Raw genomic sequence first — 40890 nt, forward strand, 5'->3', positions numbered from 1 at the left:
TTCGCGCCGCCGTACCCGGGTACGGCGGCGCGAAGGGGTTCTGGCCGACCCGCCGCTCAGCGGATACTGAACAAACGAAATCTCCCCCGGAAACGGTGAGAAAAGCTCAGAAAACGACAAAGGCCATGGCCCGACGCGCCCGCCACACGTGGCGGACGCCGCCGTCTGGAAGACTTCACCCACGTGACCACCGAAGCACCCGCGACGCCTGCCGCAGGCTTGCCCGGCCCGGCGCCCCGCGGCCGACTGCGCGCCGCCGCGATCGCGATAGCCGACCGGCCCTACGCGATCACCGCGGCGCTCATCGGCCTCATCATGGTGCTCGACCTGTCCGGTCCCGACTGGCCCGCCGCGATCTTCCGCGCCAAGCTCGTCGAGGAGCACAACGCGCTCCTGTGGAACAACCAGTGGTACGGCGGCCACCTGCTCCCCGGCTACAGCGTCGTCACGCCGCTCCTGTCCCAGGGCATCGGCACCCACACCCTCACCGCGCTGTCCTGCATCATCTCCGCGTGGGCGTGGTCCCGCCTCGATGTCGGCCGCGACGAACTCGCCCGCCGCGTCGGCAGCTGCTGGTTCGCCGTCATGGCGTCCGTCGACTACCTCATCGGCCGCACGCCCTTCGCCCTCGGCGTCGCCGCCGGCCTGCTCGCCATCCTCGCGGCCCGCAACCAGCGCCTCTACTGGGCCGGCGCCGCATCCCTGCTGTGCGGCCTCGCCAGCCCGCTGTCCGGGGCCTTCCTGCTGCTGATCGGCCTCGCCTGGGTCCCGCGCCAGAACGTGTGGCCGACCCGCTTCAGCTTCGGCCCGGCCGGCGTCGGACTGCTCGTCTCGCTCGCGTTCCCCAGCGAGGGCATGTTCCCGTTCCCGTGGTGGCGGTTCTGGCCGATCATCGCGCTCGCCGCCGTCGGCCTGTGGCTCATCCCCGCGTCGCAGCGCAGCGCCCGGCGCTTCCTGGTCCTGTACGCGGCGTCCGCAATCGTCTTCTTCTTCGTCCCGACCGCCCTCGGCGGCAACCTCGCCCGGCTCGGCGAGATGGTCGCCGGGCCGATGATGGCCGTCGTGCTGCTCTCGCTCGGCCGACGGCGCCTGGTCATGCTGCTCGCCGTACCCCTGCTCGTCTGGGGCTTCCAGTCCGCGGCCATCGCCATCACCAACGACCGCGGGGACAGCCGCGGCGAGAAGGCCGAGTACTACGACGGCCTGCTCACCTACCTGGAGACCGCCAACCAGCCGCTCGGCCGCATCGAGATCCCCTTCACCCGCGGCCACTGGGAAAGCGTGTACGTCGCCGACAAGATGCCCCTCGCCCGCGGCTGGGAACGCCAGCTGGACCGCGGCCGCAACGCGGTGCTCTACCAGGAGATCCTGACCGCCCCCGAGTACCGCGACTGGATCGAGGAGACCGGCGTGCGCTTCGTCGCGCTGCCCGACGTCCCCATCGACAAGTCCGCCAAGCCCGAGGTCGAGCTCATCAAGTCCGGCGTGCCCTGGCTCAAGCCCGTCTGGTCCGACAAGCACTGGCAGGTGTGGGAGGTCGAGAACCCCAAACCCCTGCTGGAAGGCCCCGGCGTGCTCACCAGCCTCACCCCGTCGGAGTTCAGCTTCCGCGCCGACGCCCCGGGCACGTTCACGGTGCGCATCCACCCGACGAACCTGTTCGTCGCCGACCGCAAGGGCGTCACGATCAAACCGGACGCCGACGACGAGTGGACGACGATCCACGTCGCCACACCCGGCCCCGTCACGATCAAGGCCGACGAGTCCAAGCTGCTGCCCTGATGCCGGGGCGGTCGGAGCCCCGCGTACGCCACCTCGCGCGGGGTCCGGGCCGCGGGGCCGGGGCCAAGGTGCGACCGGCGGTCAGCGCCCGGCCCGCGGTCAGGGCTTGACCGGCACCGACTGCGGATCGATGCCGCCCTCCCACTTCGGCGCGGGCGGCACCCACGCCTCACAGGCCGCCAGCAGCCCCGCCGCGTCCCGTGCCACCAGCAGCGTGTCGCGGTAGCGCGGCTTGATGAAGCCGTTCCCCACCATCGCGTCCAGCGCGGCCGTCAACGGCGTCCAGAACCCGTCCACGTCCAGCAGCGCCACCGGCTTCGCGTGGATCGCCAAGTGCTGCCACGTCCAGACCTCGAACAACTCCTCCAGCGTGCCCGCCCCGCCCGGCAGCGCCACGAAAGCATCCGAAAGCTCCGCCATCGCCGCCTTGCGCTCGTGCATCGTCTCGGTGACCTCAAGCCGCGTCAGCCCCAGATGCGCGACCTCGCGCTCCACCAGCGAACGCGGCATCACCCCGATCACCTCGCCGCCCTCGGCCAGCGCGGCATCCGCCACGGCACCCATCAGCCCGACGTGGCCGCCGCCGAACACGACGCCGACACCCGCCCGGGCCAACGACCTTCCGAGTTCCGCCGCCGCCTCCCGGAACCGCGTACCCTCGCCCGACGCCGAACCCGCGAACACGGCTACCCGCACCTGAGCCTCCTCAGCTCCCCGCCCCCGCGACATGATCAATCCTCATTGTCGCAACCGGTGCCCGCCACCCGCCGACCAGGGCGTTGCCCCAGGCCACACCCGTACCCACGGCACGACACCCCCGCCCGGAACACCACAAAGCACCGGCCGGTCACCCATCCGACATTGACGCGACGACCCCAACCCACGGCAGAATGCCCGCGTGCCCCCCACCGAACGCCCTGCCTCGGACATCCCGTTCGAGCGGCTGTTCCCGCAGCTCGACGACTCCGGCCGCGAACGCCTCACCGCCGCCGCGAGAGCCCTCGACCTGCGCCGGTCACTCGACGACCCGGCACGCTGGTTCTGGAACGAACCCGACCCCGCCGACCCGCAGCCCGAACCCGAGGCACAACCCCACGTCCTCGGCACCGCCCTGCTGCTGTACGAATCGGACGGCGACTGGCTCGAACTGGGACTCGACGTCTGGCACCAGGAAGGCCCGCGCGTCAGCGTCACCGCCACCGTCGAAGTCGCCTGCTGGTGCGAACTCGACCACAACATGCACGCCGTCCAACGCGCCGAATGGACCGCCGACGGCGGACAAGCCCTCGTCGAGGCCTTCAACGCCGCCGCGCTGTCCGTGATCCGCCGCATCGAAGGCCCCCGCGACCCGCGCGACCTGCGCACCCGCGCCGGACTGCCGAACCCGCCCGAGCCCGTACCCGACCCCGACGACGGATCACCGGTCGACGGCGGCATGGCACCGAGCCGCCACACGCCCTGACCGCTCGTCAGCACCGGCAACGCCTGCCCGGGCCCGAACCGCCGCGACAAACCGCGACCAACTGCCTTGGTGGCAACGCCGCCAGGCCGACGCGCCGCGCCCTCGCACGCCCCACCACGCGTGGCAGCACCCCGTTTCTGGAAGACTCGCCTCGCATGAGCAGCACCTCGGCGGCCCCACCGGCACCCGGAGCCCCTTCGCGCACCGTCGGCCACGCACGCCTGCGAGCCACCGCCATATTCCTCGGCGACCGCCCGTACCTCATCACCCTCGCCCTCGTCGGACTGCTCACCCTCACCGGACTCTCCGGCCCCGACTGGCCCGCCCAGATGTTCCGCGCATGGCTCGCCCGCGAACACGGCGCCGTCCTGTGGAACAACCAGTGGTACGGCGGCCACCTCCTCCCCGGCTACAGCGTCATCACCCCCGCCCTCGCCGGAGCCGTCGGCACCCGCACACTCACCGCGTTCTCCTGCGTCCTCGCCGCCTGGGCCTGGAGCCTGCTCCGCGTCGGCAAACCCGGCCTGCCACGACGCATCGCCGCCATCTGGTTCGCCGCCATCATCAGCGTCGAATACCTCATCGGACGCACCCCGTTCGCACTCGGCGTCGCCGCCGCCCTCCTGGCCTTCCTCGCCGCACGCAACCACCGCCCCCTGCTCACCGCCTCCGCCGCGCTCCTCAGCGGCCTCGCGAGCCCGCTCGCCGGCGCCTTCCTCCTGATGGCCGCACTCGCCTGGGTCCCCGCCGAACGCGTCTGGGCTACCCGGCTCTCCTTCGCCCCCGCCGCCGCCGGACTCGTCCCCGCCGTCATCTTCCCCAGCACCGGCGACTTCGGATTCCCGCTCTGGCGACTCGGCGCCATACTCGGCTTCGCCGCCGTCGGCCTCGTCCTGCTCCCGGCCGGCCACCGCACGGCACGCCGCTTCCTGTGGCTCTACGCCGTCTCCGGAACCGTCCTCTACCTCGTCCCCAGCGCCGTCGGCGGCAACGTCGCACGCCTCGGCGAGGTCATGGCCGGCCCCCTCGCCGCGGTCGTCCTGCTGTCCCTGGGCCGACGGCGCCTCGTCGCACTGCTCGCCGTACCGCTCCTCGCGTGGCAACTCTCCTCCGCGAGCATCGCCGTCGCGCACGACTTCAAGGACAGCGCAGCCGACCACCACGCCTACTACACCGGCATGCTCGACTACCTCGCCGCCAACAACCAGCCCGTCGGACGCGTCGAGATCCCCTTCACCCGCGGCCACTGGGAAAGCGTCTACGTCGCCGAACACCAGCCCCTCGCACGCGGCTGGGAACGCCAACTCGACCGCGGCCGCAACGAGACGCTCTACGACCCCGACATGACCCCCGAGCAGTACCGCGCGTGGCTGCTCGAGACCGGCGTACGGTACGTCGCCCTCCCCGACGTACCCCTCGACCCCTCCGCCTACCGCGAAGCCGAGATCCTGCGCGCCGGCACCGGCTGGCTGCGCCCCGTCTGGTCCGACAAGCACTGGCGCATCTGGGAAGTCACCGACGCCGCCCCACTCCTGGAGGGCCCCGGCCGCCTCACCGAACTCACCCCGGCCAGCTTCACGTTCACCGCGGACCGGCCCGGCACGTACACCGTCCGCATCCACTACACCGCGTGGTTCACCGCCGACCGGCCCGGCACGCGGGTCGCCGAAGGCACGGACGGCTGGACCGAAGTGACGGTCCCGCACCCCGGCCCGGTCACCGTCACCGCGAAGGCCAGCGCGCTGCTCCCGTGACCCCTCGCGGAGCCCCTGACGGACCGTCGGCGACGACGCGACCCCCCGCCCGCCGAACCGGGCGGCACGCATCGTGCGCGCGAGGCCCACACACCGTGACCCGCGCCCCCGACACGGGATGTTAGTTTTTCCAGGCGCACCGATCCGTCGGTACACCGGTCCGTCCCGTACACCGTCCGTCCCTCCCGCGTACACCGGTCCGACCGCGCCCCGACCCGCACCCGCCACGGAAAGGCACAACCACGATGTCCGAGCCGCACAGCCACGCCAGCGACACCGAGGCCCGGATCTTCGTACAAGGCCAGCCCGTCGACAGCTACCCCGACTTCGCCCCCGAGGCCGCGCGCGGCGAGACCCTGCGCATCACCGTCGTCGGCGAAGAGGTGCTGCACCGCCCGTGCGCGGAGATCACCGAGTTCGGCACCCCCGAACTCACCAAGCTCATCGACGACATGTTCCACACCATGTACGTCGCCGACGGCGTCGGACTCGCCGCCAACCAGGTCGACGTCGGCATCCGCCTCTTCGTCTACGACTGCACCGACGAGGACGGCAACCGCCACGTCGGCCACATCCTCAACCCCGTCCTCGACGAACTCCCGGCCGCCGACCGGCACCTCGACGAAGCCGGCGAAGGCTGCCTCTCGGTCCCCGGCCCGCACAAGGACCTCGCCCGCCCCGACCACGCCGTCGCCCGCGGCGTCGACAAGGACGGCAACCCCGTCGTCATCTCCGGCTCCGGCTACTTCGCCCGCTGCCTGCAGCACGAGACCGACCACCTCAACGGCTACCTCTACATCGACCGCCTCTCCAAGCGCGACCGCAAGGACGCGCTCAAGAAGATGGAGTCGATGAAGGACGAGGTCTTCGCCCGCCGCGCCGAAAAGGCCGCCAAGCTCGCCGGCTGACCGCGCCCGCGGCGCGCCCTTCCCACGGGCCCCTTCCCGCGGGCCCCTTCCCACGCGACCCGTCCGCGGGATCCCCCTCACCCGGCCCTCGGCGGTCCGATTCCACGGTCACGCCCGCACCCGTGATCACGAACGCCATTGTCCTCGCAAGGCCGATGGGGCAGCATCCGGCGCTGTGGACATCGCCATGACACTCCCGACCATGCTCCCCCACGGCCGCGACGAGGTACTGCAATGGTGCCGCGCCGTCGACGAAGGCCCCTGGTCCAGCCTCGCCGTCCCCGAACGCGTCGCCTACACCAGCCACTCCATGACCGTGCAACTCGCCGCCGCGGCCGCCCTCACCGAACGCGTACGCCTCTGGACCACCATCGTGGTCCTCCCCTCGCACAACGCGGTACGCATGGCCAAGGACCTCGCGTCCGTCGACCAACTCTCCGACGGACGCCTCACCGTCGGCGTCGGGGTCGGCGGCCGCGAACAGGACTACCGAGCCGTCTCCGCCCCCTTCACCCGCCGCTGGCAACGCCTCGACGACCAGGTCGCCACCATGCGCGCCACCTGGGCCGGCACCCCGCCCGAGCCCGACCTCGACCCGATCGGCCCGCCCCCGGTCCAGGCCGGCGGACCACCCCTCGTCGCCGGCGCCATCGGCCCCAAAGCCACCGCCCGCGCCGCCCGCTGGGCCGCCGGCATCGACGACGGCACGGCAATCGCCAACCCCGACGCGGAAGCCCTCGCCGAGGTCGCCACCCGGGTCCGAGCCGCCTGGCGCGAAGCCGGCCGCACCGACGAACCCCACCTCTCCACCAGCATCTGGTACGCCCTCGGCGACAACGCCGAAACCCGGCTCCGCACCTACGCGTTCGACTACCTCAAAATCTTCGGCCCGGAAATCGCCGAAGCCATCGCCGACACCGCAACCGTGCACTCCCCCAAAGCCCTGCGCACCGCCGTCGAAACCGTCAAAGCCGCCGGCTTCCACGAACTCTTCCTGGTCCCCACCACCACCGACCCCCAAGAACTCCCCCGAACCCGCGAAGCCCTCGGCATCTGACGCTCCTGCCGTGGATGGCTCGGTCCCGCGGCGCCCGCGGCGGACCCCGGGAACGTCCTTGGGGTCCGCCGCACCACACCGTCAACCGACGAAACGCGCTCCGCTGCGCTGTCCAGGAAAGATGAACCCACCCATGACGCAGTGGCTTCCCGACTCCGTGGACACGGCGAACACCGGCCGTCGTCCGAGATCTTCGACACGCACCATGTGCACCGCCGAGTCCTTCCTGTAGAACCGGCTGATCTCGATGATCCTGTCAAGGCGCCCCTGCTTGGCAGGCAGCATGAAGCCAATCTCTCGGCGGAAGGCACGGATTCCGGTGCCTGAGATGCGGAGGTCGTACATCGGCCCGCCCGCGCTATATGTCACCGCCTGGCCGTCCCGCTTCCGTGTGTACTCGAAATTGCGATTGGCGTTGGCGTTCGAGTAAATCCGTCCTCGGATGCCGAAACAGCAGGCGAGCAATTGCTGAACATCCAGAAGGAGTTGCTGTGACGCGCTGCCCAAGCCGACGTAGCGCGTTTGGTTGGCAGGCTGGTTGACCACGCAACCGTCTGCGTCGAAGAGCCCCCGAAGGAACGCGGCCACTGCAGGCGACGGTGCCTCGCAGATCGCCGACGGAACCACCTTGGACGCCGCGCGGGCCTGGGAGACGCCGAGCTCCCCAAGGAACCCGACAAACCCGCGACGCATGAGGCGAAGCTGCCAGGTCCCGTTGCTCTGCAGGACCGGCTTGGCGGGTCTGGCCCCGATGCGACTCAGCAACGCACGATGCATCGGCATGACGAATCGCTGATCGTCCGGCGAGCCGTAGACGGCGACGGCGCCATGCTTCGTCAAGCACCCGTCGCCGACGAGCCATCCGAGGTAGTGGCACAGTGTCGGGCCCCACATGCGGGGAAGGTGGAGCGGTCCACGGGACGCACACGTCTCGGCAATTGCGTGGGCACGTGGGGGGATCCGGCCGACGCTCGCTCCTCGGGACACGATCCGGTGCGCACGTTCGACAATGTCGTCACGCGTCAGTTCGCCGAGGCACCGCCAGCCTCGTTCGCGAGTGAAGACGCGCTGCCCTGAAGTTCCCGCAATGATCGCCCCATCCGAGAACCGAACCGCCAGTGATTCCCGGACGCCGAGGGGCCTCACGGCAAGTCGGGTCAATTCGTCGTCCGCGCCGTCGGCAAGAGGCGGGATGGATGCATACTTGGCCACCCTGATCCGCTGCCCCGTCGCAAGGCGGACGAATGCGGCTTCGGCGGCGATGAGGCCGTGATCCGTCGGAATCTTGTGTGTCCCCAGGATCCCGCCGTGGACCTCGCACGGGTTTCCGGACTCGCGTACATCTTGTGTGATTTCCATGGGGACAGCGCATGCGACTGCACCGACACGATCATGTGATCATGCGAACTAAGTCCCTTATGCAATACAAAGGTTCACCCGTTCGGCCCAGGCAGACGGAGAGGGAGTCGGCCTAGGCCGACTCCCTCTCACAGGCACTTTCTCCGCGATCTCAACCGAAGTCAGTCACGATCTTCGGCTCACTCAATCTGCCTCAGCTGCAGCCGCTGGTCGAGCCGCAGCCTTCGCAGAGGTAGCAGCTGCCCGCCGGGCGCATCTTGATGCCGCAGGAGAAGCAGAGCGGGGCGTCCGCGCTGCGGCCCTGCTGGGCCTCCAGCAGCTCCGTCGACGAATGCACCGCCGCCGGAAGGACCTTCAGCTCCGGCGGGGAGCTCTTGTGCTCCCGCGGGGCCGACTGCGCCAGCGTCTCGGTGGTGACGTCGTCGTCATCGCCTTCCGTCTCGGCCGCCTCGTACGAGCCGGTGTCGAGGTGGCGCTGACGCTCCTCGGCCGAGTGGATGCCGAGCGCCGAACGCGTCTCGAAGGGCAGGTGGTCGAGCGCCAAGCGGCGGAAGATGTAGTCGACGATCGACTGCGCCATCCGCACATCCGGGTCGTCCGTCAGGCCGGCCGGCTCGAACCGCATGTTGGTGAACTTGGAGACGTACGTCTCCAGCGGCACGCCGTACTGCAGGCCGACCGACACCGCGATCGAAAAGGCGTCCATCATGCCCGCGAGGGTCGAACCCTGCTTGGACATCTTGAGGAACACCTCGCCCAGACCGTCGTCCGGGTACGAGTTCGCCGTCATGTAGCCCTCGGCGCCACCGACCGAGAACGAGGTGCTGATCCCCGGGCGGCTCTTCGGGAGGCGCTTGCGGACCGGGCGGTACTCGACGACCTTCTCGATCGCGACGGGCTTCTCTTCGGCGACCTCGTCCTTCTTCTTCGCGGAGAGGGGCTGGCCGACCTTGCTGCTTTCCCGGTAGACCGCGAGGGCCTTGGTGCCGAGCTTCCAGCCCTCCATGTAGACGCGCTCGATGTCCTCGACCGTCGCGCTGCCCGGCAGGTTGACGGTCTTGGAGACCGACCCGCTCAGCCACGGCTGAACGGCGGCGACCATGCGCACGTGGCCCATCGGTGCGATGGCCCGTTCGCCCATCGCGCAGTCGAAGACCTCGTAGTGCTCGGCCTTGAGGCTCGGCGCGTCGACGACGTGGCCGTTCTCGCCGATGAATTCGACAATCGCCTCGACCTGCTCGGCCTGGTATCCGAGCCGCTTGAGCGCGCGCGTGACGGTGCCGTTGACGATCTGCATCGAACCGCCGCCGACGAGCTTCTTGAACTTGACCAGAGCCAGGTCCGGCTCGACGCCGGTGGTGTCGCAATCCATCATCAGGCCGATGGTCCCCGTGGGAGCCAACACACTCGCCTGCGCGTTGCGGAAGCCGTTCTTCTCGCCGAGCTTGAGGACTTCCTTCCACGCCTTGGTCGCCGCGTCCCATACCGGGGTGTCGAGGTCGTCCGTGCGCGTGGCGGCGTCGTTGGCGTCCGCGTGCTGCTTCATGACGCGCTTGTGCGGCGCCTCGTTGCGTGCGTAGCCGTCGTACGGGCCCACCACTGCGGCCAGTTCGGCCGAGCGCTTGTACGCGGTGCCGGTCATCAGCGAGGTGATCGCACCGGCCAGCGCGCGGCCGCCGTCGCTGTCGTACGCGTGCCCGGTCGCCATCAGCAGCGCGCCCAGGTTGGCGTACCCGATGCCGAGCTGACGGAACGCGCGGGTGTTCTCGCCGATCTTCTTCGTCGGGAAGTCCGCGAAGCAGATCGAGATGTCCATCGCCAGGATGACCAGCTCGACGACCTTGGCGAACTTCACGACGTCGAACGTGTCGTCGTCGCGCAGGAACTTCATGAGATTCAGCGAGGCCAAATTGCACGAAGTGTCATCAAGGTGGACATACTCGGAGCAGGGATTAGAAGCGGTGATACGACCCGATTCCGGGCACGTGTGCCAGTGGTTGATCGTGTCGTCGTACTGGATCCCCGGGTCCGCGCACGCCCAGGCGGCTTCCGCCATCTTGCGGAAGAGCTTGCGGGCGTCGACGGTCTCGAGCACGTCGCCGGTCATGCGGGCGCGCAGGCCGAACTCCGAGCCCGCCTCGACGGCCTTCATGAACTCGTCGGAGACGCGCACCGAGTTGTTCGCGTTCTGGTACTGGACCGACGTGATGTCGTCGCCGCCCAGGTCCATGTCGAAGCCCGCGTCGCGCAGCGCGCGGATCTTCTCCTCTTCCTTCACCTTGGTGTCGATGAAGTCCTCGATGTCGGGGTGGTCCACGTCGAGGACGACCATCTTGGCCGCGCGGCGGGTCGCGCCGCCCGACTTGATGGTGCCGGCGGAGGCGTCCGCACCGCGCATGAAGGAGACCGGGCCGGAGGCGTTGCCGCCCGAGGACAGGAGTTCCTTGCTGGAGCGGATGCGCGAGAGGTTCAGGCCGGCGCCCGAGCCGCCCTTGAAGATCAGGCCCTCTTCCTTGTACCAGTCGAGGATCGACTCCATCGTGTCGTCCACCGACAGGATGAAGCAGGCGCTGACCTGCTGCGGCTGCATCGTGCCGACGTTGAACCACACCGGGGAGTTGAAGCTGAAGATCTGGTGGAGGAGGGCGTACGTCAGCTCGTGCTCGAAGATCTCGGCGTCGGCGGGCGAGCCGAAGTAGCCGTTGTCCTCGCCGGCCTTGCGGTAGGTCTTCACCACCCGGTCGATGAGCTGCTTGAGGCTCCACTCGCGCACGTCGGTGCCGACCGCGCCGCGGAAGTACTTGCTCGTCACGATGTTGACCGCGTTCACCGACCAGAAGTCGGGGAACTCGACGCCACGCTGCTCGAAGTTGATCGAGCCGTCGCGCCAGTTGGTCATGACGACGTCACGGCGCTCCCAGACCACCTCGTCGTACGGGTGGGTTCCGGGGGTCGTGTACACGCGCTCGATGCGGAGGCCCTTGCCGGGCTTCGCCCGGCCGGCGCCGCGTGCTGAGCCGCTCGTCGTCTCTGTCATACGTATCTCCTCCTGAACAACGCCGCGGGCGGGCCGGCGATTCCGGCATGCCCGATCGGGTGGTCCGTCGTTCGTTCCACCTGGTGTGTCGTGCGGTTTTGTGGGGTGTGGTGACGCCGTGGGTTCTTGGCGTCAGCGGGTGGGTCCGGCACCGGGCACGGGCTCACGCGGATGGTGTGGTTCTCCATCCGTGGCCGAAACCAATCCCCCGGAAAGGGGGACATCGTCTTCGGCGGGGGCTCCGGAAGCGGTTCCGGGGGTGTCGTCGGCGGGTCCGAGGGTGCCTGCGGCCTCGGTGCGCAGCAGGGAGATCTCGGATTCGAAGTCCTCGAGCGAGTCGAAGGCGCGGTACACGGAGGCGAAGCGCATGTACGCGACTTCGTCGAGTTCGCGCAGGGGGCCGAGGATGGCGAGGCCGACGTCGTGGGTGCTGAGTTCAGCGCAGCCGGTGGCGCGCACGGCCTCCTCGACGCGTTGGCCGAGTTGGGCGAGGGCGTCCTCGGTGACGGGCCGGCCCTGGCATGCCTTGCGCACGCCGGTGACGACCTTGTCGCGGCTGAAGGGTTCGGTGACGCCGCTGCGCTTGACCACGGTCAGGGAGGCCGACTCGATGGTCGTGAAGCGGCGGCCGCAGTCCGGGCAGGAGCGGCGGCGGCGGATCGCGGCGCCGTCGTCGGTGGTGCGGCTGTCGACGACGCGGCTGTCGGGCCGCCTGCAAAAGGGGCAGTGCATGACTGGTGTTGTCCTCCCCTGAGTGCCTGCCTGGGCTGCCGGGGCGGATCCGGGCGTACGCGCGGGTACGCGAGGTGTCCTTCCGGCGGTGTCGCCCCCGCGCCCCAGGGCCTCGTCGGACGGTTCGCGGCGAGGAGTTGGCTTGGTGCGCTTCGGGATGTGATATATACGGCGACCACAAATTATGGGTTAGATCTGGATCCGAACCACAAGATGTAGTGGCTACCGTATTGCGCGGCCCGAGGCGCTGCAAGCCGACACACTGACCCTCGGAGAGTGTCTTGCGACCTCTCGTCATCAGCGCAGGTCATCGCGGTGGCCCGGGAGGCCGGTGGGGCAAAAATTCAGCCGGGTGGACGCGTGTTACGGGAGATATCGGACAGATCCGATTTTGTCTCACCCGGGGACCCGCCCGGCCCGAAGGCCACCGCAGCCCCGCCCGCCGACGGCTCGACGGCATCCCGTCGGCATCCTGAAGACCGCCCGACGGCTGACCCGAGAACCCGCCCCGACCGCACTCCAGTACATACATTCGATCGAATACCTGTACGATTAATACTACGCCGGGGAGATCCCTGAGGCGGATTGGGCTAAATTCACTCGAACGTGTGTTTGGCGCAACCTTTCGATCCCGGCTACCGTTCTCCGTGTGCGAGTAATCCGTCGAGAGGGGAAACCCGTGTCCGGAGAAGCAGTCGGAGGCCCTCAGCCTCCGGCCTTTGCCAGTGCAGCCCGGAACACCGCGACAGCAACGGACGCACCCGGGGGGGACCGGTCGGAGTCGGCTCAGGTGCGGTCTCTTCCGCGCCGCGGAGCCGGTGGTCTGACGCCGCGTCAGAGCCGCGTGCTGGAGGTGATCCGCGCCTCCGTCGAATCGCGCGGATATCCGCCGAGCATGCGCGAGATCGGCGAGGCGGTCGGCCTGTCGAGCACGTCCTCGGTCGCACACCAGTTGATGGCCCTTGAACGCAAGGGCTATTTGCGCCGTGATCCGCACCGCCCGCGCGCGTACGAAGTACGCTCCCCCGACGGCGGACGCCCCCTCGCCCCCGTCGCGCCCAACGGCACGGGCAACGGGAACGGCAACGGCGCCGAGCGACCGGCCGCGTCGTATGTGCCCGTCGTAGGCCGCATCGCCGCCGGTGGCCCGATCCTGGCCGAGCAGTCCATCGAGGACATCTTCCCGCTGCCGCGCCAGCTGGTCGGTGACGGCGAGGTGTTCCTGCTGAAGGTCAGCGGCGACTCGATGATCGAGGCCGCGATCATGGACGGCGACTACGTGGCGGTACGCCGCCAGCCGGTCGCGGAGAACGGCGACATCGTCGCCGCCATGCTCGACGGCGAGGCCACCGTGAAGCGCCTGCGCAACCGCGACGGGCACCGCTGGCTGATGCCGCACAACCCGGCGTACGACCCGATCCCGGGTGACGACGCCACCATCTTGGGCAAGGTCGTCGCGGTCATGCGCCGCGTCTGACGCCTCCGGAGCGGCGCGGCGGGGCCGTGGGGAGCAATCCCCACGGCTCCGCGGCACGTCCGCACGCCTGTGCGTAGGCGCCCCTGTGCGTACGCCCCTGCGCGCCCGTCAGGCCAGCGTCACCAGCGCCGGAATGCCCGGCTGCACGAACCACGCGAACCCGACGAGGCGGCCTTCGGTGAGCAGCCAGTCGTCCGTGTCCCCCGCGCCGAGCAGGTCCTTGCCGCCCACCGCCCGCGCGCCCAGCGACGAGCCGTCCTCGTGCTTGAAGGCCATCAGCCTGCCCGGCGCGCCCGGCAGGCCCGTCGCCAGGACCAGGACCCCGGTCGGGTCGAAGCCCACGATGTCCCCGTCGCCCATGTCCTTGCCCAGCGGCTTGCTCCACCGGGCCTTGCCGGTATTGAGGTCGAACGCCACCAGCCGCACGGCCTCGCCCGGCCCCAGGTCGCGCCGGGTGCTCATCAGGTAGAGGGTGTCGTTGGCGACCGCGAGCGCGTAACGCGTGGGTGCCCCGAAGTCCAGGTCGTAGGGGCTGTTTCCGTACTCGAGTTGGAGAACGCCCTCGGGCCCGCGCCGCGGTATCTCGGACCGCAGATTGCCGTTGGTGTCATATGTCTGCAGGAAGTCCTCGCCATTGCGCTGGATTTCGACCAGCGCCGGGTCGGCGTGGATCAGGGTCACCGAGGCGTAGTCGTCGCCGGTCGCGGGGATGTTCTTGGTCCATTTCCGGGTGCCGTCGCCGGAGTCGAATGCGGTGAGTACCGCGGGCTCGCCCTCCTCGTACGTGGTCTGTGTCGTGAGCACGGTTTTCCCGTCCACGCGCAGGCCGTCGATCTCGTCGGGATCCGATTCGGACGAGTCCCACTTCCAGCGCTGGTCGCCGGTTTTCAGGTCGTAGGCGGCAATGCCCCGCAGCGTCGTCACGACGACCTGTTCGGCGTCGACATCGGTTTGCACGATTCGATATCGGTCGTCGGTGGCGGACACGTCCTTGGTCTTCTTGTCCCACAGCGAGCGCATGGTGGCGAGTTCGATCGCGACGGTCGTGTCGCAGTCGTCGTCCCTGCCGTACATCGCGATGCCGATGCCCTGTGAGGTCTTGGGGACCATGCCGCACAGTTGGCCGGAGGGCGGCGTGAACTTGCCGGTCTCACGGCCGTCGGCGATGTCGTACGCGACGATCGCCTTCTCGTCGCCGGCGAAGGCCCGGGTGCCGGACGTCCACGCGCCGAGCATCTCGACGCCCGTGCCGGGGTCGGGGGTCGCCCATGCGCGCGCCATGGTCTTCCCGTCGGTGGCCGTGGACGACCCCCCGCCTCCGTCGTCGTCCTTGACGACGAACAGCCAGACGAGCGTCCCGGTGGCGATGAGCGCGAGCACGACGACCGTGGACAGGATGGCGATCAGACGGCGGCGGGCGGGGTCGGGCGGCGCGGCGGGCGGGCTTCCGGGGCCGGAGCCGTACGGGTTGTAGGGCGGCGTGGAGCCCTGCGCGTGGCCGCTCGGCGGGGGCGGGCCGGGGTACGCGTTGCCGGGTGGCGGTCCCGCAGGCGGCCCTGCCGGAGTGCCCGCAGGTGGCCCGGCAGGGGGTCCCGCGGGCGGAGCCGGGGGAGGTCCGGACGGGGCCCCGGGGGTGGACGGCGGCGGCGGTACGCCGGGCAGGCTGGGGCTGGGCGGTGACGGCTGCCAGGGGCCGGCGCCGGTGCCGCCCGAGGTGCCCGCGCCGGGGCCGGAACCCGGGCCGGGCCCGGATCCGCCGGGTGGCGGCGGGCCGCCGTAGGCGGGCGGGCCTCCCGGTCCGACCGGCATGCCAGGAGGCCCGTACGGGCCTGGAGGCTGCGTCATGGTTCCCCCTCGCGGTCCCGGCTGAGCCGCGGTTCGGCCCGGCCGCGTGACGAGGATATGTATCTTCGTGCCGGCTGCTCTGCGTGAGAGTCCGTCAGTTCCTGGCTACAGCAGGCGTGTTGCCCGCCGTGGCTGCTCAGTCGGTGGCGGTGGCGGTGGCGGTGGCGGTGCCGCGCAGTGCGCCCGGGTGAAGTCCGAGGACCCGTTCGGCGGTTGCCGTCGCCATGCCGTCGACGGCGGGGTGGCCGACGTCGGTGTAGCCGTTGGCGTATGCGCCGATCCCGTCGACGACGACGAGGATGTGCAGCGCCGCGCCGAGTGCGTCGTCGGTGGTGAACTCCCCTGATTTGACGCCGTCTTCGACGAGTGCGGTGAGTGCGCCGCGGGTGACCGCCTCCTGCCCGTCGACGACTTCGCGGAGGCCTTCCCTGAAGCGGCTGAGGTGCCGGGCGTTGAGCCACAGTCGGCTGAGGTCGCGGGAGGACGGGTCGTCGAGGCGGGCGAGGAAGCGGGCGAGGCGTTCGGTGGGCGGCCGGTCTTCCTCGTCGGCGGGCAGGAGGGCGTCGCGTTCCCGGGTCGCGGCGTCCGCGAAGGCCTCGCTGACCAGGTTGTCCGCGGCCGGGAAGTAGTGGCCGATCAGCCCGGGGCGTACGCCCAGCTCGTCGGCGACGCGTCGCAGGGTGATGCGTTCGAGGCCCTCCTCGAGGGCGATGCGCGCCGCGGTCCGCAGGATCTCCGCGCGGCGTTCGTCCGGGAGCTTGCGAATTCGCTGCGGTCCGGGCCTTGACGTCATGGCGGACAGCTTATTGGATGTGTGCCCATTAACCAATTGGCCATGCGACCAATACCGCGGATGCGCCCGAACGACACCGGACCGACACCCGAGCGCGACCCGGGTGGCACCCGCGACCCCCACCCAGCGTCCCGGCCGACCCCCGAGAGGCCCGACCCGAGAGGCCCCGATGACCACCCTGAATCCCGACTCCCCCGGCTCCCCGGGGCCCGCCTCTCCCGGCCCCGTGGCCGCGAGCCCCCGGGACGCGCACACCTTCGACCTCGCCGGCCATCCGGAGACCCGCGGCATCGACCAGGTGCCGACGGACGAGCGCACCGGGCACCCGCGCAGGCTGTTCGCGGTCTGGGCGGCCCCGAATGTGAGCTACCTCAGCTTCGTGGTGGGTGGCGGCCTGATCCTGATGGGCCTCACGCTCCCGCAGGCGATCGGGGTCATCCTCGCGGGCAACCTGCTGTGGATCTGCACCGGCGTCGTCGCCGCGTCCGGCCCGGTCGCGGGCACCAGCGGTTCGGTGATCTCCCGTGCGATGTACGGCGTGATCGGCAACAAGGTCGTCCTGGTCCTGACCGGATGGCTCATCGCCGCCGCCTACCTGGCACTCAACTGGTCGGCGGCCTCGGTGGCCGGCCTCGGCCTCGCCGACCGGTACGGCCTGCCCGGCAGCGCCCCCGTCGAGGCGGCCGTCATCTGCGCGATCGCCGCCGGGACGCTGCTCATCGCGATCTACGGCTACGCCCTGATCGTCCGCCTGTACACCGCACTCAGCATCATGCTGACCGCGGTGTTCGTCGTCGTGACCGGCTACGTCCTGGCCGAGGCCGACTGGTCGTACGCCCCCGCCGAACCACTGCACGGCGCCGCCCTGGCCGCCACTCTCGGCGCGGGCTTCACCATCATCGCCTCCACGCCCCTCTCCTACAGCAACAGCCCCGACCTGGCGCGCTATCTGCCGCGCGGCAGCAGCCCGTTCGCCATCGCCGGGTGGACCGCGCTCGGCGCGTACCTGCCCAGCGTTGTCTTCACCTCCGTCGGCGCCCTCGCCGCCACCGGCCTCGACATGAGCGACCCGCAGGCGGCCCTGGAAAGCGTGATGCCGGGATGGTTCATCCCCGTCTTCGTCATCGCGGTCGTCACCAACACGATGGCGAACAACGGCATGACCGCCTACAGCGCGAGCCTGTCGATCCAGTCGGTCGGCGTCCGCCTCGCGCGCATCCCCGCGGTGATGGTCATCGGCGTGCTCGGCACCGCCATGACGCTGTACGCGATCCTCGTCTTCGACTTCCTCACCAGCGTCAACACGATGCTCCAGCTCGTCGTCGCGGTGACCGGCCCGGCGATGGCGGTCGCGGTGACCGACCTGCTGCTGCGCCGCAACCGCTACAACGGCGCCGACCTGCTGGAGCAGGAGCGCGGCGGGCCGTTCTGGTATCACCGCGGCGTGCACTGGGCCGGCGTCGCGGCGCTGGTGGTCGGCGGCCTGGTCGCCGCGATGTGGGTGAACACCAGCTTCTGGACCGGGCCGATCGCCGCGGCGACCGGCGACGTCGACCTGGCGATCCCGTCGGGCATGGCCGCGGCGGCGCTCACGTACTGGGTGGTCACCAGGGTCCTCGGCACGATCCCCCGGGCGCACTCGGCCTCTTGACGCACGACCTCCGCCCGAAATCCGTCCCCGAAATCACGCCCCGAAATCCCGCCCCCAATTTCGGCCCCGAAATCCCGCCCCCGAAGCACACGAACCCGAAGCACGAAGAGGAAGACCGTGTACGCCGACGTCATCCTGCTCGCCCACCACATCGAGCACCTGACCGATACCTCCGCCTCGCCCGCGGACGCGGTCGCCATCGCCGACGGCCGCGTCGCCGCCGTCGGGTCCGCGTCCGAGATCGCCGCGCTGCGCGGACCGAACACGGTCGTCCACGAGTTCCCGGGCGCGGCGGTCCTGCCCGGTCTCGTGGACGTCCACGCCCACCCCGTGTGGGGCTCCATCTCGACGGGCAGCGGCGTCGACATGCTCGGCGCCGCCACGCTCGACCAGGTCTTCGACCGTGTCGCCGCGGCCGCCGCGGGTCGGCCCGCCGACGCGTGGATCACCGGATACGACCTCGACGTCAACGTGTTCGACGGCGACCCGACCGGCCTCGTGTTCGCGGAGCGCTTCCCCGGCACGGCCATTTCGCTGATGACCCGGGACGCGCACGCCCTGGTCGTGAGCCCCCGTGTCGTGGAACTCGTCGGGCTGACCGGGCGAGAGACGTTCACCGACGCCTCGTCCGTCGAGACCGGTCCGGACGGCCGTCCCACCGGCTACATCGTCGAACTCCAGGCAATGGACCTGGTGTTCCCGCACTACCCGGAGATCCCGGTGGAGACGGCGGCGGCGTACGTGCGGGACCGGCTCGAACAGCTCGCGGCATGCGGCCTGACCGGGCTGCACGCACTCGACTTCGGCGACCCCTCCGAGGACGTCTACCGGTACATCGAGGCGCACGGCGAACTGCCGCTGCGCGTACGCTGCTCGCCCCTTGTCCCCGCCGACTCCGCCCCGGAGGCGTGGGCGCAAGTCGCCGGGCTCCAGGGCCGCGGCGGGCGCCGCTGGCACGTCGAGGGCGCCAAGTTCATGCTCGACGGGACGGCGGACAACGGCACCGCGTGGTTCGAGCGGCCCGACATCCATGGTGAGAACCGCGAGCCACTGTGGCGGGACGTCAACGGTTACCGTGCGGCCATGCGGTTCTTCGCGGAGCGCGGCATCCCGACGGCGACCCACGCGATCGGCGACCAGGCGGTGCGCTTCGCCCTCGACGTCATCGAGGAGGTGGGGCCGGTGCAGCGGGCGCCGCACCGCATCGAGCACATCGAGTCCATCCCCGACGACCTACTGGGCCGGTTCGCCGAACTCGGCGTCGTGGCAAGCCTCCAGCCCGTGCACGGCACCCGGCACACGCGTGCCGACGGCACCGACAACTGGTCGCGCCGCATCGGTCCCGACCGGGTCGCGCACGGCTGGCGTACGCGCGACCTGCTCGACCACGGCGCGGTGGTGGTGCTCGGCTCCGACTGGCCGATCGGGCCGGGTGATCCGCGGGTAGGGCTCGCCGACTGCCAGTTGCGCCGTCCGGTCGAGGAGCCGGGGACGCCGCCGGTGCAGCCGGGGCAGGCGGTGGCGGCGCGCGAGGCGTACGCGGGGATGACGGTGGCCGCCGCGTACGCCGGGGGCGTCTCCCACGAGTTGGGGCGCGTCGCGCCGGGCTACCTGGCGGACCTGACCGTGTTCGCCGCCAATCCCCTCGACCTCGCGCCCGAGGCCCAGCCCGGCAATGCGGTGCTTGCCACCGTCGTGGGCGGCCTGGTCCGTACGTACGCCGGCGCCGCCAACTCCGCTTCCGAGTACGACGGAAGCCCGAACCCCGGCGGGGCACTCACAGGAGGCGCGCGCGCCGAAGGCCCCGGCAACGAAGGTGCGCACGACGAAAGTTCGCACAACGGCACCCGGAAAGGACGCCTGTGAACGCCGAACCCACGCCCACAACCACGACCACGACCACCGCCTCCCCCGGTGCCGCCCCCATCCCCCGCCCCGCGCACCGTCGCCACGTGCGGGTCGCGGCCGACGACCCCTACACGCGCGGAACGGAACGCGGGGGGCAACTGCGCGACGGGATCCCGGCCGCGATCGAGGCGTACGACCGCCTCTTCGCTCTCGGCGGCGTGTCCCCCGCCCAGGTACGCGAGGACGCCGAACGGGCACTCGACGCCATTGACCGGTTCCGCCCCGGTGCGCGCGCCGAGATCGAGGGCATTGCCCACGGTGCGGGCGTCGACGTGTGGCGTGTCGCGGCGCTCAACGCGCGCACGGAGATCCTGGCGCGCAGCACGGTCGTTCCGCCCGGTGAGTGCACCACGGTGGTCCGGATCCGCGACGTCGATGCGGGTGACAATCCGTCGGCGGCAGGGGTGTTCGGTGTGCAGACGTGGGACTGGCACGTCGAACTGACCGACGGGTGGCACACCTTGGAGTCACGCGGCGGGGCACGCGGCTTCGTGGGTCTGACCGAGAACGGCATCCTCGCCAAGATCGGCGTCAACAGTGCCGGGCTGGCCCTGCACTTCAACATCCTGGGGCACGTGCGCGACGGTATCGGCGGTGTCCCGGTGCACGTGCTCGCGGCCGTCGTACTCGGGGAAGCGGGCGGTGTCGACGAGGCGGTCGACATCGTGCGCTCGGCGCCGTTGGGGTCGTCGGGTTCGTTCGCGTTGTTCGGCGAGGCCGGTGGCGCGCTGCTCGACCTCAGTCCGGTGGGGGTGTTCGAGGCGCGGGCGGAGCACGGCTATCTGCTGCGCACGAATCACTTCCTGACCGCGGTGCCCGCCGCGGACGAGAAGTCGTGGCTCTACCAGCCCGATTCGGGCGAGCGCCGGGAGTTCGTACGCGCCCGTCTGGCGGACGCGAAGCCGCCGGAGACGGCCGCGGACCTGGTGGGGCTGCTGGTGACGGGTCCCGGTGAGCCGCCGGTGACGTGCGTGCCGGACCCGGGTCTGCCGCTCGGCCGGCGGTGGGCGAGTCTGGCGACCGTCACGCTGGACCCGGCCACGCGTACCGCGAACGTCCTCGACGGCACTCCGGCGGACGCGGCCAGGGGGCCGTGGCGCACCCTGACCGCGCGCTGAGCGCGGCCTGACCGCGTCAGACGTTGATCGCGGTCAGCGAGCGCCGTACCTGGTTGCGGTCGGTGGTGTACCAGAAGTCGGGCATGGAGGCGCGGAAGAAGCCGCCGTACTGCTTGGTGGCCAGCCGCGAGTCGAGGACCGCGACCACGCCGCGGTCGTCGGAGGCGCGGATGAGGCGGCCGGCTCCCTGCGCCATCAGCAGTGCGGCGTGGGTGGCGGAGACGGCCATGAACCCGTTGCCGCCCGCCTCGTGCACGGCCTGCTGACGGGCGCTCATGAGCGGGTCGTCGGGGCGGGGGAAGGGGATGCGGTCCATGACGACGAGTTGGCACGCCGGTCCGGGCACGTCGACGCCCTGCCACAGGGAGAGGGTGCCGAAAAGGCAGGAGGCGGGGTCGCCGGAGAACGCCTTGAGGAGTTCGGGCAGCGAGTCGTCGCCCTGGCAGAGGATGGGGACGTCGAGGCGTTCGCGCAGGGCCTCGGTCGCGGCCTCGGCGGCGCGGCGGGAGGAGAAGAGTCCGAGCGTACGCCCGCCGGCGCACTCGACGAGTTCGGCGAATTCGTCGAGGGTGGACGGGTGCATGCCGTCGCGGCCCGGCGGCGGCAGGTGCTTGGCGACGTAGAGGATGCCCTGCTTGGGGTAGGCGTACGGGGATCCGACGTCCATGCAGCGCCAGGGGGCGAGTTCGGCGTCGGTGTCGGGGTCGCCGTCCTCGTCCTCGTCCGTGTCCCCCGTTTCCGGCTCTTCCGCGTCGGCGGCGGCGCGAACCGCCTTGGCGCGTGCGGGCGGTGCGACGGGGACGGTGGTGCCGGGCTCGGGTAGGAGCCCTTCGGGGCTGAGGCCGAGGGTGCGGGCGACGCCGGTGAAGTCGCCGCCGAGCTTGAGCGTCGCCGAGGTGAGGATGACGGTGCGGTCGCCGAAGAGGGCCTCGCGCAGGAGGCCGGCGACGGCGAGCGGGGCGATGCGCAGCGAGGGGCCGACGCGGTCGCTGCGTTCGATCCAGAGCACGTCGTACGGGGATCCGCCGAGGATGCGCTCGCAGGTGTCGTGCACGGCCTGGGCGGAGGCCATCGCCTGGCGCCGTGCGGCGTCCTCGTCGGAGAGGGACTTGTCGCGGACCTCGCCGAGCGAGGTGATGACGGCGCGGGCGCCGTCGCGCAGGGCGGCCAGTGCCCAGCCGAGGTCCGGGTCGGGTTCGGCGAGGCGGGCGGGCTCGCGCATGCTCATGGCCTTGGCGTACGCCTCGGCGGCGGACTGCAGCGCGTCGACGGCCTTCTCGTTGGCGAGCTTCGCGGCGCGGCGGGCGGCGCGCTCCACGGTGCCGATGGTGAGGTCGTCGGTGGCCACGGAGGTGACGCGCGTGGCGAGTTCGTGGGCCTCGTCGACCACGAGGACTTCGTGCTCCGGCAGGACGGGGGCGCCTTCGAGGGCGTCGATGGCCAGCAGCGCGTGGTTGGTGACGATGATGTCGGACTGCTTGGCGATCTCGCGGGCGCGTTCGGCGAAGCACTCCTGGCCGTAGGTGCACTTGGAGGCGCCGAGGCATTCGCTGGAGGAGACGGAGACCTGGGCCCAGGCGCGGTCGTTGACGCCGGGGCTGAGGTCGTCGCGGTCGCCGGTCTCGGTGTCGTCGGCCCAGTCGCGTACCCGCAGGATGTCGCGTCCGATCGGGGAGGTCGGCGAGGGGTCGAACAGGACTTCGCCTTCGTCGGGCGGGCCGTCGTGGAGGCGGTGGAGGCACACGTAGTTGCTGCGGCCTTTGAGGGTGGCGAAGCTGGGGCGGCGGCGCAGCAGGGGGTGCAGGGCTTCGACGGTGCGCGGCAGGTCGCGTTCGACGAGCTGGCGCTGCAGCGCGAGCGTGGCGGTGGCGACGACGACGCGGCGGTAGCCCGAGAGCGCGGGGACGAGGTACGCCAGCGACTTGCCGGTTCCGGTGCCCGCCTGGACCAGGAGGTGCTCGCGGCGGGCCACGGCTCCCGCGACGGCTTCGGCCATGCGGATCTGGCCGGGGCGTTCGGTGCCGCCGACGGCGTGGACGGCGGCGGCGAGGAGCTCGCCGAGGTCGGCGCGTCCGCCGGAGGCGGCGCCGGGCTGGTCCGCGGGCACCGTGGTCTCGGTGTCGCCGCTGCTGGTTTCGGGGGCCTCGGGTGCCGCGGTGTCGCTCATCGGGTCCAGCCTAAGGGGTGCGCCGGACCTTTCCGCCGAGGCGTCGGGATATGCGAATCCCCCCGCCGACGGGCGGTTTTCCCGGGCCCGGCCGGTGCCCGGCCCGGGTTCCCCGTCCTGGGTTCCCCGTCCTGGGTTCCCCGGACCGGGCCCGCGGCCGGGCCTCCGGCGGCCGGGCTTCCCGATCAGACCTGCCGGGCCTTGGCGATCACCGCGACGGCCATGCCCTCGTGTCCGAGCGCGTTGGGGTGGGCCTGGGCGCCCGGCGACTCCGGGGCGATGCCCTCGACCCACTTCACCCCGACGGGCTGGCAGACGTCGTGGCCGATGCCGGGGGTGTAGGTGTCGACGTACGTGGCGTTCCCGGCGGCCGCGCGGGCGGAGATCATGCCGTTGAGATCGCGGATGACGCCGCGCAGGTAGTCGAGGTCCCCGACGGCGACCGGCAGCTGCGCGGGGCAGCCGGTGCCGCTCTCCGGGAGGATCGCCGGGTAGCCCACGACGAGGATGCGTGCCTGCGGTGCCTTGTCGTGGATGGTCTTGAGCGCGGCGTCGATCTTGGGGCCGGTGGCGTCGATGCGCTGCTTGAGGACGTCCTGCCCGTCCTTGGTGAAGGCGTTCTTGCACGGCGTCGGGGAGGTCTTGTCGCCGCTGCGCATGACGCAGGTCGTCATGATCTCGCCGAAGCCGATGTCGTTGCCGCCGATGCCGAGCGTGACGAGCTTGGTCTCGGGGCCGAGCACGTCGAACTGCGGGGGCGCCGGGGTCTGGCCGCCCATGAGGGTGGTCTGCGGTGCCGCGAGGTCGGCGGTGGTGGCTCCGCCGCAGGTGGCGTCGGCGAAGGTGGGGACCGCGAGCTGCTTGGCCATCAGGTGGGCGTAGTTGCTGCCGCTGCGGCTGCAGCCGGGCGGGCTGTCGGGGACGGTCTCGGGGATCTTGACGCCGGCGGCGTAGGAGTCGCCGAGCGCGACGTAGTACGAGCCCGTGCCGGGTGCGGCGGCGGGCGGTACGGCTCCGGGAGCCGGCGCGGCGGCGGTCTGCTGCGGTGCGGCGGCTCCGCCGGGGGCGCCGGGGGCGGTGGCCGCGGGGCCGCCGGTGCCCTCGCTGTCGCCGCCGCTGTCGTCGTCGGAGGAGCAGGCGGCGAGGGTGAGGGCCATGGCCGCGGCGAGGGCCGCGGCGGCGGTGCGGTGTCGGGTGTGGCCCACGTACATCTCCCCTGGTCCATCCTTGATCGGGCCCGCCGCGGCGGTTACCGGCGGGTAGGCGTGCGGGCGAGCTTAGGCGTACGCGCGTCGGGATGCCAGAGCGCCGTGCGCCCGCTCCGTCTTCCTCAGTCGAGTTTCGTCAGTCGAGCTTGAGGCGTTCGCGGCGGCTGGCCGGGCAGGGGGTCTCGCTGAGCATGGTGAGGCTTTCGCGGGCCGCCTCGACCTCGAAGTCCTGGAGGGTGGCCACGACCACGTCGACGCGTTCGCCGTCCGCCTCGGCCACGACGCGGCCGTCCGGACCGAAGACGGCGCTGCGTCCGCAGGCCGGGCCGTCGCCGGTGGCGCCGACGTGGTTGGCGACGACGGTGTAGCAGGTGTTCTCCAGGGCGCGGGTGGCCAGGTAGAGGCCGCGGCGGTACTCCTCGTCGCCGCGGGTGAACAGGCCGCAGCACAGGTAGGCGTCGCAGCCGTCGAGGGTCGCGGCGCGCACGTGTTCCGGGAAGCCGATGTCGTGCCGGGTGCCGATGCCGAGCCGCCAGCCGCCGACCTCGACGGAGCAGCCGTGGTCGCCGGGGGCGAACAGGTCGCGGGCGCCGGGCGGCAGGTGCTGGGCGTCGTACGCGACGTGGGCCTCGCCGTCGCGTCCGACGACGAGGACCGAGGAGGACCGGGTGCCGCCGGGTCTGCGCACGCAGGCGCCGACGACGGCGACGGTGCGGCTGGCGTAGCAGGCCGCCACCAGGTCGTCGAGGCGGGGGTCGCCGGGCACGATCTCGCAGCTCGCCGGTTCGTCGCGCAGCAGGTCGAGGTCGTAGCCCGACAGGAACAGCTCGGGCAGTACGACGAGATCGGCGCCCGCGGACGCGGCGAACCGGACGAGCTGGGCGGCGGTGGCCACGTTCTCGGCCACGTTCCCGGCCAGGGCGTGTGCCTGGGCAGCGGCCACGCGCAAAGGCGCTCGATCCAACGTCACGGGCGCATTGTGGCATCGTGACGGGAATCACACCATGGTCATCTTCGGGCGGCCGGGCCCCGGGTGCACGCCACCGGCCCGTCCGCCGGGGCCGCTTCGTCGGGCTTCGCGTCGTTCGCCGCCCTTCAAGGGGCTTGGTCGGCTTGGTGGGCTTGGTCGACTTGGTGGGCTTGGGTCAGCTCGGTCCGACGTACAGCGGGTTGGGGACGGTGCCGTGCGCGGCGACGTGCGGGCGGCCCGGCCGGTCGCGGTATCCGTCGAGCAGGAGGCGGTTCCGGTTCAGGCACAGTCGGTCGATGCGCGGCGTGAGAAGGTCGAACATCTGGTGCCGGTCCGCGAGTTCGGGGAAGCGGGCCTGGTGGTCGCGGATCTCGTCGCGGACCATGGCCCAGAAGTCGGCCTGCGGCACGCCGAGGTGCATCTCGGCGATGTCGGCGAGGTAGCGGTAGTGCCCGACGAGGAGCGCCGCGTGGATGAACTGGCAGAGGTACGCGGGCTCTTCGCGCAGCAGTACGGCGGCCACCTCGTCGGGCAGGCCGTCGAGTTCGGGCAGCGGGTGGTCGCTGATGTTGACGTCGTCGACGAAGTCCTTGACGGCGAGGCGTACCGGGACGTCGTCCTCGTCGAACACGACGATGGCGTTCTCGCCGTGGGGTGAGAAGACCAGGCCGTACCGGTAGAGGCAGTGCAGCAGCGGCGGGAGCATGGTGTGGAACAGGGCGCGCAGCCACGCGCGCGGGGCGATGCCGGAGCGGTCGACGAGTTCGGCGACGAAGGGGCGGCCGTACGGGTCGATGTGCAGCAGCGACGCGAGGGTGCGGGCGCGTTCGCCGTGGTCGAGGTACGGGGTGAGGGGTTCGCGCCAGATGGTGCCGAGGAGTTCGCGGTACTGGTAGGGCACGCCGGGGAGGTCTTCGAGGACGGGGTGCCGCACGGTGACGGACGCGGTCTCGCCGAGCAGGATGACGCGGCATTCGTCGCGCAGGAATTCGTCGTCGTCGCGGAGTGCGTGGACCCAGGCGGTGACCGCGGGGGCGGCGAGGGTGCGTTCGGTGGGCAGGCCGCGCCACACGAGTGTGTTGAGCACGGACAGCGGGAGTTTGACGGTGCGTCGGGCCGGCTGGTCGACGTCGAGGAAGGTGCGGACGGACTGCTGGGCGAGGTAGCGGTCCGGGGCCTCGCCGAGGCGGATGATGCGTCCGGCGGCGATGTCGGGGGCGAAGAGCGTGGCGATGGTCTCGTCCCACTGCCAGGGGTGGACCGGCATCCACAGGTAGGCGCCGAGGTCGGCGTCCTCGCCGAGCCGGGAGACCATGCGCTCGGCGAAGCGCTGCGCGGTGGCGGGGTCCAATTCCTCGGAGTAGAGGCGGTGTTCGTCGAGGCCGGGGACGGCGCGGTAGTGCGCGAGGCTGCGGTGGACGGCGATCCACGGCAGGCGCAGGGTGCGGCGTGACTCGGGTGCGTAGCCGGCGGCGTCGGTGGCGGAGAAGCCGAGGCGTCCCTTGTTGGCGACGATCCAGGGGTGTCCCGTCTGGTGGCCTTCGAGGTCGGCGTAGTCGAGTTCGGCGAGCACGGACGCGGGCTGGGCGGTGGCGCCGATGGCGACGTCGGCGGCGAGGGTGGCGGTGAGTTCGCGGACCAGGTGGCCGGCGGTGTCGCCGGTGAGGCCGAGGGTGGAGTGCGCATCGAGGAGGAACCGCAGTGTGTCGTCGCCGGGTTCGTCGCCGAGGGGGCCGGTGCGGCGCAGCGAGGCGGGGTCGACGTGCCAGCAGTCGTACGCGCCGCGTCGGGCGCGGAAGCCGTAGCGGACCTCGCCGGGCAGGTCGATGCGGTAGGTGTCGCCGTGTTCGTGGACGGGGGTGAGGAGTTCCTCGTACGCGAACTCGGCGACGGCTTTGGCGAGCATCGCGCGTCCGGCGCGGGCCCATGCGTCGTCCTGGCGGGGCGGGTCGGCGCTGCGGGCCGCGGGCACGGACGCCGCGTGGGCGGACGGAGGTGCCGGTAGGGACGCGTCCGCGGCGGCTTCGGGGGCGGGGCCGCCGTCCGGTAAGGGTGCCGAGCCGGTTCGGGCCGGGGTGAGGGCGGGCTCAGTAGGCAGGGACACGGGGCGTCTCCAGTTCGTCGGGCGGTGCCGGGAGTGGCGCTGGGGCCGCGGTGTCTCCGGCGGCGAGTCCGAACGTGGTGTACGCGGTGCGGGCGGGCAACCGGTAGACGGCGCGTCCGCAGACGGCGTTGAGGATGACGGCGGCGCGGTGGGCGCCTAGGCCGAGGTCCGGGGTGCCGACGCCGTGGGTGTGGAGTTCGGCGTTTTGTACGTAGAGGCCGCCGGTCACCGACTCGTCGAGGGCGATGCGGTGGTCGAGGCCGATGCGGGGGCGTCCGCGGGCGTCGCGCAGCAGGTGCGCGTCGAGCGGGTCGAGGAGGTCGGGGCGCCGGGGGGCGTAGCCGGTGGCGAGGACGACCTTGTCGGTGAGGGTGGTGAACGCCCGGTCCTGCTGCGTGTGGTGGCAGCCGAGTTCGAGGCCGACCGGGGTGCGGACCACGGTGGTGACGCTGACGCCGGGCATGAGGGTGGCGCGGACGCGGCCGCCGGCGACGCCGCGTTCGTAGAGCTCGTCGTGGATCGCGGCGAGGGTTTCGGCGCTGACGGCCTTGTAGAGCTGGGCCTGCGCGGGCAGGACGCGGTCGCGTACCGGTTCGGCGAGGCCGTGGAAGTAGCGGGTGTAGTCGGGGGTGAAGTGCTCCAGGCCGAGTTTGGAGTACTCCATGGGTGCGAACGCCGGCGACCGGGTGAGCCAGGCGATGCGGTGGCGCGGTGAGGTGCGGCGGCGCAGCAGGTCGAGGAAGACCTCGGCGCCGGACTGGCCGGAGCCGACGACGGTGACGTCGGGGGCGGCGGTGAGGCTGTCGCGGTGGTCGAGGTAGTCGGCGCTGTGCAGGACGTCGCGGGGCCCGTGGGTGTCGAGGAGTTCGGCGAAGGGGGCGGGGATGACGGGTTCGGTGCCGATGCCGAGGACGAGGTTGCGGGCTGCGGCGTGGTGCGTTTCGCCGGTCTTGGTGTCGCGGAACTCGACGCGGTACAGGCCGCTTTGGGCGTCCCAGGCGGCGCGGGTGACGTCGGCGCCGAAGCGGCAGGACGGCAGGGCCGCGGCGGTCCAGCGGCAGTAGTGGTCGTATTCGCGGCGCGGTACGTGGAAGCGCTCGGCGAAGTAGAACGGGAACAGCCGGTCGTGTGCCCGCAGGTAGGCGAGGAACGACCAGGGGCTCGTCGGGTCGACGAGGGTGACGAGGTCGGCGAGGAACGGCACTTGGAGTGTGGTGCCGTCGACGAGGAGGCCGGGGTGCCAGCGGAACTCGGTGGACCGGTCGAGAAAAAGGGTGCGCAGCCCGCCGACCCGGTCGGCGAGTGCGGCGAGGGCCAGGTTGAACGGGCCGATGCCGATGCCGACGAGGTCGTGGACGGGGGTCCCGGGGTCGGAGCGGGTGCTTCCGCTGCGCGGGTGGGGCAGTTCGCGTGCGGTCACTCGGTCGCCGCCGGGTTTCCGTTCGCGGGGGCGCCCTTGGCGCCGGACCGTGCCGCGGCGGCGCGCTGGGTCTCCGGCGTGTCCGGGGTGGGGCCGCCGTCGCGGTGGCGTTCGCGGATCATGAGCGCGGCGGTCTTGCCGGGCAGCGACAGGTCCACGGAGCGGCGGAAGCCGGCGCGGCGGAACGCGGCGATGGAGGCGGCGTTGCGTACGTCGGGTTCGGCGATGACGCGCTGCGTGTCCGGGGCGGCGCGCAGGATGAGTTCGCTGACCACGAGCAGGAGCAGCGAGCCGAGGCCCTGGCCGCGGTGCGCGGCGGGTCCGATGAGGACGTGCACGCCGACGTCGTGGGGCTGGGCCGCGTAGTGCCGGGCCAGCGGGTCGAGGTCGGCCCGGTAGAGCTCCCAGTAGCTGACGGGCTGGTCGTCGAGGCAGCCGACGTACGCGGTGGCGTGCGTGAGGCGGCTGTGTGCGGCGAGGTGCTTGCCGGTCACCTCGATGCCGCCAGCGAGTTCCCACCAGCGGGCCACCTCGGGGTCGTTCATCCATTCGTGGATGATCGGGAGGTCGCGCTTGAGGTGCAGTTCGTGGAACGAGAACCGGCCGGGGGGCAGCGAGACGGTGCCCCAGCGGTTGGCCTCGGTGAGCGGTCCGGAGAGCCCTTCGCGCAGGCGGCGGTGGGTGAGGCGGAGGGTGTCGTCGTCGGGGACGCCGATGGGGTCGGCGTCGGCGGTGGTTCGGGCGTGCTGGGCGGCGGCGGCCTGGACGGCGGCCTCCACGGTGGCGTCGGCGGGGCTGTTGGGGGACAACGGGGACACGGTCATGCGGGGACGGCACCTCCGGACATGCGATGTGCGTGGAGCGGGTTGGGGATGTCGACGTACACGGACTGGGTGGCCACGGGGCCCACCAGTTCGTCGAGTCCGTGCAGCCGGGTCATGAGGTTGCCCTTGCAGCGCAGGGTCGGTTCGCCGGTGAGCAGGCGCGCGGCGCGTACCCGGGGGGCGTGCGCGGCGAGGGTGGCGTGCAGGCGGCGCAGGAGGGTGTCCTCGTCGGCGAGGCGTTGGGCGCCGAACGCGCCGACGAGGCCGAGGAGGTTGTTGACGCCGAGGTAGTAGGCGAGGCGCTCGTCGGCGACGTCGTCGGGGACGAGGGTGTCGCTGCCGCCGCCCGCGCCGAGGAGGCGCTGCTGGAGGTCGGCGGTGCGGGAGTTGCGGAAGTAGTAGCCCTGGTTGTCGCGGAAGCGGCCGCCGGCGGGCCAGCCGTCCGGGTCGAGGACGACGAGGGTGTTCTGCTGGTGGGCCTCCAGGGCGATCCCGGCGTGTGCGTCGAGCCACAGGATGGGGTCGGCGACGACGGCGAGGTAGCGCGTGAACCACTCCTCGGCGACGGACGCGGTGGCGCGGCCGGTGCGTTTGGCGAGGGTGTGGACGAGGGCGGCGAGGCGGGACGGGCCCATGCCGGGGCGTTCGGCGACCAGGCCCGCGACGCAGGCGACGTCGTCGCCGTCGAACGGGTTGTCGCGGAAGACGAGTTCGAGGCCGCTCTCGGCGCGTTCGGGGCCGCTGGTGCGCGGGGCGTCGACGGCGAGCCAGGCGACGTCGCGGACGATGTCGAAGTCCGGGTGGGCGTCGTGGAGTTCGGCGGCCAGGCCGGCGCACAGGAGGCGGTCGACCTCGACGCCGCGCAGGAGTTCCTTGCGGAGGTTCTCGCGGCGCGAGTTGGTGATGCGCAGGCCGAGGGAGAGCTTGAGCATGACGGGCGCGCCGGTCCGGTAGACGGTGCGTACCGAGGAAGTGGGGTGCCACGGCGGCCCGAACGGTCCGAGGTCGCGGATGAGGGCGACGTCGAGGAGGGCGCGGATGCCGGGGCGGTGTGCCAGGTCGCGGGCCTGCCAGGGGTGCACGGGCACGAGGACGTGGTCCTCGGGTCCGACGAGTCCGTCGGAGAGTTCCGCGGCGATGGCGGCGGCGGTTTTGCCCGTGGTGCTGTCGTGGGTGACCAGGTCCTGGTGGACGGCGAACCAGTGGAGGGGGAAGGAGCCGCGCAGTTCGGGTGCGTAGGCGGCGGCTTCCGCGGTGGTGAGGCCGTCGCGGCTCTTGGGCGTGGGGTGGGTGGGGTGGCCCAGGAGCAGTGCCTGTTCGGCGGCGAGGAACGGCGTGGTGCCGGGCGGGTCGTCGGGGTGCGCGCGGCGGTGGCGTACGTGGTCGGCGGCGCGGCGGGCGGAGTCGGCGACGCGCGCGGCGGTGTCGGTACGGGCGGCCGCGTTGGCGCCGTCGGCTTCGCGGCCGAGGAGCGCGGCGACGGTGACGGCGTCGAGCTCGGGCCCGGCGGCGTCCGCGAGGCGGGGCGGGCCGAAGCGGTGCCATCCGGCCTGCGACCAGTAGCGGACGGGCACTTCGAGGGTGACGCCGGTCGCGGGCATGGGCAGGCGGAGCGGCCGGTCGGCGGGCGGCCCCGGTACGCCGCGTTCGCGCACCCAGCAGCGCAGCAGGGCCTCGGTCGCGGCGGCGTCGCCGACGCGGTCGGGGTCGGGGTGGTCGAGCGGGTCGCCTGTCCAGGTGCGCGTCTCGTCGCCCGCGTGGGCGGCGGGGTGTGCGGGGGCGGGCACGGGGACTCCGACAGGCACGGCGGGACCTGCGGTCGTCATCATGGCTCCGGGGGTTCGATCGGCCCGGTTGGACCGACATCCATCGATGATCTGGTGATTTCCGGCGATGTCGACCATTTGGCCGGTGTTTCGCGGAAATTTGGGGAGATTCGGGAAGAGTTGGGCAAACAGCAGAATTCGCTGGGCCGTCAGCGGGCTATGCCGAGGCGGTGCCCCGGCGGAGGTCGCCGGTGGGTCACAGGTCGCGCTCCACGGCACGCCCCGCCTCCACGACCGCGCGCAGCACCGCGTCCACGTCGCGCTCGCCGGCGTACGGGTTGAGGAGGGTGAGCTTCAAGCGCACCGAGCCGGGGCCGGTGCCGACCTCGGTGCGGCCGACCACGGCCCGGCCCGAGGTGAGCAGGCGGCGGCGCAGTTCGGCGTTGACCAGGTCGGCATGCCGGCCGACGGGCTCGCCCGGGTGCGGGTGCGGGACGTACCGGAACACCACGCTGGTCAGCACTGGTTCGGCGGTCAGTTCGAGGGCGCCGGGGCCGGGGTCGCGGTCGATGCGCTCCGCCGCGTAGCGCGCGAGGGCGTGGCAGCGGTCGACGAGCGCGCCGAGCCCGTCGCGGCCGAGCGCCCGCAGCGTCACCGCGATCTTGAAGACGTCGGCGCGGCGCGTGGTGCGCGGCGAGAACCCGAGCAGGCTGGGCAGGCCCGCCTGTTCGTCGTCGGCCGGGTTGAGGTACTTCGCGCGCTGGGCGAGCGGGGCGAACAGCGCGCGGTCGCGGACCAGGAAGACGCCCGCGGCGACCGGCTGCCAGCCGAGCTTGTGCAGGTCGAGGCCGATCGAGTCGGCGCGGCCGATGCCGTGCAGGAGGGGCGCGAGGCGGTCGGAGAACAGCGCGCCGCCGCCGTACGCCGCGTCGACGTGCAGCCAGACGCCGTGTTCGCGGGCGACGTCCGCGCAGGCCGCGAGGGGGTCGACGGCGCCGAGGTCGGTGGTGCCCGCGGTCGCGACGATCGCGGTGGGGCGGTCGTTCGCGGCGAGCACGCGGCGGCACACGGCGTCCAGCGCGCCGGGGTCGACGCGGTGGTCGGCGCCGGTCGCGACGGGCACCACGGCGTCGTCGCCCATGCCGAGGAGGGCCGCGGACCGACGGACGGAGAAGTGCGCGGCGTCCGAGCACAGGATGCGGTGGCGGCCCGCGCTGGGCCCGCCGCGGTCGCGGGCGAGGAGCAGGCCGAGCAGGTTGGACTCGGTTCCGCCGGTGGTGACGGTGCCCGCGGCGAGGCCGGGCACGAAGCCGGCCGCGGCGGCGAGCGCGGCGACGACCTCGGTCTCCAGCGCGGTGGCCGCGGGGGCCTGGTCCCAGGAGTCGAGGGACGGGTTGAGCGCGGAGGCGGCGAGATCGGCGGCGACCGCGACGGCGAGCGGCGGGCAGTGCAGGTGCCCGGCGCAGGCGGGGTCGGCGGGGTCGGCGGTGCCGTACGCCAGGACGCGGGTCAGGTCCGCGAGCGCCTCGTGCGCGCCGACACCGCGGGCGGGCAGCGGGTCGGCGGCGAGGGCGCGGCGTACGGCGGCGTCGACGGCCGGGGGCCCGCCGGGCGGCAGCGGCCCACCGCGGTCCCGCGCCCCGGCGGCGAGCGACGCCAGGACGGTGCCGAGGAGTTCGCCGAGGGCGTCGGGCCCGGAGACGCCTCCGGCGAGCGGCGCCGGCAAGGCCGCCGGCTCACGCGGCTGCGCCGCTGACGCCGACGTCGCGGGCGCGGGCGCGGGCGGAGCCACCGTCTGAGTCGCCGCGGGCGCCGCGGATGCCGCCTGAACTGCCGCGGGAGCCACGGGAACCGCCTGGGTCGCCGCGGGTGCCGCCTGGGCCGAAGCGGGTGCCACCTGAACCGATGAGCCGGCCTCCGGCGCCTGCGCCGGCGCCGGTCCGGGCGGGGGCACCGGCGCGGGCTCCGGCGTCGGATCGGACACGATCATGCGCTCCTCCGTTGCGCCACGGCGGCGGGCACCGCCTCGCAGAGCCGGTCCAGCACGGCGTCGGCCTGCGCCTCGGTCATCGTCAGCGGGGGGAGCAGACGCACCACCGTGCCGTGCCGGCCGCCCAGTTCGATGACGAGGCCGCGCTCCAGGGCTTCGGCGCGTACCGCAGCGGCGAGTTCGGGGGCGGGCGGGCGGGATCCGTCGGGGCCGGGCGGGGCGTCCGGGTCGACGATCTCGACGCCGATCATGAGGCCGCGGCCGCGGACGTCGCCGACCGCAGGCTCGGCGGCCATGAGTTGCCGTAGCCCCGCGGTGAGCCGTGCGCCGAGGCGCGCGGCCTCCTCGTCGAGGCGGTTCTCGCGGATGAAGCCGATGGTCGCGGTGCCGGCCGCCATGGCCAGCTGGTTGCCGCGGAAAGTACCGGCGTGCGCACCCGGCCACCAGCGGTCCAGGTCGCCGCGGTAGACGACGACGGCGAGCGGCAGCGACCCGCCGACGGCCTTGGAGATGACCATGACGTCGGGCACGATCCCGCTGTGCTCGATCGCCCAGAAGGCGCCGGTGCGTCCGAGGCCGGTCTGCACCTCGTCGACGATCATCGGGATGCCGCGTTCGTCGGTGATCCGGCGCATCTCGCGCAGCCACGTGTCGGGGGCGGGGATGACGCCGCCCTCGCCCTGCACGACCTCGAGGATCATCGCGGCGGGTGCGGCCACGCCGCCGGACGGGTCGTCGAGCAGGGTCTCGGCATAGCGGGCGGCGAGCCGTGCGCTCTCGCCGCCGCCGGTGCCGAACGGACAGCGGTACGCGTGCGGGTACGGCAGCCGCGTCACCTCGTCCGCCCCCGGCCCGATCGCCTCGCGGATCGCGGTGTCGCCGCTGACCGCGAGCGCCCCGGCCGTCATGCCGTGGTACGCCCCGGCGAACGCCAGCATGCCGCGCCGACCGGTCGCGGTGCGCACCAGCTTGAGTGCCGCCTCCACGCCGTCGGTGCCCGCGGGTCCGCAGAACTGGATGCGGGCGTCGCGCGCGAACTCCGGTGGCAGCGTTTCGAACAGCGCCTCGACGAAGCGGTCCTTGACCGGCGTCGCGAGGTCGAGGACGTGCAGCGGTGCGCCGGAGTCCAGGACGCCGCGGATCGCCTCCAGGACGACGGGGTGGTTGTGGCCGAGCGCGAGCGTGCCGGCGCCGGACAGGCAGTCGAGGTAGCGGCGGCCGTCGGCGCCTTCGACCGTCATGCCCTTGGCGCGGACCGGGACGATCGGCAGCGACCGCGCGTACGTCCGGGCGGACGACTCGCGGCGGGCCTGGCGCAGGAGGATGCCCTCGGGCCCGGCCGCGGCACCCGCGCCCGCCGCTCCCGCACCTGCTCCGGTGCCTGCTCCCGAGCCGACTGCGGTGGCGTCGGTCGTCGTGGGTGCGGCGCTCACGGGCATGCCTCCCGGGTTGAGGCCGAGCGGGCTCGGCGGGTGGGTCCGGGCATACCGCCCCGGCGATCAAAATTAGGTAAGGCTTACCTTAGATATGTCACGCTTCGCAACCAACACCACCGTTTCGAGTGACCGTACGGGCTTTCCGTGCTTCCGGGGCGGTTTCCGCTCGACGTCCGCACCTCCTGTCCAACGATCAGGACCGACCGCGAACACGGGTAGGGGGCCGCCCTTTTCGAGGTACCCGCACAACGCGCACGCGCGCCGTGCGCCCCGGCCCGCGAAAGCCCCGGCTCGCCAACCTCCCGGTCCGAACACACCGGCCCGAACGCCCAGCCCGAGACACACAGCCCGAAACACACAGCCGAACACGACGAAGCGGCGGGACCCTTTTTCGGGGTCCCGCCGCTTCGTCGTGCGTCCGTGGCGTGTTCGCCTGTCGTTCCTACCGGTTGGCCACCGCGAAGCCCTGCAGTTCGGCGGCCAGCATGGCACCGACCCGGGCGCGCAGCCACGTGCCCTCGGCACGGTGCTCGCTCTCCAGGATCTCGCCGCTTTCGTGCACCTTCGCGACGAGGTCACCGCGGTGGTACGGCACCAGCGCCTCCACCTCGACCTCGGGGCGCGGCAGTTCCTCGTCGATCAGGGCGAGGAGCTCCTCGATGCCCTGCCCGGTCTTCGCCGAGACGACGACGGCGTGCGGCTCGCGGCGCAGCAGCCGGGCCAGGACCAGCGGGTCCGCGGCGTCGGCCTTGTTGACCACCACGATCTCCGGCACGTTCTGCGCCTCGACCTCGACGAACACCTCGCGTACCGCGGCAAGTTGCGCCTCGGGTTCGGCGTGCGAGCCGTCCACGATGTGCAGGATCAGGTCGGCTTCGGCGACCTCTTCCAGCGTGGAGCGGAACGCCTCGACGAGCTGGTGCGGCAGGTGCCGTACGAAGCCCACCGTGTCGGCCAGCGTGTAGACGCGGCCGGACGGCGTCTCGGACCGGCGTACGGTCGGGTCCAGGGTGGCGAACAGCGCGTTCTCCACCAGGACACCCGCCCCGGTCAGCCGGTTGAGCAGCGAGGACTTGCCCGCGTTGGTGTATCCGGCGATCGCCACCGACGGCACCTTGTTGCGGCGCCGCTCGGCGCGCTTGGTGTCGCGCGCCTTCTTCATGTCGGCGATCTCGCGGCGCATCTTGGCCATCTTCTCGCGGATGCGCCGCCGGTCGGTCTCGATCTTGGTCTCACCGGGACCGCGGGTGGCCATGCCGCCACCGCTGCTGCCGCTGCCGCCACCGCCCATCTGGCGGGACAGCGACTGGCCCCAGCCGCGCAGGCGCGGAAGCATGTACTGCATCTGCGCGAGCGAGACCTGCGCCTTGCCCTCACGCGACTTGGCGTGCTGGGCGAAGATGTCGAGGATGAGCGCGGTCCGGTCGACGACCTTGACCTTGACCACGTCTTCCAGATGAATGAGCTGACCGGGCGTCAGTTCACCGTCGCAGACGACGGTGTCGGCGCCGGTCGCGACGACGACGTCACGCAGTTCCCGGGCCTTGCCGGAACCGATGTACGTGGCCGGGTCCGGCTTGTCGCGGCGCTGGATGACGCCTTCGAGGACCTCGGATCCGGCGGTCTCGGCGAGGGCCGCGAGCTCCTGCAGGGAGTTCTCGGCCTCCTCCACGGTGCCGTCGGTCCAGACGCCCACGAGCACCACGCGCTCCAGGCGGAGCTGGCGGTACTCGACTTCGGTGACGTCGGCGAGCTCGGTGGACAGTCCCGCCACGCGGCGCAGCGCCTGGCGGTCGGCGAGGTCGAACTGGTCGCCGTCGTAGCCCGCGCCATGTGCAGCAGGACCCGACCCGGCGGTGTCGCCCGAACCGTCGCCGTCAGCGTCGTCGAATCCGTCGAGGTCGAGGTCGTCGAAAAGTTCGACTGCGGAATCGTCGTCGTGCGGGGAGCGGTCGTATGCGGAGGTCATATTGTCCTGTTCAACACGGCGCGGTGCGGAGATGTTCCGCCCCGTCGCCTGGGGAATCCGTCCCCTCGATCGTGCCACGCAGGCCCGCAGAATGGCACGCGGGTTTCCCCCGTTGTGTCGGGAGTCCGCCGCGGCGCGTCGGGCTGCCTGAGGCGTACGTCAGGGTGGCCAGGCGCGTGTGTCAGGCGTGCGTCAGGTGCGTCGGCTGTGCGGCAGAGGCGCGAGGCCGTGCTCAGGACGTCAGCACGCGTGCCTGGCCCGCCGTCGTGCGCACCTTGATCTTGCTGGCGGCGTTGGCGTCCTTGGCGACGTCCACGTCGGTGTCGCCGACGGTCGCCTCGACGTCCACGTTGTAGGACTGGCCGGAGGGCACGCGGACGGTGGCGCGGCCCGCGGTCGTCTTGGCGTCCACATTCGCGGGGGCGGCGCTGAAGGTCAGGTCGAGCGACCCCGCGGTGGTCCGGGCGGTGGCCTGCTTGGCGGTGAGCGCGTCACCGTCGATCTTGCCGGCGCCGGTGCTGACGTCGAGGTCGCCGGACAGCCCGGTGAGGCGTACCTCGCCCGCGTCGGTCTCGACGTGCGCGCCGGTGCCGCGCGGCACCTCGACCTCGTACGACACCCAGCAGTCCTTGTTACCGCACTTGTACGTCAGGTCCACGGTGCCGTTGTCGACCTTGTGGCTGGTGGTCGGCTCGGTGCCGCCCTCCCAGTTCCACTTCTCGGTGACCTTGACCTGGGGTATGTCCTTCTCGGTGACGGTGACCTTGCCGGCCGTGGTGACGACCGAGATCTTGCCGACCTTCTCGCTGACCTCGTACGTGTTCGTCTTCTTGTGCTCGGCGTCGACGTCGACGTCCATCTCGCACGCGGCCAGGACCAGGGGGACGACCGCCACCGCCGGTATCAGCACGGCGAGTCGGCGGCGGCGGTTTCGGGCATGGGACGCGGACATCGGGGCCTCCTGGCAGGGAACGCTGGCGTACGTTCCACGCTAGGTCGAGCCCGTCGGCGACACCTCGCCCGCGCGACCGGGAAGGGCGCTCATCCCCACGGCGGAGAACACCCCGGCTCTCCCCTACTTTCTCCGGGGTTCCCCCCTCGGGGATACATCGTTCGTAGGGTTGACGGCGCCTCGTCCCGGCTGCATCGCGACCGCGTCCCGGAGGTTCTCCCCCGGAAGCCTCAGGCCAGGTGGGCGAGCGCGGCCTGCGTCAGGGCCGCGAACTCCGCGGACTCCGCCTCGTCCAACACCGAGTACGCGCCCGCGACCATCTCGTCGGTGAGCACCTCCGCGTCCGCGCGGCGCTCGGCCAGCACGTCGTCGAGCTCCGGGAACGGCTCGGTCCAGCCGAAGAACTTGATCATGCCCTCGTTCTTGCGCTCCCCGATCTGCGCATCCAGGGCGCCTATGCGGTGGATGCGCAGGGCCAGCGCGTGCAGGTCGCTGCGCAGCTCGCGGAGCGTCTGGAAGTGGTGCATCGCGCGGGCGGGAGCGTCCTCGGCGCCGGGCATGGCACGCCATCCGCTGGACAGGCGTCCGGCCGTCCCGAGGTCGTTCGCGTCGGTGATCCGGCCCGCGAGGTCGGCGAGACGCGCGACGCCGGGCAGGTCCGCGAGCTTGGCGCGGCCCCATGCGTGGCAGCACTCGGCGTACGCCGCGGCGGCCTCGGCGGGCGGGCCGATCTTCGCGGCGGCGGCCCACATCCCGGTGATGGCCGCGGGCTCGAAGTAGTGGAACGCGTCGGCCACCACCTCGTCGGACGCGTCCCCGATCACGCCGCCGCGACCCGCGATGTAGAACTGGAGTCCGTCGTAGCCCAGTTCGGCGCCGCGCGCGGTGGTCGCGGGGTCGAAGAAGAACTTCGACCCGATCTGCTGGATCGCGGGCTTGACCGCCTGGGTGGTGGCGCGCGCGACGTCCATGCGTGAACTCATTGAAGGCCCTCCGACTGCTTTCGCTTGGCTGCGTCAAGCGTTTCTAGCAGAGCGGCCGCGAAGGGCCCATACAGGTGGGCACGGATACGGGCGACCCGGCCGGATCGGGCCAGGGGGTCGGTCGGGCCAGAGGGACAGATCAGGCGGGTCGGTCAGGCGGGTCGGCTCAGCCGCGCATCGTGAGGCGGGCGAGGTCGACCTCGCCCTCGGCGACGATCACCGCGGGACCGGTCATCTCGACTCGGCCGTCCGCGAACTCCGTGATCACCAGGCGGCCGCCCGGCACGTCGACGGTGTACGTCGCGGGCAGCTCGGCGCCGTCCCGCCGCGCGGTGGCGACCATGACCGCGCACGCGCCCGTCCCGCACGAGCGGGTCTCGCCCGATCCGCGCTCATGCACGCGCATCGCCACGTGCCCCGGCGCGCGGTCGACCACGAACTCGATGTTCATGCCCTCGGGATACGCCGACGCGGGCGTCACCGGCGGCGCGGTGTACAGGGTGCCGGCGTCGTCGAGGTGGTCGACGAACACGACGGCGTGCGGGTTGCCCATGTTGACGTTGACGGCGGGGCGCACCGTGCCGTCGGGCAGCGTGACCTCGATGCCGTCGGGGCCGGGGAAACGCGCGGAGCCCATCTCGGCGGTGACGTCGCCGCCGTCGGCCGGCACGCGCACCGTCTTGACGCCGCCCCGGGTGGCGATGCGCAGGTCGCCTGGCGCGGCCTCGCCGGACTCGACGAGGTAGCGGGCGAACACGCGTACGCCGTTGCCGCACATCTCGGCGATGCTGCCGTCGGAGTTGCGGTAGTCCATGAACCATTCGGCCTCGTCGGCCATGTGGGCGGCCGCGGGGTCCTTGGCCGAACGCACGACGCGCAGCAGCCCGTCCGCGCCGATGCCCGCGCGCCGGTCGCACAGCGCGGCCACGTGGCGCGCGTCGAGGTCGAGGGCACCGTCGGCATCGGGGACGATGACGAAGTCGTTCTCGGTGCCGTGCCCCTTGAGGAATCGCAGAGTGCTCACCCTCCCGATCCTACGGTCCGGACCGCGAATCGCCGCCCGGCGCCCGGCGCCCGAGGGGCCTGGCAGGGTGAGGTCCACCAGCTCCCAGTCGGCGATCAGCGGCGGCAGGCCGTCGGTGAACTGCGCGCGACGATCGCCAGGCCCTCGCGGATACGGCGGCCAGGCCCTCGTCCAGGTGCAGCACGCCCGGGTGCAGCGGAAACCCGGTGCACCCGGCACGCGTCCCCGAGCAGCGCCCTGAGCCAGTCGAGCCGGCTTCGTCAGTGGCGAACCGGCCGCTGCCGACGCCCACCAGAATGTCCCGGCCGAAGAGCGATCAGGTCCGCAGCCCGAAGCGCTCCTTGAAGCGGTGCGGCAGGCGCAGCGACGCCCCCACGGCGGTGTCCCCGGCGACGATGACCGGGTCACGCGCGAAGATCTGCAGGGGGAAGGGCGAGAACTCGGCGAGACCGCCTGCTCGTCGTGGGTCAGCTGCTCGGGCCGGTGCACGACGACGCCGCGGGCCGCCAGGAAGTCTTCGAGGGCGCCGAGTTGATCGCGGCAGCGGACGTACCCCTCGGGATCGGCCTCGGACCAGCGGCCGCCCCGGGCGTCAGTCCAGCCGTCGCCGAAGCCGGCGGGCGGGACCGCGCGGCGACCGCCGGTCGTCGGGGATGCGGAAGTCGAGCCGACGCCCCACCACAACCTCGTCGAGACGGTCCCATTCGCGGAAGACGCCGATCGCGGCCCGGCGGTCATCGGCCGCTGGGCGCTGCCCTTCTGCGGTCGTCATCGTCGGCTCGTCCCATGGGCGCGAGGGAGCGAAACCGCCGAGGCACCACCGATCCGGCAATCGGGTGACGCCCCGCGATCCGAGCACGGCGCGATCCCCCGGACCGCGTGATTCAGCGGACCGCGCGATTCCCCGGACCGCGCGATTCCGCGGTCGAATCGACGCGCGCGGACCGTCCGCCGGTGCCCTCAGCCTCGCGACGACGCCGCCGGGCCGGCTGCGCGCCACGGTCAGCGGCGCGCAGCCCAACGGAACGCCCTCGTTCCTCCGGCCGCCGCGGTCGGTCGTGTCCGCACCCTGCCGCCGGACCTACCGGCGGCAGATTTACGTCGGCCTAAGGCCTGTCCCGTAAGTGCCGGTCGCGGGTGGCATGATCTTGATGTGGCTGGTGTGATCACGGCGTCGGAGCCGTCCTGGATAGC

Annotated in this window: 29 protein-coding genes; 9 read left to right on the top strand and 20 right to left on the bottom strand. The window is 72.0% G+C overall.

Annotated features, from left to right (window positions below):
- Window positions 1-183 precede the first annotated feature (183 nt).
- Window positions 184-1782, top strand: coding sequence for a hypothetical protein (locus AB0C36_RS27660; protein WP_358358941.1), 1599 nt, complete (start codon window positions 184-186; stop codon window positions 1780-1782).
- A 99-nt stretch (window positions 1783-1881) separates the two neighbouring features.
- Here the strand turns inward: AB0C36_RS27660 and AB0C36_RS27665 are convergent, their stop codons facing one another.
- Window positions 1882-2478, bottom strand: coding sequence for an LOG family protein (locus AB0C36_RS27665; RefSeq protein ID WP_358358944.1), 597 nt, complete (start codon window positions 2476-2478; stop codon window positions 1882-1884).
- Window positions 2479-2680: 202 nt separating this feature from the next.
- On the opposite strand from AB0C36_RS27665, the gene AB0C36_RS27670 reads away from it, so the two are divergent.
- The 4 genes from AB0C36_RS27670 (at window position 2681) to AB0C36_RS27685 (ending at window position 6963) form a co-directional block, all read left to right on the top strand.
- On the top strand, window positions 2681-3244 hold the full coding sequence (locus tag AB0C36_RS27670; RefSeq protein WP_358358946.1) for a hypothetical protein: 564 nt from the start codon (window positions 2681-2683) through the stop codon (window positions 3242-3244).
- A 155-nt stretch (window positions 3245-3399) separates the two neighbouring features.
- Window positions 3400-4998 (top strand): hypothetical protein, encoded by a 1599-nt coding sequence (locus AB0C36_RS27675; protein ID WP_358358948.1) that lies wholly within the window; start codon window positions 3400-3402, stop codon window positions 4996-4998.
- A 245-nt stretch (window positions 4999-5243) separates the two neighbouring features.
- On the top strand, window positions 5244-5906 hold the full coding sequence (def, locus tag AB0C36_RS27680) for a peptide deformylase (RefSeq protein WP_358358951.1): 663 nt from the start codon (window positions 5244-5246) through the stop codon (window positions 5904-5906).
- A gap of 187 nt (window positions 5907-6093) precedes the next feature.
- Window positions 6094-6963, top strand: a complete 870-nt coding sequence (locus tag AB0C36_RS27685; protein ID WP_358358954.1) for an LLM class flavin-dependent oxidoreductase — start codon at window positions 6094-6096, stop codon at window positions 6961-6963.
- A gap of 81 nt (window positions 6964-7044) precedes the next feature.
- Here the strand turns inward: AB0C36_RS27685 and AB0C36_RS27690 are convergent, their stop codons facing one another.
- The 3 genes from AB0C36_RS27690 to nrdR all read right to left on the bottom strand — a co-directional run bounded on the left by AB0C36_RS27690 (window position 7045) and on the right by nrdR (window position 12091).
- Entirely contained in the window at window positions 7045-8322 is a 1278-nt protein-coding gene (locus AB0C36_RS27690) for an LAGLIDADG family homing endonuclease (RefSeq protein WP_358358956.1), read from the bottom strand.
- A gap of 193 nt (window positions 8323-8515) precedes the next feature.
- Window positions 8516-11359, bottom strand: coding sequence for a vitamin B12-dependent ribonucleotide reductase (locus AB0C36_RS27695; protein ID WP_358358960.1), 2844 nt, complete (start codon window positions 11357-11359; stop codon window positions 8516-8518).
- A gap of 132 nt (window positions 11360-11491) precedes the next feature.
- Entirely contained in the window at window positions 11492-12091 is a 600-nt protein-coding gene (gene nrdR / locus AB0C36_RS27700) for a transcriptional regulator NrdR (RefSeq protein ID WP_435839125.1), read from the bottom strand.
- 679 nt (window positions 12092-12770) lie between these two features.
- Here nrdR and lexA point away from each other — a divergent pair.
- Window positions 12771-13568: a transcriptional repressor LexA gene (gene lexA, locus AB0C36_RS27705; RefSeq protein ID WP_435839126.1), complete on the top strand. Its 798-nt coding sequence runs from the start codon at window positions 12771-12773 to the stop codon at window positions 13566-13568.
- A 108-nt stretch (window positions 13569-13676) separates the two neighbouring features.
- Here lexA and AB0C36_RS27710 read toward each other — a convergent pair whose 3' ends face one another.
- Both AB0C36_RS27710 and AB0C36_RS27715 read right to left on the bottom strand, forming a co-directional pair.
- Window positions 13677-15413 (bottom strand): outer membrane protein assembly factor BamB family protein, encoded by a 1737-nt coding sequence (locus AB0C36_RS27710; RefSeq protein WP_358358964.1) that lies wholly within the window; start codon window positions 15411-15413, stop codon window positions 13677-13679.
- A gap of 136 nt (window positions 15414-15549) precedes the next feature.
- Window positions 15550-16206: a TetR/AcrR family transcriptional regulator gene (locus AB0C36_RS27715; RefSeq protein ID WP_358358967.1), complete on the bottom strand. Its 657-nt coding sequence runs from the start codon at window positions 16204-16206 to the stop codon at window positions 15550-15552.
- A 169-nt stretch (window positions 16207-16375) separates the two neighbouring features.
- Here AB0C36_RS27715 and AB0C36_RS27720 point away from each other — a divergent pair, with 169 nt between their 5' ends.
- From AB0C36_RS27720 to AB0C36_RS27730, 3 genes are all read left to right on the top strand, one after another.
- Window positions 16376-17857 (top strand): purine-cytosine permease family protein, encoded by a 1482-nt coding sequence (locus tag AB0C36_RS27720; protein ID WP_358358970.1) that lies wholly within the window; start codon window positions 16376-16378, stop codon window positions 17855-17857.
- Window positions 17858-17974: 117 nt separating this feature from the next.
- Complete coding sequence (locus AB0C36_RS27725) at window positions 17975-19723, top strand: amidohydrolase (protein ID WP_358358973.1); 1749 nt, start codon at window positions 17975-17977, stop codon at window positions 19721-19723.
- The gene (locus tag AB0C36_RS27730) at window positions 19720-20883 is read left to right on the top strand and encodes a C45 family autoproteolytic acyltransferase/hydrolase (RefSeq protein ID WP_358358976.1); all 1164 of its coding nucleotides are present in this window, start codon (window positions 19720-19722) and stop codon (window positions 20881-20883) included. The genes AB0C36_RS27725 and AB0C36_RS27730 overlap by 4 nt, the downstream gene beginning before the upstream one ends.
- A gap of 16 nt (window positions 20884-20899) precedes the next feature.
- On the opposite strand, the gene AB0C36_RS27735 is transcribed toward AB0C36_RS27730, so the two are convergent.
- From AB0C36_RS27735 to AB0C36_RS27800, 14 genes are all read right to left on the bottom strand, one after another.
- Entirely contained in the window at window positions 20900-23050 is a 2151-nt protein-coding gene (locus tag AB0C36_RS27735; protein ID WP_358358979.1) for an ATP-dependent DNA helicase, read from the bottom strand.
- 185 nt (window positions 23051-23235) lie between these two features.
- The gene (locus AB0C36_RS27740; RefSeq protein WP_358358981.1) at window positions 23236-24255 is read right to left on the bottom strand and encodes an SGNH/GDSL hydrolase family protein; all 1020 of its coding nucleotides are present in this window, start codon (window positions 24253-24255) and stop codon (window positions 23236-23238) included.
- Window positions 24256-24394: 139 nt separating this feature from the next.
- The gene (locus tag AB0C36_RS27745; RefSeq protein WP_358358984.1) at window positions 24395-25228 is read right to left on the bottom strand and encodes a carbon-nitrogen hydrolase family protein; all 834 of its coding nucleotides are present in this window, start codon (window positions 25226-25228) and stop codon (window positions 24395-24397) included.
- A 175-nt stretch (window positions 25229-25403) separates the two neighbouring features.
- On the bottom strand, window positions 25404-27134 hold the full coding sequence (locus tag AB0C36_RS27750) for an IucA/IucC family protein (RefSeq protein WP_358359011.1): 1731 nt from the start codon (window positions 27132-27134) through the stop codon (window positions 25404-25406).
- A 181-nt stretch (window positions 27135-27315) separates the two neighbouring features.
- Window positions 27316-28752, bottom strand: coding sequence for a lysine N(6)-hydroxylase/L-ornithine N(5)-oxygenase family protein (locus AB0C36_RS27755; RefSeq protein ID WP_358358987.1), 1437 nt, complete (start codon window positions 28750-28752; stop codon window positions 27316-27318).
- Window positions 28749-29576, bottom strand: coding sequence for a GNAT family N-acetyltransferase (locus AB0C36_RS27760; protein WP_358358989.1), 828 nt, complete (start codon window positions 29574-29576; stop codon window positions 28749-28751). The genes AB0C36_RS27755 and AB0C36_RS27760 overlap by 4 nt, the downstream gene beginning before the upstream one ends.
- Complete coding sequence (locus tag AB0C36_RS27765; RefSeq protein WP_435839127.1) at window positions 29573-31405, bottom strand: IucA/IucC family protein; 1833 nt, start codon at window positions 31403-31405, stop codon at window positions 29573-29575. Before AB0C36_RS27765 ends, AB0C36_RS27760 begins: the two co-directional genes overlap by 4 nt.
- A 193-nt stretch (window positions 31406-31598) precedes the next feature.
- Window positions 31599-33068 (bottom strand): pyridoxal phosphate-dependent decarboxylase family protein, encoded by a 1470-nt coding sequence (locus tag AB0C36_RS27770; RefSeq protein ID WP_358358992.1) that lies wholly within the window; start codon window positions 33066-33068, stop codon window positions 31599-31601.
- A gap of 260 nt (window positions 33069-33328) precedes the next feature.
- Window positions 33329-34771, bottom strand: coding sequence for a diaminobutyrate--2-oxoglutarate transaminase (locus AB0C36_RS27775; RefSeq protein WP_358358996.1), 1443 nt, complete (start codon window positions 34769-34771; stop codon window positions 33329-33331).
- A gap of 439 nt (window positions 34772-35210) precedes the next feature.
- The gene (hflX, locus tag AB0C36_RS27780) at window positions 35211-36737 is read right to left on the bottom strand and encodes a GTPase HflX (protein WP_358358999.1); all 1527 of its coding nucleotides are present in this window, start codon (window positions 36735-36737) and stop codon (window positions 35211-35213) included.
- A gap of 232 nt (window positions 36738-36969) precedes the next feature.
- Window positions 36970-37689, bottom strand: a complete 720-nt coding sequence (locus AB0C36_RS27785) for a DUF4097 family beta strand repeat-containing protein (RefSeq protein WP_358359002.1) — start codon at window positions 37687-37689, stop codon at window positions 36970-36972.
- 230 nt (window positions 37690-37919) lie between these two features.
- Window positions 37920-38672 carry an SCO6745 family protein gene (locus AB0C36_RS27790; protein ID WP_358359004.1) on the bottom strand — a complete coding sequence of 251 codons (753 nt, stop codon included), beginning with the start codon at window positions 38670-38672 and terminating at the stop codon, window positions 37920-37922.
- A 166-nt stretch (window positions 38673-38838) separates the two neighbouring features.
- Window positions 38839-39696 carry a diaminopimelate epimerase gene (dapF, locus tag AB0C36_RS27795; protein ID WP_358359006.1) on the bottom strand — a complete coding sequence of 286 codons (858 nt, stop codon included), beginning with the start codon at window positions 39694-39696 and terminating at the stop codon, window positions 38839-38841.
- A 592-nt stretch (window positions 39697-40288) separates the two neighbouring features.
- Complete coding sequence (locus AB0C36_RS27800; RefSeq protein WP_358359008.1) at window positions 40289-40468, bottom strand: hypothetical protein; 180 nt, start codon at window positions 40466-40468, stop codon at window positions 40289-40291.
- Between the last annotated feature and the right edge of the window lie 422 nt (window positions 40469-40890).

The organism is Streptodolium elevatio (genome assembly GCF_040649515.1).
GTDB lineage: Bacteria > Actinomycetota > Actinomycetes > Streptomycetales > Streptomycetaceae > Yinghuangia > Yinghuangia elevatio.

Excerpts from the sequence above, each read along its gene's own strand:
- AB0C36_RS27675 (WP_358358948.1), top strand. The coding sequence starts at position 3,400 with ATGAGCAGCACCTCGGCGGCCCCACCGGCACCCGGAGCCCCTTCGCGC.
- def (WP_358358951.1), top strand. The coding sequence starts at position 5,244 with ATGTCCGAGCCGCACAGCCACGCCAGCGACACCGAGGCCCGGATCTTC.
- AB0C36_RS27685 (WP_358358954.1), top strand. The coding sequence starts at position 6,094 with ATGACACTCCCGACCATGCTCCCCCACGGCCGCGACGAGGTACTGCAA.
- AB0C36_RS27690 (WP_358358956.1), bottom strand. The coding sequence starts at position 8,322 with ATGGAAATCACACAAGATGTACGCGAGTCCGGAAACCCGTGCGAGGTC.
- AB0C36_RS27695 (WP_358358960.1), bottom strand. The coding sequence starts at position 11,359 with ATGACAGAGACGACGAGCGGCTCAGCACGCGGCGCCGGCCGGGCGAAG.
- nrdR (WP_435839125.1), bottom strand. The coding sequence starts at position 12,091 with ATGCACTGCCCCTTTTGCAGGCGGCCCGACAGCCGCGTCGTCGACAGC.
- AB0C36_RS27710 (WP_358358964.1), bottom strand. The coding sequence starts at position 15,413 with ATGACGCAGCCTCCAGGCCCGTACGGGCCTCCTGGCATGCCGGTCGGA.
- AB0C36_RS27715 (WP_358358967.1), bottom strand. The coding sequence starts at position 16,206 with ATGACGTCAAGGCCCGGACCGCAGCGAATTCGCAAGCTCCCGGACGAA.
- AB0C36_RS27720 (WP_358358970.1), top strand. The coding sequence starts at position 16,376 with ATGACCACCCTGAATCCCGACTCCCCCGGCTCCCCGGGGCCCGCCTCT.
- AB0C36_RS27735 (WP_358358979.1), bottom strand. The coding sequence starts at position 23,050 with ATGAGCGACACCGCGGCACCCGAGGCCCCCGAAACCAGCAGCGGCGAC.
- AB0C36_RS27750 (WP_358359011.1), bottom strand. The coding sequence starts at position 27,134 with ATGCTCGCCAAAGCCGTCGCCGAGTTCGCGTACGAGGAACTCCTCACC.
- AB0C36_RS27760 (WP_358358989.1), bottom strand. The coding sequence starts at position 29,576 with ATGACCGTGTCCCCGTTGTCCCCCAACAGCCCCGCCGACGCCACCGTG.
- AB0C36_RS27765 (WP_435839127.1), bottom strand. The coding sequence starts at position 31,405 with ATGATGACGACCGCAGGTCCCGCCGTGCCTGTCGGAGTCCCCGTGCCC.
- AB0C36_RS27775 (WP_358358996.1), bottom strand. The coding sequence starts at position 34,771 with ATGCCCGTGAGCGCCGCACCCACGACGACCGACGCCACCGCAGTCGGC.
- hflX (WP_358358999.1), bottom strand. The coding sequence starts at position 36,737 with ATGACCTCCGCATACGACCGCTCCCCGCACGACGACGATTCCGCAGTC.
- AB0C36_RS27785 (WP_358359002.1), bottom strand. The coding sequence starts at position 37,689 with ATGTCCGCGTCCCATGCCCGAAACCGCCGCCGCCGACTCGCCGTGCTG.
- AB0C36_RS27790 (WP_358359004.1), bottom strand. The coding sequence starts at position 38,672 with ATGAGTTCACGCATGGACGTCGCGCGCGCCACCACCCAGGCGGTCAAG.
- AB0C36_RS27800 (WP_358359008.1), bottom strand. The coding sequence starts at position 40,468 with ATGACGACCGCAGAAGGGCAGCGCCCAGCGGCCGATGACCGCCGGGCC.